Annotated in this window: 43 protein-coding genes, 1 tRNA gene and 2 pseudogenes; 32 read left to right on the top strand and 14 right to left on the bottom strand. The window is 54.7% G+C overall.

Annotated elements, in window-relative coordinates; all coding sequences use genetic code 11:
* Positions 1–1,273, top strand: a 1,273-nt coding sequence (locus ACLQ7H_RS27610; RefSeq protein ID WP_411755426.1) for an alpha-keto acid decarboxylase family protein, incomplete at its 5' end; no start/stop codon positions are given.
* On the opposite strand, the gene ACLQ7H_RS27615 is transcribed toward ACLQ7H_RS27610, so the two are convergent.
* A complete protein-coding gene (locus ACLQ7H_RS27615; RefSeq protein ID WP_411755427.1) occupies positions 1,249–2,139 on the bottom strand; it encodes a LysR family transcriptional regulator in 891 nt (296 codons plus the stop codon). The two genes, ACLQ7H_RS27610 and ACLQ7H_RS27615, sit on opposite strands and share 25 nt — an antisense overlap.
* 99 nt (positions 2,140–2,238) lie before the next feature.
* Here ACLQ7H_RS27615 and ACLQ7H_RS27620 point away from each other — a divergent pair, with 99 nt between their 5' ends.
* Both ACLQ7H_RS27620 and ACLQ7H_RS27625 read left to right on the top strand, forming a co-directional pair.
* On the top strand, positions 2,239–2,697 hold the full coding sequence (locus ACLQ7H_RS27620) for a multidrug/biocide efflux PACE transporter (protein WP_411755428.1): 459 nt from the start codon (positions 2,239–2,241) through the stop codon (positions 2,695–2,697).
* Positions 2,698–2,766: 69 nt separating this feature from the next.
* Positions 2,767–3,459, top strand: a complete 693-nt coding sequence (locus ACLQ7H_RS27625; RefSeq protein WP_411755429.1) for an aspartate/glutamate racemase family protein — start codon at positions 2,767–2,769, stop codon at positions 3,457–3,459.
* Here the strand turns inward: ACLQ7H_RS27625 and ACLQ7H_RS27630 are convergent.
* Positions 3,456–4,703 (bottom strand): ion channel protein, encoded by a 1,248-nt coding sequence (locus ACLQ7H_RS27630; protein ID WP_411755430.1) that lies wholly within the window; start codon positions 4,701–4,703, stop codon positions 3,456–3,458. The two genes, ACLQ7H_RS27625 and ACLQ7H_RS27630, sit on opposite strands and share 4 nt — an antisense overlap.
* Before the next feature lie 332 nt (positions 4,704–5,035).
* Between ACLQ7H_RS27630 and glk the strand changes: the two are divergent.
* A pseudogene (gene glk / locus ACLQ7H_RS27635) lies at positions 5,036–5,986 on the top strand (glucokinase); the annotation flags it as partial.
* Positions 5,987–6,173: 187 nt separating this feature from the next.
* Here the strand turns inward: glk and ACLQ7H_RS27640 are convergent.
* Entirely contained in the window at positions 6,174–7,400 is a 1,227-nt protein-coding gene (locus ACLQ7H_RS27640; protein WP_411755431.1) for an OFA family MFS transporter, read from the bottom strand.
* Between the two features lie 383 nt (positions 7,401–7,783).
* Between ACLQ7H_RS27640 and ACLQ7H_RS27645 the strand changes: the two genes are divergently transcribed.
* On the top strand, positions 7,784–8,140 hold the full coding sequence (locus tag ACLQ7H_RS27645; RefSeq protein WP_411755432.1) for a DUF2502 domain-containing protein: 357 nt from the start codon (positions 7,784–7,786) through the stop codon (positions 8,138–8,140).
* Here the strand turns inward: ACLQ7H_RS27645 and ACLQ7H_RS27650 are convergent, their stop codons facing one another.
* From ACLQ7H_RS27650 to ACLQ7H_RS27660, 3 genes are all read right to left on the bottom strand, one after another.
* Positions 8,141–8,875, bottom strand: coding sequence for a LytR/AlgR family response regulator transcription factor (locus ACLQ7H_RS27650; protein WP_411755433.1), 735 nt, complete (start codon positions 8,873–8,875; stop codon positions 8,141–8,143).
* Positions 8,872–10,563: a LytS/YhcK type 5TM receptor domain-containing protein gene (locus ACLQ7H_RS27655; RefSeq protein WP_411755462.1), complete on the bottom strand. Its 1,692-nt coding sequence runs from the start codon at positions 10,561–10,563 to the stop codon at positions 8,872–8,874. Before ACLQ7H_RS27655 ends, ACLQ7H_RS27650 begins: the two co-directional genes overlap by 4 nt.
* A 108-nt stretch (positions 10,564–10,671) precedes the next feature.
* Entirely contained in the window at positions 10,672–11,916 is a 1,245-nt protein-coding gene (locus ACLQ7H_RS27660) for a DUF1479 domain-containing protein (RefSeq protein ID WP_411755434.1), read from the bottom strand.
* A gap of 170 nt (positions 11,917–12,086) precedes the next feature.
* Here ACLQ7H_RS27660 and ACLQ7H_RS27665 point away from each other — a divergent pair, with 170 nt between their 5' ends.
* From ACLQ7H_RS27665 to ACLQ7H_RS27675, 3 genes are all read left to right on the top strand, one after another.
* Entirely contained in the window at positions 12,087–12,629 is a 543-nt protein-coding gene (locus tag ACLQ7H_RS27665) for a GNAT family N-acetyltransferase (RefSeq protein WP_411755435.1), read from the top strand.
* 119 nt (positions 12,630–12,748) lie between these two features.
* A complete protein-coding gene (alaC, locus tag ACLQ7H_RS27670) occupies positions 12,749–13,963 on the top strand; it encodes an alanine transaminase (RefSeq protein WP_411755436.1) in 1,215 nt (404 codons plus the stop codon).
* Between the two features lie 432 nt (positions 13,964–14,395).
* Positions 14,396–14,920 carry a cytochrome b gene (locus tag ACLQ7H_RS27675; RefSeq protein WP_411755437.1) on the top strand — a complete coding sequence of 175 codons (525 nt, stop codon included), beginning with the start codon at positions 14,396–14,398 and terminating at the stop codon, positions 14,918–14,920.
* 69 nt (positions 14,921–14,989) lie between these two features.
* Here the strand turns inward: ACLQ7H_RS27675 and ypdK are convergent, their stop codons facing one another.
* Complete coding sequence (gene ypdK, locus ACLQ7H_RS27680) at positions 14,990–15,064, bottom strand: membrane protein YpdK (RefSeq protein ID WP_099782600.1); 75 nt, start codon at positions 15,062–15,064, stop codon at positions 14,990–14,992.
* Between the two features lie 278 nt (positions 15,065–15,342).
* A complete protein-coding gene (locus tag ACLQ7H_RS27685; protein WP_411755463.1) occupies positions 15,343–15,789 on the bottom strand; it encodes a hypothetical protein in 447 nt (148 codons plus the stop codon).
* Between the two features lie 212 nt (positions 15,790–16,001).
* Here ACLQ7H_RS27685 and ACLQ7H_RS27690 point away from each other — a divergent pair, with 212 nt between their 5' ends.
* From ACLQ7H_RS27690 to ACLQ7H_RS27720, 7 genes are all read left to right on the top strand, one after another.
* Positions 16,002–16,910 carry a winged helix-turn-helix domain-containing protein gene (locus ACLQ7H_RS27690; protein WP_411755438.1) on the top strand — a complete coding sequence of 303 codons (909 nt, stop codon included), beginning with the start codon at positions 16,002–16,004 and terminating at the stop codon, positions 16,908–16,910.
* 410 nt (positions 16,911–17,320) lie between these two features.
* Positions 17,321–17,866, top strand: coding sequence for a fimbrial protein (locus ACLQ7H_RS27695; RefSeq protein ID WP_411755439.1), 546 nt, complete (start codon positions 17,321–17,323; stop codon positions 17,864–17,866).
* A gap of 51 nt (positions 17,867–17,917) precedes the next feature.
* Positions 17,918–18,688: a fimbria/pilus periplasmic chaperone gene (locus ACLQ7H_RS27700; protein WP_411755440.1), complete on the top strand. Its 771-nt coding sequence runs from the start codon at positions 17,918–17,920 to the stop codon at positions 18,686–18,688.
* Positions 18,654–21,206, top strand: coding sequence for a fimbria/pilus outer membrane usher protein (locus ACLQ7H_RS27705; RefSeq protein WP_411755441.1), 2,553 nt, complete (start codon positions 18,654–18,656; stop codon positions 21,204–21,206). The genes ACLQ7H_RS27700 and ACLQ7H_RS27705 overlap by 35 nt, the downstream gene beginning before the upstream one ends.
* Positions 21,197–22,333: a fimbrial protein gene (locus ACLQ7H_RS27710; RefSeq protein WP_411755442.1), complete on the top strand. Its 1,137-nt coding sequence runs from the start codon at positions 21,197–21,199 to the stop codon at positions 22,331–22,333. Before ACLQ7H_RS27705 ends, ACLQ7H_RS27710 begins: the two co-directional genes overlap by 10 nt.
* 7 nt (positions 22,334–22,340) lie before the next feature.
* On the top strand, positions 22,341–23,141 hold the full coding sequence (locus ACLQ7H_RS27715) for a molecular chaperone (RefSeq protein WP_411755443.1): 801 nt from the start codon (positions 22,341–22,343) through the stop codon (positions 23,139–23,141).
* Between the two features lie 149 nt (positions 23,142–23,290).
* Positions 23,291–23,500, top strand: a complete 210-nt coding sequence (locus tag ACLQ7H_RS27720; protein WP_411755444.1) for a glycogen synthesis protein — start codon at positions 23,291–23,293, stop codon at positions 23,498–23,500.
* 123 nt (positions 23,501–23,623) lie between these two features.
* Here the strand turns inward: ACLQ7H_RS27720 and ACLQ7H_RS27725 are convergent, their stop codons facing one another.
* Entirely contained in the window at positions 23,624–24,265 is a 642-nt protein-coding gene (locus tag ACLQ7H_RS27725) for an NADPH-dependent F420 reductase (RefSeq protein WP_411755445.1), read from the bottom strand.
* Positions 24,266–24,364: 99 nt separating this feature from the next.
* Here ACLQ7H_RS27725 and ACLQ7H_RS27730 point away from each other — a divergent pair, with 99 nt between their 5' ends.
* Positions 24,365–25,252: a LysR substrate-binding domain-containing protein gene (locus ACLQ7H_RS27730; protein ID WP_411755446.1), complete on the top strand. Its 888-nt coding sequence runs from the start codon at positions 24,365–24,367 to the stop codon at positions 25,250–25,252.
* A 17-nt stretch (positions 25,253–25,269) separates the two neighbouring features.
* Here the strand turns inward: ACLQ7H_RS27730 and ACLQ7H_RS27735 are convergent, their stop codons facing one another.
* The 3 genes from ACLQ7H_RS27735 to ACLQ7H_RS27745 all read right to left on the bottom strand — a co-directional run bounded on the left by ACLQ7H_RS27735 (position 25,270) and on the right by ACLQ7H_RS27745 (position 28,040).
* Entirely contained in the window at positions 25,270–25,809 is a 540-nt protein-coding gene (locus tag ACLQ7H_RS27735) for a DUF2058 domain-containing protein (RefSeq protein WP_411755447.1), read from the bottom strand.
* 1,060 nt (positions 25,810–26,869) lie between these two features.
* Positions 26,870–26,944, bottom strand: a tRNA-Arg gene (locus ACLQ7H_RS27740).
* A 145-nt stretch (positions 26,945–27,089) separates the two neighbouring features.
* Entirely contained in the window at positions 27,090–28,040 is a 951-nt protein-coding gene (locus tag ACLQ7H_RS27745; RefSeq protein ID WP_411755448.1) for a formate/nitrite transporter family protein, read from the bottom strand.
* A gap of 236 nt (positions 28,041–28,276) precedes the next feature.
* Between ACLQ7H_RS27745 and ccmA the strand changes: the two genes are divergently transcribed.
* The 12 genes from ccmA to ACLQ7H_RS27805 all read left to right on the top strand — a co-directional run bounded on the left by ccmA (position 28,277) and on the right by ACLQ7H_RS27805 (position 39,263).
* Positions 28,277–28,909 carry a cytochrome c biogenesis heme-transporting ATPase CcmA gene (gene ccmA / locus ACLQ7H_RS27750; protein ID WP_411755464.1) on the top strand — a complete coding sequence of 211 codons (633 nt, stop codon included), beginning with the start codon at positions 28,277–28,279 and terminating at the stop codon, positions 28,907–28,909.
* Complete coding sequence (ccmB, locus tag ACLQ7H_RS27755; protein WP_411755449.1) at positions 28,909–29,568, top strand: heme exporter protein CcmB; 660 nt, start codon at positions 28,909–28,911, stop codon at positions 29,566–29,568. Before ccmA ends, ccmB begins: the two co-directional genes overlap by 1 nt.
* A 116-nt stretch (positions 29,569–29,684) precedes the next feature.
* Positions 29,685–30,422 (top strand): heme ABC transporter permease, encoded by a 738-nt coding sequence (locus ACLQ7H_RS27760; RefSeq protein ID WP_024485095.1) that lies wholly within the window; start codon positions 29,685–29,687, stop codon positions 30,420–30,422.
* Entirely contained in the window at positions 30,419–30,670 is a 252-nt protein-coding gene (gene ccmD, locus ACLQ7H_RS27765) for a heme exporter protein CcmD (RefSeq protein ID WP_411755450.1), read from the top strand. The genes ACLQ7H_RS27760 and ccmD overlap by 4 nt, the downstream gene beginning before the upstream one ends.
* Entirely contained in the window at positions 30,667–31,161 is a 495-nt protein-coding gene (gene ccmE / locus ACLQ7H_RS27770) for a cytochrome c maturation protein CcmE (protein ID WP_411755451.1), read from the top strand. Before ccmD ends, ccmE begins: the two co-directional genes overlap by 4 nt.
* Positions 31,158–33,128 carry a heme lyase CcmF/NrfE family subunit gene (locus ACLQ7H_RS27775; protein ID WP_411755452.1) on the top strand — a complete coding sequence of 657 codons (1,971 nt, stop codon included), beginning with the start codon at positions 31,158–31,160 and terminating at the stop codon, positions 33,126–33,128. Before ccmE ends, ACLQ7H_RS27775 begins: the two co-directional genes overlap by 4 nt.
* The gene (locus ACLQ7H_RS27780) at positions 33,125–33,676 is read left to right on the top strand and encodes a DsbE family thiol:disulfide interchange protein (RefSeq protein ID WP_411755453.1); all 552 of its coding nucleotides are present in this window, start codon (positions 33,125–33,127) and stop codon (positions 33,674–33,676) included. The genes ACLQ7H_RS27775 and ACLQ7H_RS27780 overlap by 4 nt, the downstream gene beginning before the upstream one ends.
* On the top strand, positions 33,673–34,140 hold the full coding sequence (locus ACLQ7H_RS27785; RefSeq protein WP_411755454.1) for a cytochrome c-type biogenesis protein CcmH: 468 nt from the start codon (positions 33,673–33,675) through the stop codon (positions 34,138–34,140). The genes ACLQ7H_RS27780 and ACLQ7H_RS27785 overlap by 4 nt, the downstream gene beginning before the upstream one ends.
* Positions 34,140–35,354 carry a c-type cytochrome biogenesis protein CcmI gene (gene ccmI, locus ACLQ7H_RS27790; protein WP_411755455.1) on the top strand — a complete coding sequence of 405 codons (1,215 nt, stop codon included), beginning with the start codon at positions 34,140–34,142 and terminating at the stop codon, positions 35,352–35,354. Before ACLQ7H_RS27785 ends, ccmI begins: the two co-directional genes overlap by 1 nt.
* Positions 35,355–35,388: 34 nt before the next feature.
* A complete protein-coding gene (mlaA, locus tag ACLQ7H_RS27795) occupies positions 35,389–36,150 on the top strand; it encodes a phospholipid-binding lipoprotein MlaA (RefSeq protein ID WP_411755456.1) in 762 nt (253 codons plus the stop codon).
* A 646-nt stretch (positions 36,151–36,796) separates the two neighbouring features.
* The gene (locus ACLQ7H_RS27800) at positions 36,797–37,423 is read left to right on the top strand and encodes an OB-fold-containig protein (protein WP_411755457.1); all 627 of its coding nucleotides are present in this window, start codon (positions 36,797–36,799) and stop codon (positions 37,421–37,423) included.
* Between the two features lie 58 nt (positions 37,424–37,481).
* Entirely contained in the window at positions 37,482–39,263 is a 1,782-nt protein-coding gene (locus tag ACLQ7H_RS27805) for a flotillin family protein (RefSeq protein ID WP_411755458.1), read from the top strand.
* Between the two features lie 130 nt (positions 39,264–39,393).
* Here ACLQ7H_RS27805 and fadL read toward each other — a convergent pair whose 3' ends face one another.
* Positions 39,394–40,728 carry a long-chain fatty acid transporter FadL gene (fadL, locus tag ACLQ7H_RS27810; RefSeq protein ID WP_411755459.1) on the bottom strand — a complete coding sequence of 445 codons (1,335 nt, stop codon included), beginning with the start codon at positions 40,726–40,728 and terminating at the stop codon, positions 39,394–39,396.
* A 406-nt stretch (positions 40,729–41,134) separates the two neighbouring features.
* Between fadL and ACLQ7H_RS27815 the strand changes: the two genes are divergently transcribed.
* The 4 genes and pseudogenes from ACLQ7H_RS27815 to sixA all read left to right on the top strand — a co-directional run bounded on the left by ACLQ7H_RS27815 (position 41,135) and on the right by sixA (position 45,996).
* A complete protein-coding gene (locus ACLQ7H_RS27815; protein WP_021806065.1) occupies positions 41,135–41,431 on the top strand; it encodes a YfcZ/YiiS family protein in 297 nt (98 codons plus the stop codon).
* Positions 41,432–41,629: 198 nt separating this feature from the next.
* On the top strand, positions 41,630–42,943 hold the full coding sequence (fadI, locus tag ACLQ7H_RS27820; RefSeq protein ID WP_411755460.1) for an acetyl-CoA C-acyltransferase FadI: 1,314 nt from the start codon (positions 41,630–41,632) through the stop codon (positions 42,941–42,943).
* Positions 42,940–45,107: pseudogene (fadJ, locus tag ACLQ7H_RS27825) on the top strand (fatty acid oxidation complex subunit alpha FadJ). Before fadI ends, fadJ begins: the two are co-directional and overlap by 4 nt.
* A gap of 406 nt (positions 45,108–45,513) precedes the next feature.
* The gene (gene sixA / locus ACLQ7H_RS27830) at positions 45,514–45,996 is read left to right on the top strand and encodes a phosphohistidine phosphatase SixA (RefSeq protein WP_411755461.1); all 483 of its coding nucleotides are present in this window, start codon (positions 45,514–45,516) and stop codon (positions 45,994–45,996) included.
* Between the two features lie 92 nt (positions 45,997–46,088).
* On the opposite strand, the gene ACLQ7H_RS27835 is transcribed toward sixA, so the two are convergent.
* Positions 46,089–46,241 (bottom strand): Smr/MutS family protein (locus ACLQ7H_RS27835; RefSeq protein WP_411755465.1); only part of this gene is annotated, 153 nt, incomplete at its 5' end.

The raw sequence follows: 46,241 nt of genomic DNA on the forward strand, positions 1-46,241 counted from the left end.
GAAAGAGGTCACCATCGCTCAGGCCAGCCTGACGGCCAGCAATGCCGAAGCGGAAATCGATCGCTTATTGACGACCGCACTGTACGAGCGCCGCCCGGTGTACCTGCTGTTGCCTAGTGATGTCGCTGAAGCCCCGTTAGTCTCGCGTCCGGCACCTTTGGTATTGCGCCAGCCCAATCTCTCCGAAGTCTCTCTACAGGCATTTATCGTCGCCGCGCGGGAAAAACTGCAGGCAGCACAGCGGGTGTCCCTGCTGGCGGATTTCCTGGTCGAACGCTTCGGTGCCGAACCGGTGCTGGATCAGTGGATGAATGAGGTCAATATTCCCCACTCGACGCTGTTGTTAGGCAAAAGCGTGTTGGATGAAACCCATGCCTGCTTTACCGGAACCTATGCCGCAGCCGCCAGCGATCCTCAGGTCAAGCAGCAGATTGAGGGGGCCGATGTGGTGATTAACGTCGGGGTGCGTTTCACCGATACCATCACCGCCGGTTTTAGCCATAACCTGCCCGTGGATAAATGCATCGATATCCAGCCGTTCGAGGTGCGGGTCGGCCAGCAGGTGTTCAGCCAGATCCCGATGCGGGACGCGGTAATGGCTCTACACCAATTGACGTTATCGTTAGCCAGCAAGTGGACGTTGCCGTCGATCAAACGGCCAGCGCTGCCGGATCCGAATAGCAGTGGTCTGGATCAACATGGTTTTTGGCAACAGATCCAAGACTTCTTGCAGCCGGGGGATATCCTGATTGCGGAGCAGGGCACTGCCTGTTTTGGCGCGGCGTCGTTGACGCTGCCGCAGGGTTGCCGGTTTATCGTGCAGTCCTTATGGGGATCGATCGGCTATACCTTACCGGCGGCGTTTGGCGCGCAGACTGCCGAACCCCATCGTCGGGTGGTGTTGTTGATTGGCGATGGGGCCGCTCAGCTTACCGTGCAGGAGTTGGGCAGCATGCTGCGCGATGGGCAAAAGCCGGTGATCCTGCTGCTGAATAATGAGGGTTACACCGTAGAACGGGCTATCCACGGGCCAGAGCAGCGCTATAACGATATCGCTCAATGGAATTGGACGCGGTTACCGCAGGCTTTATCGCTCAATCATCAGGTGAAATGCCTGCGTGTCACTGAGCCTGAGCAGTTGCGTGCGGCGCTTGGTGAGGTCGGTGGCAGTGAGCAACTGGCGTTTATCGAGGTGGTGCTGCCAAAAATGGATATTCCCGAACTGCTCGATAGCGTGTCACGGGCCATTCAATCGCGTAATGCGGCGGCTTGATCGGTGGCATTTTCCAGCAGGCGATCCAATAACCACAGCCCCGCGGGCCCCGGCGGGGTAAGCTTGGACCAGACGGCGTCGACCGAGATGGTTTGCGGCCAGCCGCGCATTTTCAGCTCTGTCAGACGTTGCTGCCCGTACTGTTTGACCAGCCAGTGCGGCAGCATTGCCCAACCCGCCCCCTGTTCCGCCATCTCCAGCAGCATCAGATAGCTGGGCGCCGACCAGGCCCGACCGCGCGGTTTTGGCGCGCTGTTGCTGGTATAAGTGTTGAGGTAAAGTTGGCGGCTGCTGGCAAGGTGTGCCTGTGTCAGGGCTGGGAGGTGGGCCAGTGGATGATCATGAGCGACAAACAACCCCATTTCGGTCTGTTCTGGCAGCCTGGCGACGGCGATCTCGGGGGGATAGGTGGGTTGTACCGCCAGCATCCCCAGGTGAGCGCGGCCGGTCTGTAGCAGATCCAGCACATCCTCCCCTTCGGCGATCATACATTCCAGCTCAATATCCTGATAACGCCGCTCGAAATGTTTCAGCAGCTTATCGTGATGGTTGGGTTGATAGGTATCGGAAAATACGATGGTCAGCCGTGGTTCGATATTGTCCCCCAAGCGGATGCTCAGCGCATCGAGTCGTTCGCTGGCCGCGAGAATTTCCTGCACGTGCCCCAGCACCTTGCGGCCAGCCTCCGTCAATACCGGTTGGCGCGCTTGGCGATCGAACAGCGTCAGCCCAAGATCCGCCTCCAGATTGGCAATGGCGGTGCTGATGGTGGATTGGCTTTTGCGCAGCCTGCGTGCGGCGGCAGAAAACGAGCCTAACGCGGCGGCCTCAACAAAGGCCAGTAGGGCTTCTGGGGAATAGCGCATGATATATCTACTTTATCGATGGAATCTATTTTTAATCTACGCAAAAAAGCGATGATAATCACCTGACTTTTTCAATAATGATCATAAAGCAGGTGAAGTATGCAGTTGCAAAACAAGTCGTTGGTTGAACGTATCGTTCACGCCGTGGGGTTCGAAGCTATCGCCGTGATGATCTGTGCCCCTTTGGGGTCATGGCTGCTTAACCGCTCGATGGCGCAGGTCGGGGCGCTGGCGATCATGTTATCTACCGTCGCCATGCTGTGGAACATCATCTATAACTCGATCTTTGATTGGCTGTGGCCGGTGAGCCGAGTGGTCAGAACGCTGAAAGTACGTATAGGCCACGCCTTTGGCTTTGAAGCCGGGTTTGTGCTGATTGGTCTGCCGATAGCCGCCTTTATGCTCAATATTTCGTTGTGGCAGGCCTTTGTTTTGGAGCTCGGTTTCTTCCTGTTCTTCCTGCCCTATACCATGGCGTATAACTGGCTCTACGATACCCTGCGCCAGCGTTGGTTCGAGCCGCGTCAGGCACCGGCCAGCAGTTCGCGCAGCAAATAATTGCTTCGTCAGTCAGGTCGTTCTCGGGTAATGTCTGGTTGATAGTGAGTCAAAACCAAGGAGAACCGAATGAAAGTGTTGGGATTGTTGGGCGGGATGAGTTGGGAATCCACCATCCCCTATTACCGAATGATCAACGAGCAGGTGAAACAGCGGCTTGGTGGCCTGCATTCAGCCAAAATCGTGCTCTACAGCGTAGATTTTCATGAAGTGGAACGCTTGCAGCACCAAGGTGATTGGGAAGGGGCTGGCCGTTTGCTGGCAGGGGCCGCCGCTTCGCTGCGTGCTGCCGGTGCCGAGGCTATCGTGATTTGTACCAACACTATGCATAAGGTGGCGGATGCGGTGGAACAGGCCAGCGGCTTGCCACTGATCCATATTGCCGATGCCACGGCATTGCAGGTGCGCCAGCAAAATATCCGCCGTATCGGCTTACTTGGCACGCGCTTTACCATGGAACAGGATTTTTACCGTGGGCGTTTGCAGGATAAATTTGCTATCGAAGTGGTTACGCCGGATGCCGCCGATCGCGAGATCGTACACCGCATCATTTATGAAGAGCTGTGCCTGGGCAAAATCGTTGATACCTCACGCGATGAATATCGCCGGATTATTGCCAAGTTGGAACAGCAGGGCGCGGAGGGGATTATCTTTGGCTGCACCGAGATCGGCCTGTTGGTTAACGCACAAGATGCCACGGTGCCGGTATTCGACACCACGGCCATTCATGCGCATGCCGCTGCCGAGTATGCTCTGGCCTAGTCTTCATGCGGAGGCTGGTATTTTACTACCAGCATTAAAGGTTTGCCCGCCAGCACCAACCAGGCGGGCAACATCACAATACACAGTATCGGTAACAGGTGCAGCTCTGGCACCACCGCTACGGCCATAAACAGGCTCAGCCAGCCGTCGCGAGTGACCACCAGCACCAACCCCATAATGGCACAGGAAACGGTGATCGCTGCCGGAACCGCCGGGACATGCTGATGCAACATCAACCCCAGCGCGACGCCGATAAATACCGCCGGGAAAATACGCCCGCCGCGGAAGCCACTGGCGGCAGCTACCACCAGGGCGGCCAGCTTGGTCAGGGTGATGACCAGCAGTTGGCTGGTGGTGAAACTGCCGTCGACCACCAACAGTTTCATCTCATCCAACCCTTTGAATAGGGTGATATCTCCGCCAATGACCCCAAGGATACCCAGCAGCAGGCCACCTAGCCCAAGCATCAATACCGGGTTTTTCAGCGAATGGAACAGGTGGTGCATGCGTGGGAAGCACCAGATCGCCACCATCCCCAGGGCAATAGCGATCAGCGCGACCACCGAGCCGCTGAAGATATCGCGTAGCCGGGTCACATCGTAAGCATCAAGCTGTAGGGTAAAGTTCGGGGTAAAGAACATCTGGGTAGTGACGGCCCCGGCGGCAGCGGCCATCAGCGGGGCAAACAGCCGATCCCACAGGGGGACTTCGTTATTTCCCCCTAGCGTTTGCGAGAAAATCAGGGCGGCGGCAACCGGTGTGCCAAACATTGCGCCAATCGTGCCAGCGGCGGCGAGGATGATCCAATCCATCTTTGGCACCTTTGGCAATAACCTGGCCCCTAGTGCGACCACCAGGGCAATATTGATGGCGGTGATCGGGTTTTCCGGCCCCAAACTGACGCCACCTGCCAGGCCGACCATCAAGGCTAACGCCAACCCCGGCACGGCGGCCAGCGGCAAAGGCATGCCGATCAGCGATTCGGTAGCCGGATCTGGCCCGGCATGGCCCGGTACGAAACGTATGATCAACCCAACGGCGATACCGGTCAGCGTAAGAATACCGATGGTCCACCAGGGGGAATGGCTATCGATATTGAGCAGTTCCGGGAGGCGAGTCCATAGCAAATTCTGCAGCACGTTGGCACTTTCCATCAGCAATATGAGGATCAGACTGGAGGCGGAACCGATAACGATCGCGGGCAGGGCGAAGGCCAACATAGCATTGGCGCGCGGATGCAGCATGCGGGATCCCTTGTTGTCACGTCCCTGATTGGCAGGGAAAACAGAGAGTAAAGCCAGCAGAATCGCCAGGCCCCAGAGAAATGGTTTGCATAGTATATAGCCCCAACGGAGTGATTTCGCTAATGGTAGCCGTGCGCGATCGCATTCATCTCACGTTTTTTGCGCCAATCTGTTACTGCCGGTATAAATCGGTGAAAACGGTGCTGGCTGAAACGATTTTTGTGATCGAGATCGCTATTGAGCAGCGGGCCGCAGAATGCCGATTGTTGTTTGGGCGGCGTGATTTTACAGTGTACCCAATTTCGCATTATTCATTTTAGGGAGAAACACCGATGACCTATGCCCTCGTAGGTGATGTTGGCGGCACCAATGCCCGCCTGGCGCTGTGCACTGTCGAGACGGGAGAGATCGCCCAGGCCAAGACCTATTCTGGTCTGGAGTTCGATAGCCTGGAAGCGGTGATCCGCCAATACCTGGCCGAGCTGCAGCTGGAGGTTCAGGATGCCTGTATCGCCATCGCCTGTCCGGTAACAGAGGATTGGGTCGCCATGACCAATCACACCTGGGCTTTCTCCATCAACGCGATGAAAGAGAGCCTGGGCTTAAAACACCTGGAAGTGATTAACGATTTTACCGCGGTTTCGATGGCGATTCCGATGCTGTCCGAAGATGACGTGTTGCAGTTTGGCGGTGGCAAAGCGCAAAAGGATAAACCGATTGCTGTTTACGGTGCGGGTACGGGCCTGGGGGTGGCGCATCTGGTACACGTAAACCACCGCTGGGTGAGCCTGCCGGGTGAAGGCGGCCACGTAGATTTTGCACCGAACAGTGAAGAAGAGGACATCATCCTGGAGGTGCTGCGTGGCGAAGTGGGGCACGTCTCTGCGGAGCGCGTGCTGTCTGGCCCTGGGCTGGTGAATCTGTACCGTGCCATCGTCAAGGCGGACCAGCGCCTGCCGGAGAAGCTGGAGCCGAAAGACATCACCGAACGTGCGCTGGCGGATAGCTGTACCGATTGCCGCCGTGCCTTGTCTCTGTTCTGCGTGATCATGGGGCGGTTTGGCGGCAACCTGGCGTTGAATCTGGGGACGTTTGGCGGGGTGTATATTGCCGGGGGCATCGTGCCGCGCTTTATGGAATTCTTCAAGGCCTCGGGGTTCCGCGCTGCCTTTGAAGACAAGGGCCGCTTCAAAGACTACGTTCGTGAAATTCCGGTGTTTATGATCACCCATTCCCAACCGGGATTGTTGGGGGCTGGCGCTCATCTACGGCAGACGCTGGGGATACCCCTCACCGCAACCCTCTCCCACAGGGAGAGGGAGCTGATAGCCCCTGCTCGTTTAGAAGTAAACAGATAATCTCAACAACTGCGATCGTCTCTTCAGCCAGTTCTGATGAAGAATCACGATACTTTCAGCCCAACTCGATCGGTCCCCTCTCCCTTTGGGAGAGGGTTAGGGTGAGGGGTCATTAGCCGTTGGCTTTAGCCAATACCGGCTCTGCGTGAGACTCTTCTTCCTGCTCAACCGCTTTTGGCGCTTTGATAAACAGGGTGATCAGCAGTGAAATCACCGACAGTACACCCATCACTATGAAAGTCGCGTGGAAGCCGCCGAAGTGGTTGGCAACAAACGACCCTGCCAGCGCGCCTAGGCCAAAGCCTTGATAAATGATGCCGTAGTTTTTGCTGTGGTTTTTCAGGCCGAAGAAGTCACCGACGATCGCCGGGAAGACGGTAATGTTGCCACCGAAACAGAAGGCGACCGCACCGACGCAGATAAAGAACAGCGTATGACTCAGCGTCAGGAAACTCAGTGCGGCAATCGCCAGAATGGTGACCAGCATGGTGAAGCTGATGACGCGCATACGGCCCACTTTATCCGACAATGTGCCCAGAATGATGCGGCCTGCGGTATTGAAGATTGCCACGGCGGAAACGGTGTTGGCGGCGGTGGCCAAATCCATCCCAGCCAACTGTACGCCCATGTCTTTAACGATACCGATCAGATACAAACCGCTCATGCAGGCCGCGAAGAAAATCACGAACAGCATATAGGCCTCTTTGCTGGCCAGCATCTGGCGCACGGTATAATCGTTGCCCAGCGTGCCGTGGTTAGCCTGTTGGTTAACCTGCCCCGGTTCTTTGAGCAGCATGGAGCCCAGCACAATCAGCGCCATCACGATCACGCCCCAGTAGAAGAAGGCGGCAGAGACACCGGCACCGCTAATCAGGGCGGCGTTAACGTATTTGAACAACAGACTGCCGCTACCGAACGCCCCGACGGAGATGCCGGAAATCAGCCCCTTGTTGTCCGGGAACCATTTGATCAGGTTGGACAGCGTAGAGATGTAAGCGATACCCACCGCAAAACCTACTACCACGCCTGCTAACAGATAAATCATATCCAGCGATTGCACGTGGGCGCTGGCAATCAGCCCCAGGCCGACCAGCACGCCGGAGAACAGCGTCAGATTACGAATACCGAAACGCTCTTGTAGCTTACCGGCGAACAGCGTAGCGAAGGCCAGGAAGAAGCTGGTGATCGAGAAGGTAGTCGCGACATCGCCAAGGCCCCAGTGGAACTTGTCTACCAGCGGCTGGTTGAACAGGCTCCAGGTATAGATAGTGCCGAGGCCCATCTGGCAGATGATGGTGCCGAGAACGATTAAGCTGCGATTTGCCGGTTTGCTGTTCATAGCCGGTCTCCTTCCTGTAATGGCGTTGCCTATTGGCAAAATTAGCAAGGCAACCTGAGCCCTGCGGTATGGGCCTATTATAAAGGGGGCGATCGTTGCCAATGGCGGATCGGGAATGAACTGCCGTTACCGAGGAATGAAATGCCATTATCGCTGCATGAGTTGCCGAATAAGGGCTAAAAAGCCGTTGGAATGCGGCCTGCCAGGCGTGATCTACATCAAAGATATGTCAGAATTATGGCCAACCCGACGGGGCAACTGTGTAGTAATTGTGAAGGATATGCCTGAAAGGTGTAATTGGGCTTTCGTCCTATAGAGAACGTAACGGTGCGGAACTACTGTGATCGGTAAATGGACCCGTTCCATTCTCTGGGAGAGACCTGATGAAAAAAGTGCTGTTGTTATTGGCCGCGTTGTTGCCGCTGTCACTGCCTGCGGTGAGCCATGCGGATATTTCTGTCGGCATCAACGTGCCCGGTATGTCGGTGCATATTGGCGATCGTGATGACCGTGGCCATTACTGGGATGGCTACCGCTGGCGTGAGCCGCGCTGGTGGTACCAACATCGTCCGCGCGAATATTATGGCCCACGTGAACACTATGGCCCGCCGCCACGGGTGATTCACTACGGACCGCCACCACGCCAATGGCGTGATGGACCGCGTTATCATCGAATGCCACCTCCGCCACCGCCGGGTTATTACCAGCGAGAGCACGGCCCCCGAGGCCCGCGTTGGTAATTACAGACGCATCAGTTGGCGGAACGCTTTAACCTTGCTGCGGCTGACCGGGACTTCAAAATCCAGATCGCTCAGCCGCAGAATATAGGTGTTGTTGAACCATGGAACGATTTCCCGGATCTTGGACAGATTGACGCAATACGAACGGTGGCAGCGGAAGAAAAACTCTTCCGGCAGCCGCTGGTAAAACTCGGTGATATTCATCGGCATCACAAACTCTTCGCGCCGGGTATACACCCGCGTGACCTTCTCATCGGCGGCGGCGTAGTAGATGTCGTTGATGTCCGTGACGATGATGCGTTCGTCTTTGATCAGGTTGATGCTGTGGCTGGTGCGATTCGCCAGTGTGCTAGGTTCCGGAGTCTGCGCCGGTCGGTTATGCAATGCCTCCAGCTTTTGCAGCATGGTGATGATACGCGCTTCATGATACGGCTTGAGGATGTAGTCGAACGCCTCGATCTCAAACGCCTCCACCGCATGCTCTTTATAGGCGGTGATAAACACGATTGACGGGCGATGGGCAAATTTGCTGATGTTCTGCGCCAACAATACGCCGTCTAACGACGGAATATTGATATCGAGGAAAATGGCGTCTACCTGATGGTTTTGCAGGTATTTAAGCACGTCCAAGCCATCTTCAAAGGTGGCTTCGATGGTGATATTGCTGTGTTTATTAATCAGATAAGTCAGCTCTTGCTGGGCGAGAAACTCATCCTCCACAATGATGGCTTTCATAACGGTTCCCCGGCAGGTTGTGGGCTGTTTTCGCTATGCAGCTTATTACCGTTTTTGGTGATGTAAAAGGCGATTTCCGTTCCTGGCTCCAGCCTACGGATGCGCAGCCCTTCGCCGTACAGCAGTGAAACCCGGTGATGTACGTTGAGCAGGCCGATATTGTGGCCCGGCATTTCATTGCGCGCCACGCGTTCGATCACTAACGGATCGATGCCGTTACCCGTATCTTTCACCGAAATCTTGACGCGATCGCCCCGATCTTTCACCGCGATCACCACCACGCCTTTCCCTTTACAGGGCTGAATGCCGTGCACGATGGCATTTTCCACCAGCGGCTGGATCAGCAGGCTAGGGATGCGCACGGCAATATCGTCGTCGATATCATAAATCACCGTCAGCTTACTGCCGAAGCGTGCCTGCTCAATGGCGATATAGTCCTGGATCTGATGCAGTTCCTTACGGATATCGATCAGTTCGTCGTTCAGTTCCAGGTTATAGCGCAGGTAACGCGACAGGTTGATGATCAACTGGCGGGCGGTATCCTGATTAAGCCGGATTGAAGACGAGATAGCGTTCAGGGCATTAAACAGAAAATGCGGATTGATTTTGCTTTGTAGCGCGCGCATTTCGGCCTTGTCGGCCATTTGGCGCAGATGCTCGATGCGCGAGACTTCCATCTGGGTAGAGATAATCTGCGACAGGCCAACCGCCATCACCTTCAGCGTATTGGTGATCTGATGGGCATGGCAGTAGTAAATTTTCAGCGCCCCGGTCACCTCGCCCTTTTCCCATAGAGGGATCACCAGTTGGGAATGGATCTGCGGTGCGGTCTGGTTCTCCAGGTTGTTTTTGATGATGATTTTGCCCTGCTGGATACTTTCCAGCGTGACGCTGCTCAGTCCCGCGCGACCGAGTGGGTAATGTTCTGCTCCCACGCCAACGTAGGCCAGCACATGCTGGGTATCGGTGATGGCGACCGCGTCGGCATTGATATCGTGGCGGATAATTTCGCAAATGGTGGTCAGCGATTCGCCGTTGATATTACGGAAATAGGGCAGCGTTTTGCGGGCGATATCCAGCGCCAGCTTGGCCTGCCGCGCCGCAATCACCTCTTTTTCGTCTTCGACGCTTTGCACCAGCAGCACGATCAGGCCGATACACACCGTGCCGAGGATCATCGGCAGGGCAATTTTAGACACGATATCCAGCCCGAGTTCGGTGGGTTTGGCCCAGGCAACGATCAGCAGCATGGTGAGTGATTCACACAGCATGCCCCCCAAGATCCCGGCACGCCAGCGCTGGCCTTTCTTCACCTTCAGGTTGATATAACCGGCGCCGATCCCGGCAATAATGCTGGTGATCAGGCAGGGAACCGAGGTGATGCCGTCGATATCGATCAGGTAGCGGTGCAATCCGGCGATAATGCCGGTAATGATGCCGACCCAGGGGCCAAACAGGATCCCCCCGGCCATGATGGCGATCACGCGCACGTTAACCAGGGAGCCTTCGACGTTGATGCCAGAATAGGTACTGAACAGGGCGAACAGAGAGAAGATGGCCGTGACTGCGGCCAGTTCCAGCGGAGTATGATCTTCCTTTTGCAACAGCTGGCGAAACAGCCGGGTGCGGGTGAGGAAAAACAGGCAGATCAACATCAGGGCGGCACGATCGAATACCGCTAACAACATTTCAAAAACAGGGTGCACAACGGCGGCTCACTGCGACAAACGGGAGAACAGAGTATATCACAGCGCTGCAATGACCGCGGTGGCCGTAGCACACCGCGGTCATCAGGGCTATTTAAACCCCAACTGCTCCTTGCCGAGCGGTGTCAGTAGCTCAACGGTGGCGCGGCCAATGAAATCCACTTCGAAATCATCTGCAGCAAAATCCACCGGACTTTTGCCCGACAGGAAGCTTGGCAGCTGCCGTTGCAGATAGGCATCGTTCTTCTCGCAACCCGGCGCGGCGGCAATGTACATCACGTTGCTGTCGAACTCGCCATTATGCTCGTTTTCTACCGAATGGATCACGTCACAGTGCCAGAAGACCGTATCTCCCGGCTCCAGATCGGGAATAGGGGATAACCCACTTAATAAAAGGGGATGCCACTGTTCCGAGATAGATAATGCCCGGCCCGGGGCGGCTCCACACAAATCGTCATCCGCCACATCGTCTTGCAGGGCACGCAGCAGTATATAGGCCATAGCGTTGGCGATCGGCACCACGTTCAGCGTACCCGCGTGGGTACGTTGCGGCGTCAGCGCTGTCCAGCCCTGGAAGGTGCGGAACATGGAGCAGACCGCCGGTGAGGCGATCTCGCGTACTTCGGTGCGGCCATCGGCGGCAAAGGGATCGTATTGCTGCCAGTTACCGGAGAACACGTGACGATAGACATAGCGGAAATTCTCATCCAGCCAACGTTCAATGGTACCGCTATCCACATGCGGGGAAAGGCCCAACGAAGAGGAGTTTGGCGGGCGGCGGCGGGTACGGTCGGCATAGGTAGCAACACGCGTTGGGTCAAAGTGCTGTTTGCCGTTGCTTTCGGTTGCCCACAGGCTGTTAAGGAACACCTGCACCGCGTGCATGCGCTGGTCCTGACGGGCTTCGACCTGGGGTTTCGACCAGTAAATGCCGTAGATCTGTGGCTTACTGGCGGCCAGTTTGCCAAAGTAGTTATCTTCGGCGGCATTTTTTAGCCGCTCGACGAAGTTATTGCGTTCGAGATAATTGCCGATCTCCTGGTTCCAGGCCTCGGCTTTGCTGCGTGGGAATACGCCCCGAATCGCGCATACGCCGCGCTGTTTGATCAGGGCAATTTGTTGTTCGGTAACGCGTTGCTGCAAAATATCTTCAGCGTCCACCTGCGGCACCGGGTCCTGGCCGTTGGTCAGTTCCTGACGGATTTGCTCCACCTGTTGGCGAATATTGTCTTCCAGCGCCAGGAAGACTTCGCGATAGTTGGGCAGAGCCTGGCGTAGCTGCTGCTTGACGCTTTTAATTGCGGCAGGGATATCATCGATGAGTAATGAAGCCATGGTGTTCTCCTTGGCCCGCCGGTGGGCGAGGATGGTGGATGGTAGAGTAGCGGTATAAAGTTGCCATTTTGTTGTAACCTCGTTAATGATTATCTGGATTTAATAGGGGAAAATAAAGGGATATCTTTCATTCGTAACTTCCTCTTTTTCGTTTTTCGGAGATTGACCTGATGAAATTGGAAACACCCCGCTTGCTGCTGACATCGCTAACGGCAGATGACTGGCCATTATTCCTCCGTCTGTTCCAGGATCCCCAGGTGATCCGTTACATTGCCGATCCGCTGCCGGAACACGAGATCCGCGAACGTTTCGCAGCACGCTTGCCCGCATGGGATAAGCATTGCGATCGCTGGTTGTGTCTGGTGATGAGAGAAAAAAGCAGCGGTAAAGCGGTAGGAATGACCGGGTTTCGCCCTGAGTGGACCCCTTGCCAGCAGGCCGAAGTGGGTTTTGGCAGCCTGCCGGAAGGGCAAGGGAAAGGTTATGGCAAAGAGTCACTGCCCGTGGTCTTGGACTTCGCCTTCAATGCCTGTGGGTTTCACAAAGTGTATGCCACGGTGACGGAAGGTAATCTGGCCTCACGGGGTCTGTTGGAGAGCTGTGGTTTCCAATTGGAAGGGACGCTGCGTGACAATTTCCGCCTGGCAGGCCAGTGGTGTAATGACTGGCAGTTAGGGTTGTTGGCGAGGGAATTTGCGGCTGCCAATCGGTAAAAAAAATTGTTATGCGGGGGCTCGACAGCCTGACAAGGCTGAGTTATGTTCGATGTTCGGCCATTCTGTGGCCAGCGTCGCTCGGATGGTCCGGGCGCTAACGTCTCTTCGAGGTAGCTATGTCTGATAACAACCCGCGCCGTTTCACGCGCATCGAACGCCTGCCCCCTTATGTATTTAATATCACCTCCGAACTGAAGATGGCTGCACGCCGTCGCGGGGAAGATATTATCGATTTCAGCATGGGTAACCCGGACGGCCCCACGCCGCCGCATATCGTAGAGAAACTCTGTACCGTAGCCCAACGTGACGATACGCATGGCTACTCGACTTCACGCGGCATTCCGCGCCTGCGCCGTGCTATTTCGCACTGGTATCAAGAGCGCTATCAGGTCGATATCGATCCCGAAAGCGAAGCCATTGTGACCATCGGCTCGAAAGAGGGCCTGGCGCACCTGATGTTGGCGACGCTCGATCACGGGGATACGGTGCTGGTGCCCAATCCAAGTTATCCGATCCACATTTATGGTGCAGTGATCGCCGGTGCGCAGGTACGTTCGGTGCCGCTGGTGGACGGCGTGGATTTCTTTGGTGAGCTGGAGCGCGCCATTCGTGAAACCATTCCACGGCCAAAAATGATGATCCTGGGCTTCCCGTCCAACCCGACGGCGCAGTGTGTGGAGCTGGATTTCTTTGAGCGGGTAGTGGCGCTGGCGAAGCAATACGACGTGCTGGTGATCCACGATCTGGCCTACGCCGATATCGTCTATGACGGCTGGAAAGCGCCTTCAATCATGCAGGTGCCGGGAGCCAAAGACATTGCGGTAGAATTTTTCACCCTGTCGAAAAGCTACAATATGGCCGGCTGGCGTATTGGCTTTATGGTGGGGAATCCTGAGCTGGTTAACGCGTTAGCACGGATTAAAAGCTACCACGACTACGGCACCTTTACGCCGCTGCAGGTGGCCGCCATCGCCGCATTGGAAGGCGATCAGCAGTGCGTGCTGGACATTGCCGAGCAGTATCGCCAGCGCCGTAACGTGCTGGTGAAAGGGCTGCACGAAGCGGGCTGGATGGTCGAGAACCCCAAAGCCTCGATGTATGTGTGGGCGAAAATTCCTGAGCCTTACGCGCATCTGGGGTCGCTGGAGTTCGCCAAGCGTTTGTTGGCGGAGGCTAAGGTATGTGTATCGCCGGGGATCGGCTTTGGCGATTACGGTGATACCCATGTGCGTTTTGCCCTGATTGAGAATCAGGACCGTATCCGCCAGGCGGTGCGCGGTATCAAGGCGATGTTCCGTGCTGATGGGTTAATCAAGCCAGCGACCAAATAACATCGAGTTGTTGCCTGAGACCCGGCAATCGCTGTTACCCCTCACCCCGACCCTCTCCCATAGGGAGAGGGAGCCAGTCCGGAGTGGTATTCAAGTGCGGTGAGCGGTCTGTTTTTCTCGATGAGGGGGCTGATTCAGTCCGGTGGCCAAGTAAGTTTCTGTACCTATAGCAAACTCGATCGGTCCCCTCAGGGAGCTGACAGTCCCTGCTCGTTTTGAAGTAAAGCGATAATCTCTGCAAGCTCGATTGTCTTTCATCCAAGGTAAGTCACTACAATTTCAAACACGCTCGATCGGTCCCCTCTCCCTGTGGGAGAGGGTTAGGGTGAGGGGCGTGTTAAGTACCCACAATCCTGATTTTTCTTCTACTTAAGGTTCTCTTCAGTTGTTATCCGCTATGCTCAGCTAATACCGTATTTAGTGGGAGTCTCTATGAGCGTTCGCTTTGCAAAATCACAAATCCTCCTGCACTGGCTGACACTGGCGATGGTGATCCTGACTTACAGCGCCATGCTGCTGAAGGACTCGGTGCCGGATGACAGCGTAGCGTTGGTGAAGGATCTGCACTTTAACTTTGGCCTGTCGGTGTTTGTGCTGATGTTTATCCGCTTAGGGCTACGCCACCGGCATCCTACGCCGCCGATCACTCCGGCTTTGCCGGAATGGCAGGTGCTAGGGGCGAAGATTTTCCATGGGTTGCTGTATCTGCTGTTTTTATCGTTGCCGATATTAGGCTTCTTGACGTTGGCCTATAGTGGCAAACAGTGGATGCTGCTGGGCTGGCAGGTGCCGCAGTGGGTCACGCCCGATGCGGGCATACGTCGCACGCTGAAAATGGTGCACGAAACCTTGGCAAACACGGGGTATTTCATCGTCGGCATCCATGCCCTGGCCGCGATATATCATCACTACCTGCGTGGTGACGACACCTTGCGCCGGATGATGCCCGGCAAATAGTTCGCGGTGCCAGAAACAACAAAGGGGCACTTCTGCGCCCCTTTATCTATGTACCTGGTGAGGTTGCGGTTAGGCAACCATCAGCATGAAGGTGCCTACCCATGCAACCAGCATGAATGAAACGCCCATCAAAAAGTATTTCACGGAACAACTCCTTGTGGAGTCCTCGCAAGCCAACGATCCCGATTGTTGTCTGAGTATTTTGTGGCAAATCAGCGGCGGGTGGCGAGTTCTTCAATCAGAAAAACAACGTCCCGAGCGACGATTTACCGGTCGTTGCGATTCAAGTTCCTTGAGGTTAACCAGGAATCACAACAGGATCGGCGCTAATGTACTCCCAAAATCCTACCCATTTCAATACTGTGTTTTTGATCACACTTTTGCCGATTTTTTACTCTGCCAGAGAGCATTGGGTAAACTATTTATTCTGACGGCTGGCGCAGTGCCACCACCGTGGTATGCACTTCGTAGCCTAGTAAAAACAGGGCTTGCTCCAGGGCTTCGACCTTCGAGGCATAGGCCACATCCAGCAACCGATCGATCTGTGCGCCGTTAAGCCCCATCTGGCGGGCCAGCAGCGCTTTTGAGGTGTTGCTGCTCAACATATGGTTATGCAGTTCCAGCTTTAATTTCACCAGCACGGGTAGATGCAGGGCGATGTCACCTGCCTGCAACGAGGAAGCTGCAGGTACCGGTCGACCTTCTTCCATTTCAATGGTGATAGCCGTCAGCAGGCTTTCCTGCGCCTCCAGTTCGATGTCCTCACGTTTGTAGCAGGCGGCTTGCTGCTCGGGGAAATCGCGTAAAGTAATTTGCCAGGCATCGCTTTCGCTATCGAAGGCGTAATGGGCGGGATAGTGGCAAGGCATCATATTTCCTGCTTGGGCGAAGTGAACCGCATTGTGACCGGTTGGCAACAACAATGCCAGAGATTGGCGTCCTTAAAGCGCGGGGATAATCGCTGCGTCGGCCGCCAAGCTGAAAACATTGTTGCACCGTATCTTTTTTGGACGACGACTGATGTTTTATTAGCAACTTATGCCAGAATTATCCCATAAGCCCAGTGATAATCCGGATTAACATGAAATACAGATTTAACGATCGTGTGCTGTTTGATGATGATAGTGGAACGTTGGGTCCAAGCGACTTTTCCGACGAGCCGACACCTATTTCTAATCCTGCCAAACGTCTTTTGCTATTACTGATCGCCAACTATGGCCAACCCGTGGAACGGGAGGTGATTTTCAAAAAGGTGTGGGACGACTACGGCATGATCTCCAGCAATAACAACCTTAATCAATGCGTGAGCAAGCTGCGCCGAGTGCTTAAGGTGATGGGGATCGATGATGAGGTGATTGTCACCGTTCCGAAAATGGGGTTTATGTTGCGCCGCGAGATCCAGGTTGAAATCAGCCAGGAAGACGATGGGCATTTTACCCCGCTTGTCCCTGCACAGACCGTGGGTGATGAGGCCTATTTGCCAGTAGAGAGCGGGTTGGAAGAGGAAACGGTGGCTGAGACTGACGATGATCTGGCCATAGTAACCGAACCGGACCAGGAGCCCGATATACCGACAAGCGCAGAGATTGTCACTCCTGCCAACAAAAAACGTATTGGTTGGGGGCTGATCGCTGCGGTTGCCGGTTTGGTCTTTCTGCTGGGGATCGCATCTACGATGTACGCCACCAATTCGCTTGCAAGGCAGGAGGTGTTTCTTGGCCGGGCGGGAAGTTGCAAGGTGTTTATGTCGACATCCACGCAATCAGGTGTCCCCAGCACCAGTCTGAATCAGGACATGCTGTCCTATGTTGAGCAACGAAAAGCCGAATGCCGGGCCGATGAATATCTGCTGGTGGTACGCAGCAACCAGGTTCGTTCCTTAATTTCTGGCGTGAGCCGCCTGTTCTTTGTGCGCTGTACCATCGTGCGGGAGCACAAAATAGAGTTTTGCTCAGGCATGGAGAACGACAGTTTGCCGTTGCTGCAGTGAATTGAACGCAGATGATAACCAAATTGTTTAAAAATTGTTTAATTCGAACATAAAACAAACAAGTTTTTTGTGCTTAACAAAGAGACCATGCAGAGTTTTGTACATTAAAAAAACCATTTAAAACATTAAATTTAGGTTTTAAACCTAAATAATTTCAAGTTAATAGTTAATGATTCTTTTGTACCGATTGTGGGTTAAGATTTTTCTTGTCAATGGGCGGTTAGGATTGTTCTTAAGTAACTGGCTGATGACGTTCACTACGGAACCTGCGGAGTTTTCGCAGAACGGTGGAAACAAACAAGTACGGCAGGATGGTAAATAAAGGACCGATGACAGTAAAGCTTCTCGGGCGCACCAATCGGCAATGTGCTTAGTTAACTACAGTTATCTTATAACGGATTAGGATCATTATGAAATTTTACAACACCAAAACTACCCTGCTGGCCGCTATTATCGGTATGACTTTTGCGGGCTCTGCCCTGGCAGCCGATGGCACCATTACCATCAACGGTACCATTACCGACACCACCTGCGATATTTCGGTCAACAACCAGTCTAAAGACGCCACGGTTACGTTACCGACAATTTCCATCTCTGCGCTGCCTGCCGTTGGGGCAACCGCAGGGGCAACACCTTTCAGCATCGCACTGACCAACTGTGGAGGAACTACACTCAATACTGCTAGCACCTTCTTTGAGGCTGGCACTTATGTTGAGCAAAGCACCGGTCGCCTGAACAACTCGGCATCGGGCACGGCGACCAACGTCCAGGTTCAGCTGTTGAACGCCAATCTGGGCAGCATCATGGCGGGTAACGCACATAGCCAAGGCGATTTGGAAGTTGATATCAGCTCCAGTGGCGGCGTAATGAATTATTATGCGCAATACTATGCGAAAGGGATAGTCACGCCAGGCACGGTGAATACCCAGGTGGATTACACCATCATCTACCTGTAAGACAGCCAGCCGTGGATGGGGGCAGCCTCATCCCTTTCAGAGGATAGCGCCATGTTAAGAACTCTATTTATCGTTTCTACCCTTAGCTTGGCGCTGACATGGACACCTGCCGCTGATGCTGGTGTGATCATCAACGCCACACGCATTATTTATAATGAAAACAGCGGCGAAGCGATTACCCAACTGCGTAACCAAGGGACCAGTCCGGTGTTGATCCAGTCCTGGATCGATAACGGTGATGTTAAATCCAAACCCGACACCGTCAAGGTGCCCTTTACCCTGACGCCACCGGTTGCCCGTATCGATCCGGGTAAAGGGCAGGCGTTGCGGATTGTGCGTACCGGCGGCGGATTGCCGAGCGACCGTGAATCACTGTTCTGGCTCAATGTGTTGGAGATCCCGCCCAAGGCTTCCCAAAAGATAGCCGCGGGCGACAACCTGATGCAGTTCTCTTTCCGTACCCGCATCAAACTGTTGTACCGGCCGAATAACCTGCCAATAACCCCGGCTCAGGCTTACGAAAAGCTGGATCTGAGCTTACGCAAAGGGGCTGGGGGTTATGAAATCGTCGCCAAGAACCCATCGCCTTATTACCTTACTTTCCGCCAGATTGAAATTCGCAGCGCCAAAGACGCGCCAGTGCTGGGCGATTTGGGGAAAACGCAGGAAAGGATGGTGGCACCCTTTGGCGAGTTGGTGATGAAAGTTCAAGGAATGAAATCGGCACCGTCAGCAGGCTTAAAAGCGTTTTACAGCCTGATTGATGATTTCGGTGGGGATAACAAAAATGAGCGGACGTTGGCAGGCAGTGGTAAGTCTTGATTGGCGGCCCTCTTTTCTCAACCAGGTTTACATTGCGGGAGCCATTTTACTGGCTCCCATAGCGTTGGCTTATGCGGATGAAAGCGAGGCTATTGAGTTCAACGAGTCTTTTCTGCGTTCGTCCGTCGATGTCAGCCAGTTCTCCAGCGGTAACCCGGTTGCTCCCGGCATTCACCGCATCGATCTCTATCTTAACGACCAATGGAAAGGGCGGCAGGACGTCAACTTTTCCCTGGCAACGCCGCAAAGCAGCATCGCTCAACCTTGCTACGATCTGAAACTGTTAAGCCTGTTCGACATTGCCTTGGATAAACTGGACAAAGCGGTGCTGTCGCGCTTGCAGCAAGGGGAGCAGTGTATTGCGCTGAGTGAACTGGTGCCCGGTGTGGAGGGCAATTTTGATAGCGGTGGCCAACGGTTAGATGTGCGTGCGCCGCAGTCTTTGCTGCAGCATGAAGCCCGTGGCTATGTCAGCCCTGAGCTGTGGGATAACGGCATCACGGCGGCTACCCTGCAATATGACTACAACGCCTACCGTGCTGAACATTCCGACACATCTGCTCAAACCACCCAGTTTTTGGGGTTGCGTGGCGGATTGAACTGGGACGTGTGGCGTCTGCGTTACCGGGCGTCGGCCAATTGGAATGATGACGAAGGTTTTCGCTATCAAAGCAATGAAACCTATCTGGAGCGGCCTTTGGTTGGCTGGCGTAGCCGGATGGTGCTGGGGCAATCGACCACCGACGGTCAAGTCTTTGACAGCATTGGGTTCCTTGGCGCTCAGATCAGCTCGGACGATCGGATGTACAGCGATTCCCAACGTGGCTTTGCCCCGGTGGTGCGCGGTATCGCCAATACCAACGCGCTGGTGCGTGTAAGTCAGCGTGGCAGCCAGATTTATGAAACCACCGTACCGCCGGGTCCGTTTGTTATTGACGATCTGTATCCTACCGGCAGCGGCGGCGATCTGCTGGTCACGGTAACCGAAGCCGATGGCACTGAACGTAGCTTTACCGTCACCTATGCTTCGATAGCTGAACTGCTGCGGCCAGGTGTAACCCACTATTCAGTGATGGCGGGGAAATATCGCAATAACTCGGTGAGCGAGGAACCTGCCATTGCGGTGGGCACTTTGAGGCATGGTTTCACTAATCTGCTGACCGGCTATACCGGCGTGATCGGTGCCGATGGCTATGCGGCCGCCTCGGGCGGTCTGGCTTTCAATACCGATTTTGGTGCGCTGTCAGTGGATATTACCCAGGCGCAAACGCAGTTTGATCACCGCCCTAACGAGCAGGGGCAGAGCGTGCGGCTCACCTATGCGAAAATTTTGCCGGTGGTGGATACCAACATCACGCTGGCCAGCTATCGCTATTCCAGTTCCGGGTTTTACAACGTGGATGATGCCATGCTGCTGCGCGATCGCGACAGTAACGACAGTGGCTTTGCTGACTATAACAGCTGGAAACGGCGCAATCGTTTCCAGATTAACGCCAGCCAGTCGTTGCCGGAGGGTTTTGGTACTGTCGCGTTGAATGCCAACGTGCAGGATTATTGGGATCATGACCAGACCGACCGCGAATATCAGCTCAGCTACAACAATCACTATAAAAAGCTGAATTATGGGGTTAACTTCGCACGTACACGCAACCTGGCAACCGGAAACTGGGATAACAAAGCCATGCTGACCCTGTCGATCCCATTGGGCTCCAGCCCGCGCGCGCCCAACCTGACCAGCAGCTATATCCAGCAAAAGGATCATCAGGGGTTGCAGAACTCGCTGTCCGGTAGCCTGGGAGAGGATCGGCAGTACAACTACAGCGCCTTTACCAACTACGACTATTATAAAAATAGCAACAACAACGTCAGCGGTGGCGTCAACGGCTCATGGGCCGCGCCTTACGCCTTTGTGGGGGGCAGCGTTTCCGCAGGCCAGGGCTATCAACAATATGGGGCCAATATGTCCGGTGGTCTGGTGGCCTATCGCGGCGGCGTGGTCTTGACCCCGATGCTGGGAGAAACGTCGGCGATCGTTGAGGCAGAAAACGCCAAGGGGGCCAGAATCACCAACTACAGCGGTCTGCGCCTGGATAACAGCGGCAAGGCCGTGGTCCCTTACCTCAGCCCGTACCGGCAGAATACCGTGGAGTTGGATCCTAAAGGGCTTTCCAGGGACGTGGAGTTGAAATATACCAGCCAGAAAATCGCGCCTACTGCCGGTGCCGTGGGGCTGTTACGTTATGAGACCGAAAGCGGCTACTCAATCCTGGTGACCGCCCGCGATGTTGCCGGTAATCCGCTGCCCTTTGGCGCGAACGTGTCCGACGAACAACAGCGTAGCGTGGGGTATATCGGTCAGGTTGGTGAAGCCTTACTGCGGGTCAACCCCCCTAAAGGCCAGTTGGAGGTGAAATGGGGCGAGGGGGCCGGGGAAAGTTGCCGGTTCAACTACCAACTGCCAGCCGCATCGCCTGGGGATGAGCCGGACTATCGCCGCCTGGAGGTTATATGCCAATGAAGCAACTACTGACTTTGACCCGTTTTTTCACTCGCTGGCCTGACGCTTGGTTCCAACTGCGGGGTAAGCGCTTGCTTCTCGGCTTATTGCTGATGTTTGGCTACGGTGGAGCGGCCAGTGCCGAAGGGTTTGCGATCGGCTGCGCGCGTAACAGTGGTTATTATCAGTTTTTCGATACGGCCACCATTGAGATCGGCAAAGACAGCGCCGTTGGCGACGTGATTGGCCCCTGGATCAACTCATATAATTCCACTACCTGGAATTGCACGCCGAACAGCAGTTATCAGCTACCGGTGCAGTTCAGCGTGCAAGGAGCTTCACCTTACACCACGCGCAACACTATCGTGGTCGATGGGCAAACTTACATGTTGTATAACACCACGGTAAAAACTGGGCTGGGCTATATTGTTCGTTGGCGCTATACCCTGGGTGGCAAAACGACCGATTGGCAACCGCTGACCGTCGCTACCGGCGTGCAGCAGACTCATGCTGAGTCAATCACGGTTAATTACGGTACGGGAAACCGCTTCTATATGGGGGCAGATGCCCAGATTCGTTTCGTTAAAACCACTACTGGGTTGACCAGTGGTGCAATCCCATTATTCGATCCGATATATATGCGCCATCTGCAGACCTATAACGGCTTTGCTGCGCCCGGCGATCTCACCTATATGATTGCCCAGTTCAAAAGTGGTAGTACGATCGCCAGCGGCGGCACCTGCACGACGCCCAATGTGAACGTTGATCTACCTGAAGCCAGCGTCGGCCAGTTCAACGGCGTAGGTTCGGTGGCAGGGCGCAAAGCTTTTGAGCTGGCGTTCAACCAATGCCCGGCCGGTTTGGCCAGCATTGGCTACAGCTTTGCCGCCACGACGCAGGTGCTGGACGCTACCAATGGTGTAGTGGCACCTAATGCCACCTCAAGCGCTGGCGGCGTTGGGATCCAGTTGTTGCGCGGTAATAACGTGCCGGTGACGTTTGGCACCATTTATCTGCTGGATAACTATGATAGTTCGGCCAAGGCCAACTATCGGGTTCCCATGCAAGCGGGCTTGTTCCAGGTGGGGAATGCGGTAACCGCAGGAACGGCCAATACCGCAATCACTTTTACGCTGAATTATAAGTAGGGTGAATATGGTCGCTATCAATGGTTTCGCGCCACAATACCGCAGGCTTTGCCGTTGGCTATTGATTACGCTGATGGCCTTATTTATCCCGCTGAGTCACGCCGAGATATATCTGGGAGCGACGCGCCTGATTGTCAACGGCAAGGATAAGGAGGCGACGCTGCGCGTCACGAACGAGGGCCGCTCTGCGGTATTGCTGCAAATCTGGGTGGACAATGGTGATAGTGAGGCGGAACCGGAGAAAATCGCCACGCCATTTACCGTGGCGCCGCCAATCTTGCGCCTGGACGGGAAGCGGGCACAGCGTCTGAGAGTGCTGTTTACCGGGGCAGAACACACGCTGCCGAGCGATCGTGAGTCGGTGTTTTGGCTCAACGTGTTGGAGATCCCGCCGAAAGTGGCCAGCAATACGGCCAGCCAGATGCAGATGGCGTTCAGAACCCGGATAAAACTATTCTACCGGCCACGATCATTGCAGAGCATCAATATGACCAACGTACAGGATCAGCTACGCTTTAGTCTGGCACAACGTGGCGGCAATCCGGTACTGGTGGTTAGTAACCCCACGCCGTTCCACCAGACATTACTAGAAATGACGGTGGGCCGCGATAAGCAGCAGGCCGTCGCCACCTTGGTGCCGGAAAATGGCATGGTTAAGCCAAAAGGGCAGGCTGATTTCGCCTTAACAACGGCTAAAGCCCCGGTCAATGCTGGCATGAAGGTATTTTACTCGGTGCTTGACGACTTTGGCTCTGTGGTGACGGCAGAGCAAGTCTTGCAAGCTGCGCAACCGACCTTGCCACGATAAGTGCTTTTGCCTGTTTTTTCACCCTGTCGCAATTATGGCTTATACTTTTTAGTCGCCGAGACTATTCTTAGATCTGCAGCACACTTAACGAGCGATTGTCATTCTGCTTGTGGCACGCCAACTTTACTGTAAACGTTGAGGAGGAGATCATGGAAACTTTAGAAAAGTGCTATGTCTATGCCAAGAACACCAGCAACATGGATTTTCTCGCTTCTACGGTGGCATTCTTGGAGTTTCAGGGGCGCGAAGTCGATGCTAACGGCGTTGCGGGTAATATGTCGCGTGAACAGAGCGATAACTTCTTCGAACGGCTCAATCACTACCGTTCCATCTACAAAAAGCAGACCCAGCCCATTTGAATGCCACCTCAAGGCCCCGTTTTCGGGGCTTTTTCATGGTGTGCCCTACCTACATTCTGCTTTCCTTTATCCTGAGCGGTGAGGCGGTTCTGTATCACTGCCTGGCGACAGGCGGGAAGTTGCCTATGCAATTACCTGTTCTCGCGTCAGGTCCGCCAGGGATTTTTTCAATTGTGACTGATTGAACCATTCACAGTAGAGCGGCGAGCCGCGCTGAAAACGCCAGCCTTCTTTCAGTGCGCCCGCATCAACCACGTCAAAACCAAACTGGTCGATCAAATCGCTAACCCGTTTTTTGGCATCTTCACTATCCCCAACGATGGGCAGGGCACGGCGCCGCTCATCCCCTTGTGGGCGGCCATCTTTATTCAGATCGATGACGCGTATGGAGTTAAACGCCTTCACTACGTGAGATGCATAAAGATGATGGGCGAGCATTTCGCTGGTGGTGGTGAGTTGTTGATCCAGTTCGACGAAATTACCGTCGCGTTCGGGATAATAGTTATTGGTATCGATGACGATTTTGCCGCGCAGTGCCTCAGCGGGCACTGTCGCATAGTGTTTGAACGTGATCGCAATAACGACGATATCACCAAATTCTACGGCTTGTTGCACCGTTCCCGTTTCACACGCCAGAGCGACTTTCAGGCTGTATAAAGTTTCCGGCCCGCGTGAATTACTGAGCATAACCTGATGCCCGTTAGCCAATGCATGTTCCGCAAGTGAACGTGCGATAAAGCCTGCGCCGATGATGCCAATTTTCATGGTGTGAACTCCTCGATTAAGTTCAGCTACTGTAATTCATCATTTTTATATGATAAATAGAGTGAGGGTTGCGACACTCGAAACTAAAAGTAGGGAATAATGGATCGGCTTAAGTGCATGTTGGTGTTTGTGAAGGTTACAGACTGCGGTTCGTTTGCTGCAGCGAGCGAGGTGTTGAATTTGTCACCGCAGATGGTGGGTAAACATATCAGCATGTTGGAGGAACACTTGGGGACGCGTTTGCTAAACCGTACGACCCGGCGGCAAAACCTCACCGAAGTCGGGCGGATTTTTTATGAGCGTTGCAAAATTGTGCTTGCCGAAGCGGATGCGGCTGAGTCTGTTGCCCAGGATATGACCGCAATGCCGCGTGGAATGTTACGGGTCAATGCGCCTGTCACATTCGGGGCGTACGGCCTGTCACCTTTAGTGATTGACTACATGCGTCGTTATCCGGATGTTCAGGTTGAATTGACGTTGAGCGATCGCTTTGTGGATCTTGTCGATGAAGGGTTTGAGGCGGTCATCCGCATTGGACCGTTGGCAGATTCGGCACTGATTGCTCGCAAACTCAAGCCTTATCAATTAATCGCCTGCGCATCCCCGGGGTATCTGGCTGAATATGGCACTCCAGCCCACCCCGAAGATCTGATCGATCATGAATGCCTCGGATATACTTACTGGTCCCGCCGCTCAGAGAAAGAATGGGTTTTCACCAAAGGGGAGGAGCAGCACGCCGCCAAGGTAAACAGCCGTTTACAGTCAAATAATGCTACGGCGCTGCTGTCTGCAGCGCTTAGCGGCGGTGGTATTATTTTGGGGGCAGAAGTGGTGCTCAGAAGTTACATTACCTCCGGCCTGTTGATGCAGATCCTAGCCGATTATCAGGCACCTTCGCGCGAAATGCATTTGCTGTATTCGCCGAACCGTTATCCGACACAGAAACTGCGCTGCTTTATCGATGCGGTAATGGCGGAGTACGGTTAAACACCGGGCAATAGTACTTACCACATCAGATCGTCAGGCACGACAAAATCGGCATACGGATCTTCTTCATCTTTAGCCTCTTTACTCAGCTCGGCATTTAATACAATACTGCTCGCATCACGCTGTGCAATTTTATCTGCCACGATCGCGGGTATAATCGCGTATTCGCCATCAGGGTTTTTATCGGTAATCAGACGAGCAATGGCAAGACGGCCACTCATCAATTGAGATTGGGTCGTCTTATCCACATATATTTTTTTAATTAAATTATTATCTGTGAAGTTATAGCCAATATCGCCATTTGAAATAACGATCCGATTCATTTCAATGAGCTGCTTTACCTGGGCTTTATATTCTTTGGCCAAGGCGGCCTGTTTTTGCTGCTCATTCAACTGTTTATCACGCTCAACCTGTGCTTTTTTGTTTTCTTCCACGGCCTCTCTTGCCTCACGAGCCTGAACCCGCGATTTTTTAGCCGTTCTTTCTACTTTCGCCAGTTTTTTACTGTTAACCAATCCAGCTTTAAGCAGCTGCTCTTGTAATGTTAGCTTTGCCATGTTCGTTTCCGAAACCGATTAAATAATACCTTGGATTATACCCTTAACCTACGAGGTTGTGCTAGGTCGCGGGAGTTGGCCGCGCATCATATTGATAATAAATGGTTTTATGCTCTCTGTGACAGCAAGAGATGCCTCTCACCCTAACCATCACCCAAAAGAGAGTGAACCCGACGTGCTACGAATCGGCTCCACTATCTGACCGCGGCTCTGGACTCACTCCCTCTCCCCAAGCAAGTGTTCATGGGTTCCCGGTATGTGCTGTGGGAGAGGGTTGGGGTGAGGGGATATGAGTAGGCTTAACTGATGAGAATTACACTATTGGGGACACTTTTCATTAAAATGATTACTATTCCAAATTTAAATATGTATTATTTTTCAACCTATTCAGGACGAAAAAGATGAGTTTTTGCTTTATAGCGTCAACTCGGTGCTATCATTACGGCAAATCAACAACAAGAGAAATCTCTGTGAAACTACGGTCTTTAATTTCATTGCTGGTAACTCTATCTCTGACGGGGTGCATTGGGCTGGTAACGGCTAATGACGGGAATACAGTATCTATAGAGCGCGATTTCTGGATATCTAAGGAGTCATCACAAGAAAGTGCCGATAGGGCATGCATTCAGGCAGGGAAGTACAAAGCGGTTTATCAGATGACAGCGAACAAAAACCCGAGATTTGAGAAGGGGAACGGCGTGCAGATTGACGCATTTAAGTGCGAGTAATCGGCCTTCGTCATCCTTTGGTGGGTGGACTATTTGTGATTGAGTTAAGAAAGTCCTTGAGTAGGGTAATATGACGGGATCAACTACTCGGGTAAGCAATCATATAGCGCTGCTAGCTTTTCGCGAGTTCACTTCCGAGGATGACCGGATGCCTTGTAGTGAGTGCCTGTTTCACCATCACCATGGGTAAAAATTTGGCGGGTAAAATTATTTACCCGTTTTTATTCGCGATGGTTTCCGTCTGTCAACGAACTCATGTGAACAGCGATGTTAGGCGGTGACTGGATTTGAACGGTTTTACGAACTAATACGGAGGGTGGCGAACGATGGACTGGTGTCCCCTGCAGGAATCGAACCTGCAACTAGCCCTTAGGAGGGGCTCGTTATATCCATTTAACTAAGGGGACACGGCGGGCGCAGTATACCTATTTTTACGCCAGGGTTTAAGGGGTTATTGGTCTGATTGCCTGAAATATAATCGGTTTTCTCTCGTTATGCCCCATTTTCCCGATTATTCACCTTTTGCTGTGCCGCGAACGGGTTGACGAAGTTTTATTCGCGGTCTGATTTATCCGCGTGTTCCTTCTTGGGTTGATTCTCCCGTTGAGCCTTCAGCCGTTCGGCCTTGGCCTTGTCACTCATATCATTACGGATCTGCGCATGGCTGATCAGGGCGAAGATAAAGCTGCCACCGATGATATTGCCCGCCAACGTCGGGATGGCGAACGGGTAGAAGAACTCCTGCCAGGGGAGTGCGCCGCTAAACACCAGATACAGGATCTCGACGGAACCGACCACGATATGAGTAAGATCGCAAATCGCCACCAGGTAGGTCATCAGTACGATTACCCAGATTTTAGCGGCCCTGGCCGAAGGGAACATCCACACCATGGTGGCGATGATCCAACCCGCCAGGATGCCGTTGGCAAACATCTCTCCTGGGGTGTTATGCATGATTTCTTGTGACAAGCTGGCGAAGGCCGCACGGGTATTTTCATCAAAAATAGGCAAATGGATAAACGCCAGCGCGGCCAGGCCGGTGCCGAGCAGATTCCCCAACAGCACTATCCCCCACAGGCGGAACAGAATGACGAAGTTCTTCGGCGTCGGTTTATGCATGATGGGTAATACCGCAGTGACGGTGTTTTCCGTAAACAACTGCTGGCGAGCCATGATGACGATGACAAAGCCGAAGGTATAGCCGATGTTCTCGATAAAAAACCGGCTTGGGTCGTCCGGTAGGCGTGCGTGAAAAATCCCTTTCGCTGCCAGGGAAGCCCCCATCGATAAGCCTGCCGCCAAGGCCGACAGCAATAGCGCCAGCCAGTCACGCTCCAGTTCTTTCTCCCCCTCCATACGGATTTGCTCATGCACGGCAGCGGCGCGCGAGGGCAGTTTTTCCTCATCGACCTCAATGGTGGATTTGCCCCGGTCGTGCTCTTTGCTTTCGACCTTGACGCTGCTTTTATCGCTGTCGGCAGGACGATCTGATTGCGTGCTCAATGGTCATTCTCCTATTGGCTGATAACTAAGCGTAGTTGCTGATGGAGGGAAGGAAAGTGCGCCGGAAAAATGATTAAAAAGTAACGAAATTTTAACGTTGCTGATTTTTTCTACGCAATTTTGATCTGATGCGCAATATTACCTCTAATGGAGTACATTCAAGCCAGGCTGCGGGCTTCGAGCGCACTGTGGCTTATGCTATGATTCGCTATCCCAAAGAAAAATATGAGTCCTCCATGCTGGAAGCCAGAAATCTTAGTTGTGTACGAGATGAACGTATTCTGTTTGACAGGCTGAGTTTTTTGGTGAGCCCGGGGGACATTATTCAGGTCGAAGGCCCTAATGGGGCTGGCAAAACCAGCTTGCTGCGCATTTTGGCCGGGTTGGCGCAGCCAGACGCGGGTGAAGTGCTGTGGCAGGGCGAAAATACGCGTCATCGTCGTGAGCAATATCATCTGGATCTGCTGTTTCTGGGGCACCAGCCGGGGATTAAATCGATGCTGACCCCGTTTGAGAATTTGCAGTTTTACCAGGCGGTTAACCACTCATCCGATCGTCAGGCCATCTGGCAGGCGTTGGAGCAGGTCGGCTTGGTGGGATACGAGGATTTGCCGGTGGCGCAGCTTTCCGCCGGGCAACAGCGGCGGGTGGCGCTGGCACGGCTTTGGCTCAGCAAATGCCCGCTGTGGATCCTGGATGAACCTTTGACGGCCATAGATAAGCAGGGCGTGGTGGAGTTGACCGCGCTGTTTGGGCAACACGCACAACAGGGCGGTATGGTGCTGCTAACCACGCATCAAGATTTAAATGACACACTGCAGGCGGTAAGGAAAATTCGCCTGACACAGACCAGCGCGGAGATCGCCTGATGTTCTTCATCATCCTGCGGCGGGAACTGAAAATCGCCTTTCGTAAAGGCTCCGAGATCGTCAACCCGCTGTGGTTCTTCCTGATCGTGATCACGCTGTTTCCGTTGGGCGTTGGGCCAGAACCGCAATTGCTGGCGCGGATTGCGCCGGGGATCATCTGGGTAGCGGCGCTGTTAGCCTCGTTGCTTTCGCTGGAGCGATTGTTCCGTGACGACTACCTGGATGGCTCATTGGAACAGTTACTGTTATTGCCAACGCAGCTTCCCATGACGGTGTTAGGCAAAGTGTGTGCTCACTGGGTAGTGACCGGATTGCCGTTGTTGATCCTGTCGCCGCTGGTGGCGCTGCTGCTGTCGCTGGATGTGAATACCTGGATGTCGATGGCGCTGACCTTGCTGCTGGGTACCCCAACGCTGAGCCTGATTGGCGCTATCGGGGTGGCGTTGACGGTAGGGCTACGCAAAGGCGGGGTGCTGCTGAGTTTGCTGGTGCTGCCGCTGTATATTCCGGTACTGATATTTGCCACTGCGGCGATAGATGCCGCCTCGATGGGGATGCCGATTGACGGTTATCTGGCCATCCTGGGCGCAATGTTGGCGGGCAGCATCACGCTGGCACCTTTTGCCACCGCAGCTGCGTTGCGTGTAAGCGTACACTAGCTGCAGATTTAAACGCGGATGAATGCCTATAAGAGCTTTTCCGTGTGCAAGACTTTCGCCGTTCTGTCATCAGGGAGCGGTTACCGAATGATTTCTTACCGTGAGCAATGACGACAATGTGGAAATGGTTACATCAATTTGCCAGGCCGGAACGGCTGTACCATGTCTGTGGCCGCTTTGTCCCCTGGTTGGGGATAGCAGGCGCCATCTGTCTGCTGGTCGGCTGGGTGTGGGGCTTTGGTTTCGCACCTAAAGATTATCAACAGGGTGACAGCTTCCGTATCATGTACATTCATGTTCCGGCGGCCATCTGGTCAATGGGCATTTATGGCTCCATGGCGATTGCGGCGTTTATCGGCCTGGTCTGGCAGATGAAAATGTCCGATACCGTGGTCGCGGCCATGGCTCCGGTCGGCGCGGTGTTCACCTTTATTGCGTTGGTTACTGGCTCTGCCTGGGGCAAACCGATGTGGGGCACCTGGTGGGTGTGGGACGCACGTCTAACCTCGGAGCTGGTATTGCTGTTCCTTTATATGGGCATCATTGCGCTGTATAACGCTTTCGACGATCGCCGCCTGGCCGGGCGAGCCGCCGGTATTCTGGTGCTGGTGGGGGTGATCAACATTCCGATTATTCACTTCTCGGTCGAATGGTGGAATACCCTCCACCAGGGCTCAACCAATATGCAGCAGAGCATTGCGCCAAGTATGCGTTACCCGCTGCGTTGGGCGATCTTCGGTTACCTATTGTTCTTTATTACCCTGACCTTGATGCGCCTGCGCAACCTGATCCTTTTCCAGGAACGTCAGCGCCCTTGGGTCGCCGAATTGGTTAACAAGGAGCGTCAATCATGAATGCTGCATTCAGTTCCTGGCAGGCGTTCTTCGCCATGGGCGGTTACGCGTTTTATGTTTGGTTGGCCGTGGCCGCCACTCTGCTTTCCCTGCTGGGGTTGTTGGTCCACACCCTGTGGCAGCGCAAGCAGCTTCTGGCCGAAGTCAGCCGCCAAGAATCGCGTGAACGGCGTATCCGTCAGTCACAACAGTTAAAGAAAACAGCGGCCATACCGCAGTCTGTTAACTCGCGGGAGAAATCACAGTGAATCCACGTCGTAAAAGCCGCCTCTATCTGGCCATTGTCGTACTGATTGGCGTCGCACTGACCGCCACGCTGATGCTGTATGCCTTGCGCTCCAATATCGACCTGTTCTATACCCCGAGCGAGATCTTGCAAGGCAAGGGCGAAAAACATGAAAAGCCGGAGGTGGGCCAGCGCCTGCGAATCGGTGGCATGGTCATGCCTGGCTCGGTCAAACGCGATCAGCAAAGCCTGCAGGTGAGCTTCAAGGTATATGACGCCCACGGGGCCATCGAAGTGACCTACAACGGGATTTTGCCGGATCTGTTCCGTGAGGGGCAGGGCGTAGTGGCACAAGGCGTGTTGGGGGAAGGTAACGTGGTCAATGCGCGCGAAGTGCTGGCCAAACACGATGAAAAATATACGCCACCAGAAGTCGCGGATGCCATGAAAGAGAATCATAAAAGCCCGGCCGCTACCTATAGCGATTCGCCGGACGGGGGCAGCAAGTCATGATGCCGGAACTTGGGAGTTTTCTGCTGTGCCTGGCGTTGGCGATTTCGTTGCTGCTGAGCCTATATCCGCAATGGGGAGCGGCGCGTCAGGATACGCGCATGATGGCGGTAGCCCGCCCGTTAACCTATGGCATGTTTATCGCCATTGCCCTGGCATTTGCCTGCCTGGTGTACGCGTTTATTACCAATGATTTCACCGTCTCCTATGTCGCAGCCAACTCCAACACCAAGCTACCGGTGTATTACCGCATTGCGGCGACGTGGGGAGCGCACGAAGGTTCCCTGCTGCTGTGGGTGTTGCTGCTGAGCTGCTGGTCCTTGGCGGTTGCCATGTGCAGCCGTGCAATGCCGCAGGATGCCGTGGCTCGTGTATTGTCGGTGATGGGGATGATCACCGCCGGGTTCTTGCTGTTCATCATTATGACCTCCAACCCGTTTACCCGCACCTTGCCGAGTTTCCCGATCGACGGGGGCGACCTTAACCCGCTGTTGCAGGATATCGGACTGATCTTCCATCCGCCGTTGCTGTATATGGGCTACGTAGGTTTCTCGGTGGCGTTCGCCTTCGCCATTGCTTCACTGATGGCCGGGCGGCTTGATACTGCCTGGGCTCGTTGGTCGCGTCCGTGGACCACGGCGGCCTGGGTCTTCCTGACCATGGGCATCGTGTTGGGGTCAGCGTGGGCTTACTATGAGCTGGGCTGGGGCGGCTGGTGGTTCTGGGACCCGGTAGAAAACGCTTCCTTTATGCCATGGCTGGCCGGTACGGCCTTGATGCACTCGCTGGCGGTCACCGAAAAGCGCGGGACTTTCAAAGCTTGGACGGTGCTGCTGGCGATCACGGCCTTCTCCCTGTGTCTGTTGGGCACCTTCCTGGTGCGTTCCGGCGTGCTGGTTTCCGTTCACTCCTTTGCCTCCGATCCGGCGCGTGGGATGTTTATCCTCGCTTATTTGGTGATCGTGATTGGCGGCTCGCTGTTGCTGTATGCCGTGAAGGGCGGGCAGGTGCGTAGCCGGGTGCAGCATGAAACCTTCTCGCGGGAAACCTTCCTGTTGGGCAACAACGTCCTGCTGATCGCCGCCACGCTGGTGGTGTTGTTGGGTACTCTGTTGCCGCTGGTGCATAAACAGTTGGGGCTGGGCAGTATTTCCATCGGCGAACCGTTCTTCAACACCATGTTTACCTGGCTGATGGCACCGCTGGCGCTGCTGCTGGGCATCGGGCCGTTGGTGCGCTGGCGTCGTGATGAACCTACCAAGCTCTGGCGTCGCCTGGGCGTGGCGCTGGTGATCACGCTGGTGCTGTCAATCCTGCTGCCTTGGCTGCTGCAAGACAGTATCGCCGGTATGACGGTCGTCGGGCTGATCATGGCCATCTGGGTGATCCTGCTGACCCTGATGGAGCTGCATGAGCGAGCCACCCATCGCCACGGTTTCTGGCAGGGGCTCACGCACCTTTCCCGTAGCCATTGGGGCATGGTGTTAGGCCATCTGGGTGTGGCGGTGACGGTGATCGGGATCGCTTTCAGCCAAAACTACAGCGTTGAGCGTGATGTGCGCATGAAAGCCGGTGATAGCGTGGAAATTCACGACTATCGCTTCATCTTCCGCGACGTTCACGATATCCGTGGCTCAAACTATACCGGCGGCGTCGGGATTATCGATGTCACCCGCAACGGCAAGGCAGAAGCCACATTGCATGCGGAAAAACGCTACTACAGCGTGGCGCGCAGCATGATGACGGAGGCCGCCATCGACGGTGGCCTGACGCGCGATCTGTACGCCGCGTTAGGTGAAGAGTTAGACGATGGCTCCTGGGCCGTGCGGCTTTACTACAAACCTTTTGTCCGCTGGATCTGGTTCGGTGGCGTGTTTATGGCGATCGGTGGCGTGCTGTGTATTCTCGATCCGCGCTATCGCATGAGCAAAAAACTCAAGCGTGAAGCCAAACAAGGGGAGCAGGCATGAACCGCAAACTGTTATTTATTCCGTTAATTCTGTTCCTGCTGTTGGTGGTGGCTTTGTTGGTGCAGCTGACGCGTAACGCCGGCGGGGAAGATCCCACCATGCTGGAGTCTGCGCTGATCGGTAAACCGGTGCCGACCTTCAAGCTTGAATCCCTGGAACATCCAGGTAAAACTTTCGATCAGGCTGTGTTGCGCACTGGCAAACCGATATTGCTGAACGTGTGGGCGACCTGGTGCCCCACCTGTCGGGCAGAGCACGAGTATCTCAATACTCTGGCGGCTAAAGGCATCCGCGTAGTGGGGCTAAACTATAAAGACGATCGTCAGAAGGCGGTGGTGTGGCTCAAACAGTTGGGTAACCCTTATGCGCTGAGCCTGTACGACGGCGACGGTATGTTGGGGCTGGATCTCGGCGTGTATGGCGCACCAGAAACTTTCCTGATCGACGGTGAAGGTATTATCCGCTACCGCCACGCCGGGGACATGAACGAGCGTGTCTGGCAGCAGGAAGTGTTACCGCTGTATCGTAAATATGGGGGCGACGTATGAGGCTGATAACCTTACTGGTGGCGGCATTGCTGAGCTGGAGTGCTGCTGCAGCCATCGATACCTACAAATTCAATTCGGTGGAGCAGGAACAGCAATACCGCGAGTTGACCGAACAACTGCGCTGCCCTAAATGCCAGAACAACAGCATTGCCGATTCCAACGCCATCATCGCGGCGGATATGCGTACCAAGGTCTATGAGCTGATGATGCAGGGGCAAGACAAGCAGCAGGTCATCGATTATATGGTGGCGCGCTACGGCAATTTTGTGACCTATGAACCCCCGATGACCCCAGCAACTTTGATCTTGTGGATCGGGCCGCTGCTGTTTGTGCTGATTGGCGGGGCGGTGGTGATACTGCGTACCCGCCAACGTCGGGCGGGCGTGAGCAACCAGGAATTCTCCGAGCAGGAGCAGCAGCGTCTGGCGGCGTTGTTGAAAGAGACTGACAGGAAGAAACCCTAATGGCTTTTTGGCTGATAATTATAGTGCTGTTGGTCGGTACCGCTGCGTTGCTGGTGGTGCCTGCGATGCGCCAGGGCAAAGAGAGTACGGCGGCCAGCCGCGATACGCTCAACAAGGCGTTCTACGAGGATCGCCTCGACGAACTGGCGCAGGATGAAGATCAAGGGGTGGTTGCAGAACGCCCGGAGCTGGTCAAAGAGCTGCAACAGAACCTGCTGAACGATATCCCCGGGCAGGCGGATGAGCAGCCTGCACGGCCCATCAATCGTTGGGCGTTGGTGCCTGGTGTGGCGGTACTCGTTGTGGTGTCGGTTGGCTTTTATCTGAAAACCGGCGGTTTGGCTCAGGTTATGTCCTGGCTTCAGGTAGAATCCCAAATGCCGGAACTGCGCGCGCGGGTAGCCAATGAACGTGCCCAGCCGCTGAGCATGGAGGAGATTGCCCGTCTTGGCTTGGGATTACGTACCTCGCTGCAGCAAGATGATAGAAATCTGAATGACTGGATGATGCTTGGCCGTGTCGGGATGGCGTTGAATAATGCAACCACGGCAACGCAGGCGTTTGCTCATGCGTATAGCCTGGATCCGAGTAATATGGAAGTACGCCTGGGTTATGCTGAAGTGCTGACGCGCTCTGGCGATCCGGAAGACAACAAGCAGGCAACCGCGATGCTGCGTACGATGGTGGCAGAAGATCACACCAACGTGCGTGTACTGAGCTTGCTGGCGTTCAACTCCTTTGAGCAGGGCGATTACCAACAGGCGATCGGTGCCTGGCAGGTTATGTTGAAGCTGTTGCCAGCCGACGACCAGCGTGTTGCAGTGATAAAGCGTAGCATTGAACAAGCAAAAGTTCAGGTGGGCGCAGAAACTGTTAAACTCTCCGTTAATGTCACGCTGTCGCCAGAGGCGGCAAAAGCATTACCACCACAAGGAACGCTGATCGTTTCGGTTACCGATGGAACCAATCCGGTGCCGGTAGCGGTCAAGCAATTGCCGCTTAGTCGTTTCCCGCTGGCATTCACGTTGGATGACAGCAACGCCATGATGCCTGAGCGTCTGCTTTCAGCTCAGCAGCAGGTGAAGGTGCATGTCAGGCTGTCACAGGATGGCTTGGCAACGCCACAGTCGGGCGACTGGTTTGGCGATAGTACACTGCAAGCCTATAGCGGCAAGGAACAGGTCAGCGTTCAGATAGATAAACAGGTTCCCTGATAAAAAGAATCCAAGGGTTTTCATGGAGATAAATATGAACTTTCGCCTGACTGGGCTGGCTTTCGCAACGGTGTTATTGGTAGGGTGTGCCAGCTCGCCTGGTGACGATCCGCAAGGACGTTCCGATCCTCTTGAAGGGTTTAACCGGGCGATGTTTAACTTCAACTATAACGTGATGGATCCCTACGTGCTGCGCCCGGTCGCGGTGGTATGGCGCGATTACGTCCCGACGCCTGCGCGTAATGGCTTGAGCAACTTTACTTCCAACCTGGAAGAGCCAGCCAGCATGGTGAACGAATTTCTGCGTGGTAACCCTTATCAGGGCATGAAGCACTTCAACCGTTTCTTCCTCAACACCCTGTTGGGAATGGGCGGGCTGATCGACGTGGCCGGTATGGCTAACCCGAAACTGGCGCGTGAAGAGCCACGCCGCTTCGGTGGTACCTTGGGGAACTACGGTGTCGGTTACGGTCCGTATGTTCACCTACCGGTCTACGGCAGCTTTACCATTCGTGAAGACGGTGGCGACTGGGCGGATAGCGTTTATCCGGTGCTGAGCTATCTCACCTTCTGGATGTCGGCGGGTAAATGGGTGGTGGAAGGGGTCGAAACCCGTGCTCAACTGCTGGATTCCGATGGGTTGCTGCGCAACTCTTCCGATCCTTACATGATGATGCGTGATGCCTACTTCCAACGCCATGACTTCCTGGCGCAGGGCGGGGTGCTCAAGCCGCAGGAAAACCCGAATGCCAAGGCGATCCAGGGCGATCTGGACGAGATCGACTCCGCTAACTAAGGCCGGCCTGTTCCCTCTTTGGGAGCAGGTTTCCCATTAGCTTCTGCGTCTCATGGGCCTCACCCTAGCCCTCTCCCACAGGGCGAGGGGACCGAAAGTGCCACAACTTAATTACGGTACTTATCCTCAGCATCTATCCTGTTACAGATTAACTTCCGCACCTAATCACAACAGACAGACCTTGCCACAACTTAATTACGGTACTCATCCTCAGCATCTACCCTGTTACAGATTAACTTCCGCACCTAATCACAACAGACAGACTTTGCCACAACTTAATTACGCTACTCATCACCAACTTCAAGAGCTACAGACTGATTCCTGTACCTGATAGCATCGCCGTACCAGCTCCCTCTCCTTGGGGAGAGGGTTGGGGTGAGGGAGATTGTGAGGGGAAAATCGGCGCTGGGATCTGCGGATTATCTGGGCGAGCGGGGCCGTAAATGTTAAAATCTGTGACAGGAACCAACTTCCTGTTATCTTGCAGGAAAAGCCTGCGGCTAGGGAACTGGCTTATGTGGAACAGGGAGCGTTTATAGCGGATTGCATCACTACCTTCACCGCGTCTAGTATTCTCTTTCCTGCCATCCTCAACGTTCTCTGCGGCCGCGATATTTTCGCTGTGATGCGCACGGAGAACGCCATTATGGACCTACTTTCTTCAGGCAATGCCCCTTTCGCAATCGCTCTGCTTCTGCTGCTGTTTATTGGCGTGCTGGAAACGTTGGCGGTCTTTCTCGGTGCTTCCCTTTCCAGCCATTTCGACGCAGCTATAGACTCCCATCCGGACATTACCCTGGGTGAGAACGTCTTCGCTCATGGTCTGAGCTGGCTGCACATCGGGCGTTTGCCGTTGCTGGTCATCATCGTGCTGTTTCTCGGCGGTTTTTCTCTGAGTGGCCTGATACTGCAATGGCTGGCAGGCGGTGAGCTACCGGTGTGGCTGGCGGTGATAGTTGCCTTTATCGTCGCTGTATTCAGCGTGCGTTGGTGTGGCCGCGGCATTGCTCGCTACTTGCTACGTGACGAGAGCAGCGCCGTTTCCACGGACAGCTTTATTGGCCGGATGGCAATTATGACCGGCGCAACGGCTACTGCGGGCACCCCGGCAGAAGCCAGGTTGACCGATGAGCACGGGCGTACCCATTACATTTTGATCGAGCCAGATGAGGCGGACGTCGCCTTTGTGCGTGGAGCCAAGGTGTTGGTTACGGCGCGCATCTCTGGCTCTCGCTTTAGCGGCATTGCCAACCCTTGGCCTGACCTGCTGTGAACGCGGTTTTTAACGGAATTATTTTGATAATGCTTATGGAGAGGTAACCCTAGTGATAATGAGTGATGGTCTTACATTTTGGGGTTCGATTGCAGGTGGCATCTTTGTTGTCCTGCTGATCATCGGACTGATTTTTTCACGCCTGTATCGCCGCGCCTCGGCGGAACAGTCTTTGGTGCGTACCGGCCTGGGCGGGCTCAAGGTCGTGCTGAGCGGTGGTGCCATCTCCCTGCCGGTGTTTCATGAGATTGTTGAAATCAACATGAAGACCCTGAAGCTGGAGGTCAGCCGTGCCATGCACGACAGCCTGATCACCAAAGACAGAATGCGCGTGGACGTGGTGGTGGCATTCTTTGTCCGCGTGCAACCGACCATTGAAGGGATCTCCACCGCAGCACAGACCTTGGGCCAGCGCACGCTATCCCCGGAAGATCTGCGCCAACTGGTGGAAGACAAGTTTGTCGATGCCTTACGTTCCACCGCTGCGCAGATGACCATGCAAGATCTGCAAGATACGCGCGAAAACTTCGTGCAAGGTGTGCAGAGCACGGTATCTGAAGATCTGGCGAAAAACGGCCTGGAGCTGGAAAGCGTGTCGCTGACCAACTTTAACCAGACCTCGAAAGAGTATTTCGATCCGAACAACGCCTTCGATGCCGAAGGCCTGACCAAGTTGACGCAAGAAACCGAGCGCCGTCGCCGCGAGCGTAACGAAGTAGAGCAGGACGTGGAAGTCGCGGTACGCGAAAAAAACCGCGATGCCCTGTCACGCAAGCTGGAGATCGAGCAGCAGGAAGCCTTTATGTCGCTTGAGCAGGAGCAGCAGGTCAAAACCCGCAGCGCCGAGCAAAGTTCCCGGATCGCCACCTTCGAAGCGGAACGCCGCCGCGAGGCCGAGCAGAGCCGTATCTCCGCCGAGCGCCAGATCCAGGAGGCGGAAATCGAGCGTGAGCAGGCGGTACGGACTCGTAAGGTAGAGGCGGACCGTGAAATCCGCGTCAAAGAGATCGAGCAGAGTAAAGTCACCGAAATGGCCGCCATCGAGCAAACAAAAGTGACGGAAATCGCCGAGCAGGATAAGGCCATCGCCATTGCAGCCAAGTCTGAGCAGCAATCCCAGGCCCAGGCGCGCGCTAATGACGCGCTGACCGAAGCGGTGAAAGCGGAGCAAAACGTGGAAACCACGCGCCAGACCGCCGAAGCCGATCGTGCCAAACAGGTTGCTCTGATCGAAGCCCGCCAGGGAGCGGAAACCGAGGCAATGCAGCTGACGCTGAAAGCCCGCGCGGAGAAAGAGGCCGCCGAACTGCAGGCCGCAGCTATCATCGAATTGGCCGAAGCGGCACGTAAGAAAGGCCTGGCAGAGGCGGAAACCCAGCGCGCGTTGAACGAAGCGGTCAACATGCTTTCCAGCGATCAGACCAGCCTGAAGTTCAAATTGGCGCTGCTGCAGGCGCTGCCGGCCATCATCGAGAAGTCCGTTGAGCCGATGAAGGCCATTGACGGTATCAAGATCCTGCAGGTTGATGGGTTGAACCGTTCTGGCGGTACCGCAGGTGCAACGGCGGCTTCGGTCGGCGGCGGTAACCTGGCCGAGCAGGCGATGTCTGCCGCGCTCGCTTACCGCACGCATGCCCCGGTTATCGACTCCCTGCTACAGGAAATTGGTATCAGCGGTGGTTCATTGCAGGCGTTGACGGCTGCTTTACCGCAGGCGCAGCCAGTTGTTCCGTTAGCTGAGCCTAACGCTGTAGTCGTGCAGGAAGAGATTGCGGACCCCAAAGTGGAGTCGTATACACCGTCAACGGAGCACAGCATCACGACGGTAAGGCTTTCCTGAAAGATGACAAAGTGGCAATGTTGCTAAATTTGTAGGGGTGCTGCATGCTGCGCCCGTTTAGAGTATCAGCAGAAAAAACCAACGGCGGGATTATCCCGCCGTTTTTTATATCTGTATTGAGGAAAACAGATTAGAAGCTGTAGTTGAAGTTGGCACCGTACAACCAGGCTTTACCCTTCGATTCGAAGGTGTAAGGGCCTTCGTTGATGGTCACTTTCTGGCCGTGCATGTAAGACACACCCACGTCGACAGAAGCGTCTTTATTGAACGCGTAAGTCGTACCTGCGCTCAACCAGAAGCGATCCTGATCCGGGATTGAGATAGAGCGGTTTTGTGCCGGGACCGGGCTGTCATCGAAGGCGATACCGGAACGGAAGGTCCAGTTATCGTCGTAGAAGTAGGTGGTACCCAGTGCGATACGGTAAGCGTCACGGAAGCCTTCATGCTTCTGGAACAGCGTTTTGCCGTTGCTGTCTGTCGCTTTCAGCTCCTGAAACTGGCTCCAACTGGTATAGGCCATGCTGTAGTGGATCGCCCACTGCTGTGCCACTCGGTTATACCCAGAGATCTCCCACATTTCTGGCAGGTTCAGGGTCAGAGAACCCGGGACGTTGTTACCGTCGGTCCCCATTGGCAGGCCAAACTGCCCGAGCAGGCCGTTATAGGCGGAAGGCAGGCTGCTTCGGTAGTCGCCGTCAAAGTCGATTTTCACTTCAGAGCGGTAAGTAAAGCCGTAGCGGTTTCTGTCGTCGACTTCATACAAAATGCCTGCGTTCCAGCCGTAGCCCCATTTGCTACCTTCCAGATGAGAGATCTGGGTATCCGCAGGGATTGAACCAATTGCGGCCGCCTGCTGAGGGGTTAATGCCCCCTGTTTAAGACCTTGACCAGCTAGCAGTAGTGGCAAATCACCGGCGAAGCGATCGATTTTAGCTTTGGCATACACCGCATCGAAGCCCAGACCGAAGCTGAACTGTTGGTTCAGGCGGTAAGCGAGGCTCAGGTTGAGGTTTGCCGTGGTCAGGTCGGTAGTACCGCCGACGGAGCCAGCCGTGTAGCCCTCGTTGTATTCGGTGGCCAGGCCATAGTTGCTGGTCACGGAGCCACCGATGGCCCATTGGTCATTCAGCGGTTGAATGTAGTGCAGGTTTGGTACCCAGGCGGTCGGTGCAATGTTCTTCGCATCCAGGCTCCTGCCTGAAGGCGAGGTACCGGTAATGTTAACGTCTGGGTCAATAAAGATTGCGCCCGCAGAGAAAGAAGGGCGGCTAAACATCATCATGGTTGCCGGGTTACGGCTTGCTGAGGCTGCGGTATCCGCTACTGCGCCTTCGCCAGAATAAGCTCGCCCTAAACCAGCAGACGAAAACTCGTTCAGCTGGAATCCTGCGGCATAGACGTTTGAAGAAATAATTGCCACTGCAGCTGCGAGAGCTGATTTAGTGAATAGGTTTTTCTGGCTCATGACCAAAACCTCATTTTATGTGTTTATTATTTAAACAATGTTACACAAAGTAACATGGAGCGCGCGATTGTAGGGTCCGTTATCAATCTGACAAATCAGACCAGTGGCTGAATTATAGGTCCGACCTGTTAAGATGTTGCAAGTTTGTTTTTGAAATATTTCCAAATTGATATCAGAAAGGAGATCCACATAACAAAAAATGACCTGTACATAACAAAACTCTTATGTTTTTTTACCGCAGGGCGATTTAGTTATGTGATTTCCGTCACTTAAAGTGCTTAAAAAAAGTAAGGCTAGTGATTGGCATGCCCGAGGAGTAAAATAAACACAGAATTTTGTTTATTTGCGCCAGATCAAAATGGCTATTTGGGCCAGCGTAATCGCGGCCCGTGAGGAGATTTCAACTATGTCAGATGCAATCAATAAATGTAACGCTCAGGAAACTGCGGCCTGCTGCTGTGTCGATGTCGGTACCGTGATGGATAACACCGATTGCACCGCATCCTACAGCCGAGTGTTTGCCAATCAGCAAGATGCGGAGCAAACCCTGGCAGCACTGACTGAAAAGGCGCGCGGCGTGGAGTCCGATCCGTGTGACATCAGCAGTAGCATTAAACCGGTTGACGGCGGCGTGCAACTGGATGTGGATTTCACCTTCTCCTGCCAGGCAGAAACCATGATCTTCCAGCTCGGCCTGCGTTAATCCCCACAAGATCGGCAGGGGGCCGTATACCGCGCCCCTGCTGATATCCACCCCGCGTTACCCCTGCCCGAAAGTTGCTCCCGCTCTCAGTTTTCACTTCTGCCGGTTTGCCAAATGTAAACATTTGGTTAACAATGACCTCATCAGGTCAGACCTCTTTTTGTCCGTTGTGTTGACGGCCTCTCTTCAGGAGCGTTTATGAGTAAGGCATTGCCGCTGGTTACCCGTCTCGGCGACCGTATCGCCATTGTTCAAGGGCTGCGTACCCCTTTCGCCAAACAGGCCACCGCTTATCATGGCATCCCTGCGGTCGATCTTGGCAAATCTGCGGTGAGCGAGCTGCTGGCGCGTAGCGGCATCGATCCCGCCTTGATCGAGCAACTGGTCTTTGGCCAGGTGGTGCAAATGCCTGAAGCGCCCAACATTGCGCGGGAAATTGTTCTGGGTACTGGCATGAGCGTGCATACCGATGCCTATAGCGTTTCACGTGCCTGTGCCACCAGCTTCCAGGCGATTGCCAACGTGGCGGAAAGTATCCTGGCTGGCAGCATCAGTGTCGGCATCGCAGGTGGGGCAGATTCTTCTTCCGTGTTGCCGATTGGCGTCAGCAAAGCGCTGGCTCGCACTTTGGTGGACGTTAACAAGGCGCGCACACTGTCGCAGCGCCTGAAGCTGTTCAGTAAGCTTAAGTTCCGCGATCTGATGCCGGTGCCGCCCGCCGTGGCGGAATACTCTACTGGCCTGCGCATGGGGGATACTGCCGAACAAATGGCGAAAACCCACGGTATTACTCGCGAGCAGCAGGATGCCTTGGCACACCGCTCACATCAACTGGCCGCCAAAGCCTGGGAACAGGGGCTGTTGCGCGATGAAGTGATGACCGCTTATGTGCCGCCATATAAAAATCCGCTGGCCGAAGATAACAACGTCCGCAAAGATTCCAGCCTGGAGTCTTATGCCCGCTTAAAACCGGCATTTGATCGCCGCCACGGTACCGTCACGGCCGCCAACAGTACGCCGCTGACCGATGGTGCGGCAGCGGTGCTGATGATGAGCGAGTCCCGTGCTAAAGAGCTCGGCCTGGAGCCTCTTGGCTACCTGCGCAGCTTCGCCTTTGCCGCCATTGATGTCTGGGAGGATATGCTGCTCGGCCCTTCCTATGCCACCCCGTTGGCGCTGGATCGTGCCGGTATTACCCTGGCCGACCTGACCCTGATCGATATGCACGAAGCCTTTGCGGCGCAAACGCTGGCCAACCTGAAAATGTTCGCCAGCACCGAGTTTGCCCAACAGAAGCTGGGGCGTGAGCAGGCGATCGGCGAGGTGGATATGGAGAAATTCAACGTGTTGGGTGGTTCTATCGCCTATGGCCATCCGTTCGCCGCGACCGGCGCGCGCATGATCACCCAGACGCTGCACGAGCTTAAACGGCGTGGTGGCGGTCTGGGGCTGGCCACCGCCTGCGCGGCTGGGGGATTAGGTGCGGCGATGATCGTGGAGGTGGACAAATGAGTTTCGAGAACGCATTGCACGAACAGCGTGCCAAGCCTTCGGCATTTCATCTGACTTTACGCCCGGACAATATTGGCGTGATCACCATCGATGTGCCTGGGGAGAAGGTGAATACGCTGAAAGCGGAGTTTGTTGAGCAGATCAACGACGTGCTGCTCAAGGCACAACAACTTGCCACCCTGGAAGGTTTGGTGATCCTGTCTGGCAAGCCGGACTCGTTTATTGCCGGGGCAGACATCACCATGATCGCCGCATGTCACACGGCGCAAGAGGCACAGACGCTGGCGAAGAAGGGGCAGAGCACGTTGGCACAGATTGCCGCGTTCCCGGTGCCAGTGGTTGCCGCCATCCACGGTACCTGCCTTGGGGGCGGGCTGGAGTTGGCGTTGGCCTGCCATAGCCGCGTCTGTTCTCTGGATGACAAAACGGCACTCGGCCTGCCGGAAGTACAGCTGGGTTTACTGCCTGGCTCAGGTGGCACCCAGCGCTTACCACGCCTGATTGGTGCCAGCAAAGCGTTGGATATGATGCTGACGGGCAGACACGTTCGCGCGCGTCAGGCGCTGCGCATGGGCCTGGTGGACGAGGCCGTACCGCAATCTATTCTGCTGCAAACCGCCATTGAGCGTGTAAAACAGGGTTGGAAATCGCGCCGTGCGTTACCGTGGCAGGAACGCCTGCTCAACGGTCCATTGGGCAGAAGCCTGCTGTTCAGCATCGTGCGCAAGAAGACCCTGGAGAAAACCCACGGTAACTACCCGGCAGCGGAGCGTATTATTCAGGTGGTGCGCACCGGTCTGGATCAGGGCAGTGCCAGCGGCTATGAAGCGGAGGCCCGCGCCTTCGGTGAGCTGGCAATGTCGCCACAGTCTGCCGCGTTACGTAGCTTGTTCTTTGCCTCCACGGCGCTGAAAAAAGAGCGCGGTGGGGATGCTCAGCCCCAGGAGTTACACCGTGTAGGTGTACTTGGCGGTGGTTTGATGGGCGGCGGTATCGCCTGTGTCACGGCGACTCGTGGCGGGCTACCGGTGCGCATTAAAGACGTGAATGAGCAGGGGATCAACCATGCGTTGAAATACACCTGGGATCTGCTGGGTAAGCGGGTACGCAGCAAACGCATGCGCCCGGCAGAGCGCCAGAAACAGATGATGTTGATTTCCGGCAGCACCGATTACAGCGGTTTTGAACGGGTTGACATCGTGGTGGAGGCGGTATTTGAAGATATCGCGCTCAAGCAGCAGATGGTGGCCGATATTGAGCAATATGCCGCGCCGCATACCGTATTTGCCTCCAACACCTCATCATTGCCGATCGGCCAAATCGCAGCGCAAGCGGCCAGGCCGCAGCAGGTCATTGGTCTGCATTACTTCAGCCCGGTGGATAAAATGCCGCTGGTTGAGGTGATCCCGCATGCCACTACCAGCGAACAAACCATCGCCACCACCGTTGCTCTGGCCCACAAGCAGGGGAAAACGGCGATTGTGGTCGCCGATCGCGCCGGTTTTTACGTCAACCGTATTCTCGCTCCTTATATTAATGAGGCGGCGCGCTGTCTGCTGGAAGGCGAGCCGATCGAATCGGTGGATAAGGCTTTGGTCGATTTTGGTTTCCCGGTGGGCCCCATCATGCTGTTGGATGAAGTGGGTATCGACGTCGGCACCAAGATTATCCCGATCCTGACGGCGGAACTAGGGCCACGCTTTGCCGCTCCGGCGGCGTTCGAGGCGGTGCTGAAAGACGGCCGCAAAGGGCGTAAGAATGGCCGTGGTTTTTATCTGTACCCGGCCGAGGGCAGCAGGGCACGCCAGAAACGCAAGAGTGCAGATAACAGTATCTATCCGCTGCTGGGTATCACCCCAAGGCCCATATTCAACATGCGGTGATCGCCCAACGCTGTGTGATGATGATGCTCAATGAGGCGGCGCGTTGCCTGGATGAAGGGGTGATCCGCAGCGCACGCGACGGCGATATCGGTGCGGTATTTGGCATTGGCTTCCCGCCGTTCCTTGGCGGCCCGTTCCGCTATATGGATGAGCTAGGCGCGGAGAAAGTGGTAAAAACTCTGCGCTATCTGCAACAGCAATACGGTGAAAATTTTGCTCCTTGTGAACGCGTGCAACGCATGGCTGAGCAGGGGGAACGGTTCTATCCGCAAGGTAGTTAACCAGCATAGCGGCCCGGTTTGCGCTACAGTTTGATCAGGGCCGCACTGTGATCGCTATCACTCCTTGCAACTAGGGCAATCCCGGAGGCTGTACAGGGAGATTGGGGAGGGGTAACGTAGCGTTTTGGTTGGTGGCTCATTCAGCGCTATCAAAAATTTCATAACAACAAGGTTAAAATTTAACCCGTTGAATTGGTTGTTATGTCAGCGATGAATGGGTGCAAGGGCGCAAATGTTGTAAAAAACAGCGTTTTCTTTACGCGAACTTTCAGGCAAAATGCCCGACCGCCATAGAGAGACGGCGCGTTATCGTTTGAAGCTGGCCTGCGCTTTTGAGTGCAACTCGGCGATACAGCACGCTCGGCGTTTCTGTATAGCGTTATTTTGTCAACAACAGCGGTGCAATATGCAAGTTTTGATTATGCGTCACGGAGAGGCGGCACTCGATGCAGCCAGCGATTCGGTAAGACCTCTTACTGTTTGTGGCCGTGATGAGTCACGTCAGATGGCGGCCTGGTTAAACACCAAGTCTGTGGATATTGAACGAGTGCTGGTCAGCCCTTATTTGCGGGCCGAGCAAACGCTGGAAACGGTACGCGAAGCGTTAACGCTACCCGAAGGCGAGGAAGTGCTGCCGGAGCTGACTCCAGGGGGCGATGCTGGGCTGGTGAGCTGCTATCTGCAGGCGCTGGCTAAAGAGGGCATAGGTGCAGTGCTGGTGGTTTCCCATCTACCGCTGGTGGGTTATCTGGTGGCTGAGCTGTGCCCTGGGGAATGCCCGCCAATGTTTGCTACCTCCGCTATCGCTAATGTAGAGCTGTCCGAGGATGGCAGCATCGGCAAGTTTGAATGGCAGGTTGGCCCGTCACAGGTGATGGCCAAGGTCTGAACGGGCGCAGCATGCAGCGCCCCTACGTAGCGTAGTCGATAAAGGTTTGTCAGTAGTCTCAGGGCGATGTTGATCATCGCCCTTTGTAATTTTTATTCCGCCAGTTCAACCAATAACAACACCGCCGCGCTGCCGCCCCATTCTTTAGGAGCCTGGTGGAACGCCAGCACGTCCGGATGTTGCGCTAACCACAGCGGCGTTTGCTGCTTGAGGATATGTTTGCCGTGGCCGTGCATCACGCAGGC

The sequence above is a fragment of the Serratia sp. (in: enterobacteria) genome, assembly GCF_046715635.1.
Taxonomy (GTDB): domain Bacteria; phylum Pseudomonadota; class Gammaproteobacteria; order Enterobacterales; family Enterobacteriaceae; genus Chania.

Coding starts and splice junctions, on each gene's coding strand:
- alaC (WP_411755436.1), top strand. CDS start 12,749: ATGTCTGATAACAACCCGCGCCGTTTCACGCGCATCGAACGCCTGCCC.
- ACLQ7H_RS27735 (WP_411755447.1), bottom strand. CDS start 25,809: ATGGCAAAGCTAACATTACAAGAGCAGCTGCTTAAAGCTGGATTGGTT.
- ACLQ7H_RS27760 (WP_024485095.1), top strand. CDS start 29,685: ATGTGGAAATGGTTACATCAATTTGCCAGGCCGGAACGGCTGTACCAT.
- ACLQ7H_RS27710 (WP_411755442.1), top strand. CDS start 21,197: ATGCCAATGAAGCAACTACTGACTTTGACCCGTTTTTTCACTCGCTGG.
- ACLQ7H_RS27725 (WP_411755445.1), bottom strand. CDS start 24,265: ATGAAAATTGGCATCATCGGCGCAGGCTTTATCGCACGTTCACTTGCG.
- ACLQ7H_RS27700 (WP_411755440.1), top strand. CDS start 17,918: ATGTTAAGAACTCTATTTATCGTTTCTACCCTTAGCTTGGCGCTGACA.
- ACLQ7H_RS27625 (WP_411755429.1), top strand. CDS start 2,767: ATGAAAGTGTTGGGATTGTTGGGCGGGATGAGTTGGGAATCCACCATC.
- fadI (WP_411755460.1), top strand. CDS start 41,630: ATGAGTAAGGCATTGCCGCTGGTTACCCGTCTCGGCGACCGTATCGCC.
- ACLQ7H_RS27640 (WP_411755431.1), bottom strand. CDS start 7,400: ATGAACAGCAAACCGGCAAATCGCAGCTTAATCGTTCTCGGCACCATC.
- ACLQ7H_RS27780 (WP_411755453.1), top strand. CDS start 33,125: ATGAACCGCAAACTGTTATTTATTCCGTTAATTCTGTTCCTGCTGTTG.
- ACLQ7H_RS27730 (WP_411755446.1), top strand. CDS start 24,365: ATGGATCGGCTTAAGTGCATGTTGGTGTTTGTGAAGGTTACAGACTGC.
- ACLQ7H_RS27705 (WP_411755441.1), top strand. CDS start 18,654: ATGAGCGGACGTTGGCAGGCAGTGGTAAGTCTTGATTGGCGGCCCTCT.
- ccmD (WP_411755450.1), top strand. CDS start 30,419: ATGAATGCTGCATTCAGTTCCTGGCAGGCGTTCTTCGCCATGGGCGGT.
- ACLQ7H_RS27775 (WP_411755452.1), top strand. CDS start 31,158: ATGATGCCGGAACTTGGGAGTTTTCTGCTGTGCCTGGCGTTGGCGATT.
- ACLQ7H_RS27720 (WP_411755444.1), top strand. CDS start 23,291: ATGGAAACTTTAGAAAAGTGCTATGTCTATGCCAAGAACACCAGCAAC.
- fadL (WP_411755459.1), bottom strand. CDS start 40,728: ATGAGCCAGAAAAACCTATTCACTAAATCAGCTCTCGCAGCTGCAGTG.
- ACLQ7H_RS27800 (WP_411755457.1), top strand. CDS start 36,797: ATGGACCTACTTTCTTCAGGCAATGCCCCTTTCGCAATCGCTCTGCTT.
- ACLQ7H_RS27785 (WP_411755454.1), top strand. CDS start 33,673: ATGAGGCTGATAACCTTACTGGTGGCGGCATTGCTGAGCTGGAGTGCT.
- ccmI (WP_411755455.1), top strand. CDS start 34,140: ATGGCTTTTTGGCTGATAATTATAGTGCTGTTGGTCGGTACCGCTGCG.
- ccmA (WP_411755464.1), top strand. CDS start 28,277: ATGCTGGAAGCCAGAAATCTTAGTTGTGTACGAGATGAACGTATTCTG.
- ACLQ7H_RS27815 (WP_021806065.1), top strand. CDS start 41,135: ATGTCAGATGCAATCAATAAATGTAACGCTCAGGAAACTGCGGCCTGC.
- sixA (WP_411755461.1), top strand. CDS start 45,514: ATGCAAGTTTTGATTATGCGTCACGGAGAGGCGGCACTCGATGCAGCC.
- ACLQ7H_RS27645 (WP_411755432.1), top strand. CDS start 7,784: ATGAAAAAAGTGCTGTTGTTATTGGCCGCGTTGTTGCCGCTGTCACTG.
- ACLQ7H_RS27655 (WP_411755462.1), bottom strand. CDS start 10,563: ATGTTGTTAGCGGTATTCGATCGTGCCGCCCTGATGTTGATCTGCCTG.
- ACLQ7H_RS27685 (WP_411755463.1), bottom strand. CDS start 15,789: ATGCCTTGCCACTATCCCGCCCATTACGCCTTCGATAGCGAAAGCGAT.
- ACLQ7H_RS27695 (WP_411755439.1), top strand. CDS start 17,321: ATGAAATTTTACAACACCAAAACTACCCTGCTGGCCGCTATTATCGGT.
- ccmB (WP_411755449.1), top strand. CDS start 28,909: ATGTTCTTCATCATCCTGCGGCGGGAACTGAAAATCGCCTTTCGTAAA.
- ACLQ7H_RS27805 (WP_411755458.1), top strand. CDS start 37,482: ATGAGTGATGGTCTTACATTTTGGGGTTCGATTGCAGGTGGCATCTTT.
- ACLQ7H_RS27650 (WP_411755433.1), bottom strand. CDS start 8,875: ATGAAAGCCATCATTGTGGAGGATGAGTTTCTCGCCCAGCAAGAGCTG.
- ACLQ7H_RS27660 (WP_411755434.1), bottom strand. CDS start 11,916: ATGGCTTCATTACTCATCGATGATATCCCTGCCGCAATTAAAAGCGTC.
- ACLQ7H_RS27630 (WP_411755430.1), bottom strand. CDS start 4,703: ATGCTGCATCCGCGCGCCAATGCTATGTTGGCCTTCGCCCTGCCCGCG.
- mlaA (WP_411755456.1), top strand. CDS start 35,389: ATGAACTTTCGCCTGACTGGGCTGGCTTTCGCAACGGTGTTATTGGTA.
- ACLQ7H_RS27620 (WP_411755428.1), top strand. CDS start 2,239: ATGCAGTTGCAAAACAAGTCGTTGGTTGAACGTATCGTTCACGCCGTG.
- ACLQ7H_RS27675 (WP_411755437.1), top strand. CDS start 14,396: ATGAGCGTTCGCTTTGCAAAATCACAAATCCTCCTGCACTGGCTGACA.
- ACLQ7H_RS27665 (WP_411755435.1), top strand. CDS start 12,087: ATGAAATTGGAAACACCCCGCTTGCTGCTGACATCGCTAACGGCAGAT.
- ACLQ7H_RS27715 (WP_411755443.1), top strand. CDS start 22,341: ATGGTCGCTATCAATGGTTTCGCGCCACAATACCGCAGGCTTTGCCGT.
- ACLQ7H_RS27690 (WP_411755438.1), top strand. CDS start 16,002: ATGAAATACAGATTTAACGATCGTGTGCTGTTTGATGATGATAGTGGA.
- ACLQ7H_RS27615 (WP_411755427.1), bottom strand. CDS start 2,139: ATGCGCTATTCCCCAGAAGCCCTACTGGCCTTTGTTGAGGCCGCCGCG.